Source organism: Kitasatospora sp. NPDC057936 (assembly GCF_042887525.1).
Lineage (GTDB): Bacteria > Actinomycetota > Actinomycetes > Streptomycetales > Streptomycetaceae > Kitasatospora.
Map to the genome: position 1 here is coordinate 102154 of NZ_JBHVPD010000009.1, position 55524 is coordinate 157677.

The window sequence follows — 55524 nt, forward strand, 5'->3', positions numbered from 1 at the left end:
GCGTTCTCGTACTTCGTGCCGATCCTCACCGACGTCACCGGCTTCGCCGCGGGCACCGTCCCGCTGCTGCTGGTCCTCTACGGCGCCGCGACCGTCATCGGCAACGCCGTCGTCGGGCGCCTCGCCGACCGGCACACCCTGACGGTGCTCGGCACGGGCCTGGCCCTGAACACCGTGTTCCTGACGGTCTTCGCGCTCGGCGCCGCCGACGCGGCCGTCGCCCTGGCCGCCATGACCGGCATCGGGCTGGTCGGCGTGACGATGAACCCGGCGATGGTCACCCGCGTCATGCGCACCGCCAACGACCGCCCGCTGGTCAACACCGTCCACACCTCCTTCATCACCCTCGGCGTCGTCGTCGGCTCCTGGGTCGGCGGGATCGGCGTCTCGCACTGGGGGCTGCGCGCCCCGCTGTGGACGGGCGCGGCCATGGCCGTGCTCGGGCTGCTGACGCTGGTGCCCGAACTGCTGCGCCGCACGGCCGGTCCCGGCGCTCCCGCCGTGTCCGCGCCCTCCTCCGCGCCCTCCTCCGAGTCCTCCGAAAGGCCGTCCCATGTCTGACACCGCCACCCAGCCGACCGCCGACGACCGGGTCGCCCTGGTCACCGGAGCCAGCCGCGGCATCGGCGCCGAGATCGCCCGCCGCCTCGCCGGCACGGGCATCAGGGTCGCCCTCACCTACACCCGCGGCGCCGAGGCCGCCGAGGCCGTCGTCGCGGAGATCGAGCGCGCGGGCGGCAAGGCCCTGGCCGTCCGGGCCGACGCCGCCGACCGCGAGGCGCCCGCCGCCGCCGTCGAGGCCACCGTCGCGCACTTCGGACGGATCGACATCCTCGTCAACAACGCCGGCTACATGGACGTCAGCGGCACCGCCCTGACCGATGTGCCGGTCGACGTCATCGACCGCACCCTGGACGTCAACGTCCGCGGCGCGCTGCTCACCGCCCAGGCCGCGGCCCGCCACCTGCCCGAGGGCGGCCGGATCGTCAACATCGGCTCCTGCCTGGGCGAACGGGTGCCGGGCGGCGGCATGACCCCGTACGCGGTCAGCAAGGCCGCGATCCTCGGCCTGACCCGGGGACTGGCCCGGGACCTCGGCCCGCGCGGGATCACCGTCAACCAGATCAGCCCCGGGCCGATCGACACCGACATGAACCCGGCCGACGGCCCCTCGGCCGGCTTCCAGCGGGCCGGCACCGCCCTCGGCCGCTACGGCGCCACCACCGACATCGCCGAGGCGGTGGCCTACCTCGTCTCGCCCGGCGCGGCGTTCGTCACCGGCGCCACCCTGGCCGTGGACGGCGGCACGACCGCCTGACGCGCGTCCCTCCGAAAGGGGCCGGGCCATCGGGGATGGCCCGGCCCCTTTCGCGTCTCCTTCCGTTCAACTCACCTTCACTGCAAGGAAGTTGTATCCGTTCCGCTGCGAGCCGCCCGGCCCGCACCCGCTCCGAAGGATCCGACCGCACGTGTCCCGCACACTCGCAACCGCTCCGGCCCGCACCGCTGCCGGCAGCTCCGTCCTGCCGTCCCGGCTGCCCTCGCTCACCGGGCTGCGCTTCTTCGCCGCCCTCGGCGTGTTCTTCTTCCACACCTCGCTCACCGGCCCGCCCGCGCTGACCCCGTTCGACGGGCGCGCTCGCGAGATCTGGGCCCGGATCTGGTCGACCACCGGCTCGATCGGGGTGTCGTTCTTCTTCCTCCTGTCGGGCTTCGTCCTCACCCACGCCGCCCGGCCGGGGCTGAGAAAGCGGACCTTCTGGCGCCGCCGGGTGGTCAAGCTCTTCCCCAACCACGTCGTCACCTGGGCGCTCGCGATGGTGCTGTTCGCCGCCGCCACCTCGACCTGGCACCAGTGGCTGCCCAACCTCGCGATGGTGCACGCCTGGTTCCCGTACCTGGACGTCTACCTGTCGGTGAACCCGCCGAGCTGGTCGCTGGCCTGCGAGCTGTTCTTCTACCTGTGCTTCCCGTTCCTCCACGCACTGCTGCGCCGCGTCGACCCGGCCCGCCTGTGGGCGCTGGCACTGGTCCTGACCGCCGCGATCGCGCTGGTGCCGGCGGCCGCGTACGCGCTGCTGCCGGGCGGCACCACGCCCAACGGGTTCCCCGTCTCCGCCGAGCAGTTCTGGGCGGTCTACATGTTCCCGCCGGTGCGCACGCTGGAGTTCGCGCTCGGCATCGTCATGGCGCTGATCGTCGCGGCCGGGCGGCTGCCCCGGATCGGCGTACCGGTGGCGTCCGTGCTCGCGCTGGCGGCCTGGGCCGGCTCGATGAACGTGCCGTGGCTGTACTCGCACAGCGCCGTGACCGCGCTGCCGCTGGCCCTGCTGATCGCCGCGATCGCGGTGCGGGACCTCGGCGGCGCCGGCTCGGTGCTGCACCACCCGGCGCTGCTGTGGCTGGGTGAGGTGTCCTTCGCGTTCTACATGGTGCACGGGACGGTGATCACGTACGTGAAGCAACTCATGGGCTTCGAGCGGTCGTTCGCCGTCTGGCAGGGCGCGGCGATCGTCGTGCTGTACCTCGGTGTGAGCCTGGCGCTGGCGTGGCTGCTGTACGCCGTGGTCGAGAAGCCGGCGATGCGGGCCTGGTCGCGCTCGCGGCGGTGACGTCGGGCCGGTCGTCGCGCGTCGCCTTCGTGACGACCGGCCTCCGCTTTTATGTGAAGGATAAACCGTTAGGATTGTTTCCTAAAGATTGCTAGGTTCTTCTCGCGCGAGTGGCGAGAATTCCCAGGTATCTACTCGCTGATGCCGAGCATTTCAACGATGGCGTCCACCTCGCGCCGATACACCTCCGCCGGATCGTTGATCTGCTGCCCGAGGTGGCCGAACACCTCCAGCGCCACCGGCCCGTACATCCGCCCCCAGATCCGCAGGCTCACCCCGAGCGCCTGCGGCGACAGGTGGGGGAACTGCTCGCGGGCCGGGCCGGACAACGACTCGTGGAAGTCCGACCAGTCCGCCCGGTCCTCGCGCAGCGCCGCCGGCGCGTGCTCCCACGCCCCGTCGACCACGTCCAGCACCGTCATGCAGCATCGCCGCGCCGCCGCGGCGACCTCCTCGGGCGGGGTGAACCCGGGCAGGCCGTCCCCGTAGATCAGCCGGAACGCCGCCGGGTTCTTGATCGACCAGGTGCGGAAGGTGTCGCACACCGCGCGCACCCGGCGGGCCGTCTCCTCGTGCGGCAGGGCGGTCAGGGCGGCCTCGTGCGAGTCGGCCAGCTCGTTGTAGGCGTCCGCGGCGAGGGTCGAGATCAGCTGGTCGCGGGTGTCGAAGTAGCCGTAGAGGGCCGCGGCCGTCATGCCCAGCTCGCGGGCGATCCCGCGCAGGGTGATGCCCGCCGGGCCCGCCTCGGCGAGGGCCTTGAGGGCGGCCTCCTTGATCTCGGTGATCGTCTGCTGGCGGAGCCGCGCGCGGCGGGTGGGCTTCGTATCCATGCTGCTGTCCTCCAGGTCGGTGGCAGAACTATACGGCGTTTTGTTTGGAGCGTACTCCTGCTAGAGTAAACACCGTTAAGAAGCTGAGCACCGTTCGGTGCGGGCTTTATTCCGCACGTGTGCTTTCCGTGCCGACCCTGTGCCGACTTTGTTCCCCAGCTGTCCCCACGTCGTCCCCACGTCGTCCCCAACGGGAGTAACCATGCCTGCCACGGCCCCTGCCCGCAGGGCGGGAATCACCCTTTTCCTGCTCGCCTTCGCGCAGTTCATCGTCACCGTCGACTACAACATCGTGTATGTGGCGCTGCCCGACATCGGCCGGGCACTGGGCTTCTCCGCCCAGTCCCTGCAGTGGGTCGTCTCCGCCTACGCCGTCTCCTTCGGAGGCCTGCTGCTCTTCGGCGGCCGCGCGGTGGACCGCATCGGCGCCCGCCGCCTCTTCCTCGCCGGCCTGAGCCTGTACGCCGTCTCCTCCCTGGTCGGCGGCATCGCCACCGGGCAGGGCGTCCTCATCGGCGCCCGCGTCGTGCAGGGCGTCGGCGGCGCCCTGCTCTTCCCCGCCGTCCTCGCCCTCATCGCCACCTCCTTCGACGGCCAGGCGCGCATCAAGGCCTTCGGCGTCTGGGGCATGGCCGGCTCGCTCGGCCTCGCCGCCGGCGCTCTCTTCGGCGGCGTCCTCACCGACCTCGCCTCCTGGCGCTGGGTGTTCTTCATCAACGTGCCGTTCGCGCTGGCCGTCCTCATCCCGGCCCCGAAGGTCCTGCGCCCGGACCCGGCCGTCCAGAGCCGCGGCGGCTTCGACCTGCCCGGCGCCCTGCTCGCCACCGCCGGCATCTCCGCCGTCGTCTTCGGCCTCGTCACCGGCCCCGAGGACGGCTGGCTCAGCCCCACCCCGCTCACCGCCCTGCTCCTCGGCGCCGCCCTGCTCGTCGCCTTCTTCGTCACCGAGGCCCGCACCCGCGACCCGCTCATGCCGCTGCGCCTGCTGAGCAACCGTCCGCTCGTCGTGGCGATGGCCGTGGTGTTCGTCTTCCAGACCGGCCTGTCCGGCGGCTACTACGTCTTCACCACCTACATCCAGCCCGTCCTCGGCTACACCCCGCTCCAGGCCGGCCTCGCCTTCCTGCCGCTCACCCTGGTCTCGATGGTCGGCGCCGGCCAGCTCGCCCCGAAGTTCATGCAGCGCTTCGGCATGCGGGCCACCCTCGCCACCGGCATGGCCGTCAACGGCGCCGGCATCGCCCTGACCGCCGCCGTCATGACCACCGGCGGCTCCTTCCCCGCCCTGCTCCCCGGCTCCGTCCTGTGGGGCCTCGGCGGCGGCCTGGTCTTCGTCTCCGTCTTCGCCTCCGCCGGCTCCGGCGTGGCCCCGGAGGAGCAGGGCGTGGCCGGCGCCATGGCCTCCACCGCCCAGCAGGTCGGCGGCGCGGTCGGCCTCGCGGCCCTGGTGGCGGTCGCCAACTCCACCTTCACCGGCACCTACGCCACCGCCGCCAAGGAGGACGTGGTCGAGGGCCTGCGCACGGCGGGCATCGCCGGCGGCGTCCTGCTGATCCTGGGCGGCCTGCTGGCCCTGGCCCTCAAGAAGCAGCCCCCGGCCGCCGAGGCCGCCGCCGAGACCGCCACCGAGACCGAACTCGACCCGGAGAAGCAGTCGGTGGGCGTCTGACCCCCACCACCCCAAGACTCCGGTCCCGGAGCGGCCTCCCCCGTAGCCGCCCCGGGACCGGACATTTCCTTCGGGCTAACCCGGGAACGGGTCCTCCAGGACGGGGATGCACGGGGACAGCAGCAGCTCCGTATGCGTGCTCAGCCGGCCGCGGACCATGCGGACGACGGTGACCTCGTTCTCGCGGCCCGGCTCCTCGTCGTCCCGGATGTGCAGCAACCCGTAGGAACCCGGGGCCAGTTGGCCGACCTCGCGGAAGAACGCCACGATCGAGTCGTGGTACTCGAACACGCGCCGCAGCCTACCGCCCGGCGCCCTTCGCGCTATCCGGTGTTCGGGCGGGGCGGGAGCTCACGGCCGAGCGGTATCAGGGCCGGGGCGGGGACCCCGTACGTGAACACGCGGTCGGCGTCCCGGGTGTGCTGGACGGCGGTGTCCAGCACACCCGGGAACCGCGTCCGCGTACACGTGCGCTGCTGGACCGCCGCGACCCACTCCGCGGCCATCCCGACCCCCACGTACGCCAGCGCCCGCCCGTCCCGCCACGTCGGATCCAGCGCCCGCCCCTCCTCGTCCGCACACCAGGCGCGCCGCGTCACCACCCCGCCCGCACCGAGGACGAACCCCTCCACGTACACCAACCCGGCCGGCTTCAGCGCGATCCGCCACGCGTTGCGGAAGCAGTCCCCGCCGTCACTGCGCCGCGGCAAACCCGCCGGCCAGCCGCACGGTTCCTGGAGCCGCCCCTGCGCCAGGACCACGGCCTCGGCCGACAGCCCGCCGCCCGCGGCCCGGGCCCGCAGCGCACGGAGGAGGTCCAACTCGTGGGAGGAGATCGGCGTGATCGTGGTGGAGGACACGCGGCCAGTTTTCGCAGCCCCGCCGGGCTTCGCGAGCCCGGCTAGCCCGTCCGGTGCGCGGGGCCGGGCGAGATGTGTTTCCGCGGGACTCGGTGAACGACCCATCGGGACCGCCGGGGCCGGCGTTTCTCTTTCAGCACGGGAGTTGCGAGGCCCGCCGTCGGTGCCCTACCCGGTCAGGTACGCCTTGACCTCCCACGTGGGCGGTGCGTCGGTTCCGGCCACGGCCGCGAGCACGGGCAGGATCTCGTGGCCGACGGCGGTGCGTTCGGCCGGGTCGGGGATCTCCCGCCAGTCGGACAGCGCGTGCTTGGCGCTCGCCCTGGCCCGTGGCGAGCCCACGCCGCCGGTGGCGATGTGCAGGCCCGCGGTGTGGAGGTGCCAGCGGGCGGCCTCCGTGCGACGGCCCTGGCGGCGCGCGATCAGGCCGCGGAGTTCGCGGACGTTCGCGACGTTGGGGTCGGTCGGTCCGAGTGCCGCGGTGACGTCCTGGTCGAGCACACCCGCCTTGGCGGCCACGGCCGCCAGGACGTCGGTGTCCGACGTCCGGTCGAGCAGCCCGGTCAACTCGGCGAAGCGGTCCGCGAAGTCGGGTGTGACCGCGGGCAGGCCGGCCGGCTCCGGTGCGGCCCAGAACGCGGGTGTCACCGTCCCCCAGGGGTGGGCCGGTTGGTCCTCGTGAAGCAACGTTTCTCCTGTCCTACCACTGCACCACGCGGACGACGTGGGTGATCCGCGTGAGTGCCGATGTGCTGTTGCGCCAGCCGCTGTAGGCGACGGTACGGGTCTGGACGCCGGTGCGCGGGGCCTCGACGATCCAGCCGTTGCCCACGTACATGCCGACGTGGCCCGGGGAGTCGTCCGAGCCGTCCGAGCCGGCGTTGAAGACCAGGTCGCCCGGTTTGACGTCGTCCGGCGACACCCGGGTGCCGGTCTTGACCTGCTCGAACGTCGTCCGGGGCAGGGTGACGCCGGCGTGTGCGTAGGCCTGCTGCATCAGGCTGGAGCAGTCGCACCGGCCCTGGGTGTTGTCGCCGAACGGGTTCGTGCAGTCGCCGCCCCACTGGTACCAGCCACCGCGCTGGGCGAGGGCCCATGCCACGGCGGTCCTGACCGCCTGCGGGGTGTCGGCGGGCAGCTGGTAGTCGGCGGGGAGCTGAACGGGCACGGTGTCCTCGGACTGCGTGTACTTCCGGACGTCCGCCATGATCTTCTTCACGTAGTCGTAGGTCTGGCCCTGCGCGAACGACGCGGGGGGCACGCCCTTGTACTGGTCGACGCGGCCCCACCCGGCGTTGTAGCCGGCCAGCGCGAGTTCGATGGCGCTGCCGTTGTAGTCCGGGTGCTGCTTGGCGGTCTTCAGGAGGCTGCACATGAAGCGGCCCTGGGCGGCGATCGCGTCCTTCGGCTCCCAGACGCTGCCGCCGTTGCCCCAGCTCGCCCACGTCTCCGGGGTGAACTGGGCGATCCCCTGGGCCTGTCCGGAGTTGGCGCGCGGATCGAACGCGGACTCGGCGTTGATCTGTGCGGCCAGGACGCCCGCGCTCAACCCCTGGTCGCAAGCGGCCGCGGCCTGTTTGACGAACTCCGCGTACTGCTCCGGCACACCACCGGGTCCGGTGCGAAGAGTGGCCACCGACACCACCGGGGCCACACCGCCACCGCCGCCCTTCTCGTCGTCGGCGGCGACGGCGACGACCATGACCAGTCCGACTCCAAGAGCCAGCGGACTCAGGCCGACGGCCGCGACCGCCAACACCAGCCCAGATTTGACCTGCACTCAGACCCCCCTCGGTCAGAACCCCTCCGGACAACGCCGATTGCCCGCAGACAACCCCCTTCGTGCAAGCGGACGCGCCATTCTCACACCCGACTGCGACATCCACCGCAGGGCATCGTCCCTGCTCGGGGGCGTCCCGCCGGTTCGGGTGCCGGGCCGCTCACGGTTTCGGCATTGTCACAGGTGTGACCGATGATCAGGAACCGAGCGCGTGCGACAAACGTTCGGCTCCGACATTAGACTGCGGGGCCGAGACGGACGGTGACGGGGGTGTTACCGGGCCTGTGCCCCATCCAAGGGGCGGGGGAGAGGCCTGTCATGAGTACCCGTACTCATGACAGCCACGGCTCGCTCGGGAAGCCTGACCGGAGCGTGACTGTCCGCTAGCAATATTCGGGGGAGCGTTGGCAAGGAAAGCTGTCCCGTCCGTGGTGATCGCCCCCCACGGACGGGTCGTGGTGCCCGTCCTGGCGGCCGTCGGCGGCAGCGGGCGGTCGACGGTCGCGGGTTTGCTGGGCGTCGGGCTCGCCCAGGCGGCGGCCGGCGTCGTCCTGGACCTCGCGCCGCGTTTGGCCTCGCCGTGGCCCACGTGGGCGACGGAACCCGGGACCGGGCTCGCGTCCGTCCCGCCCGACGCACCACTGAGCAGGCGTCATGTCCTGGCGGCGGCAACTCGCTTTCCGGCCCCGGCCGGGGCCGGCTGGCACGTGCTGACCGATCACCAGGACTGGAGCGCTCCACCGCTGGCCCTGCCCGAGGCACCCGCCGCGTGGCACCAGCTGGCCGCCATCGGCGGCTGGCAGGCCGTGATCGCGGACACCGCACACCCGGTCGCGCACGACATCGTCGCCTCCCGCGCCGCCGGCAGCTCCGGCCTGACCGCCGCCTGGTGCGCGCTTCCGGTGAGCGTTCCCGTCCTGTGCGCGGCGGCCACCGCCTCCGGCATGGCCGCCCTGCAGACCGCGCTGACGGCCGCCTCGGCCGACGGGCTGCCCCTCGACCGCATGGTCGTCGCCCTCGTGTCCACCGGTGACGGCCGAACCCCCGCGCCCGTCCGTGCGGGGGAGACCATGCTGGCGCCCCGCGTCGCGGCCGTCGTCCGGGTCCCGTTCGACCCGGACATCCGCGCCAGGGGCCTGCGGGACGCCGCCCGGCTGGGCTCCGGGTCGCTCCAGGCCGCCGACCAGCTCGCCCGGGCCGTGCTCGGCTCCGCCCACACCAGTTGGGGCGACCCGCTGCCGCCCGCCACCCAACCGGCGGCGGCCCCTCTTCAGATCCAATCCGTTCAACCCGTAGAAAGAGTCCTGCTGCCGTGAGCCAGACCCTCCACGTCCTGAACACGCTGATGTCCGACCCGCATTCGCACATCCTCGCCGCCGGACCGTCGCCCGAGCCGACGTCGATCGAGAACCCGATCCCGGACTTCAAGCCGACGCTGCCGGAGAACGTGAAGAGCCCGACCGGCACGATCCTCGGCTGGGTCGCCGGCGGCGGCCTGGCGCTCGCCGTCCTCGGCGGGCTGCTGGGCTGGGCGGCCGTCGCCATCGGCGAGAACTCCGAGCGCGGCGGCATGGCGGCCCGCGGCAAGAAGGCCATCGTCATGAGCCTGATCTCGGGCATCGGCATCGCCTGCACCAGCGGGCTCATCTTCGCCGCCTACAAGATGGCGGCCGCCTGATGGACCGCCACGACCGCGCGGCGCGCAGGGCGCGCCTTCGGCTGATCGGGATCGGCGTCGTGGCCGGCGCCGTCATCGCGGTGGGCGGCGTCGCCGTCGTCCGCGGCATGTCCGACGACGGGAAGGACGGCAAGCCGGCCGCCTCCCCGACCGCCACGGCGAGTACGGGGCCCGCCACGTCGGCGAGCCCGTCGGCGACCAAGACGCTGACCCCGAACACGGCCAAACCGGTTCATCTGAACAAGCCGACCGGACAGAAGGACGGCGCCTCGATCGGATTTCCGCGCTTCGGTTTCGGTGCGATGTCGGCTGCGGTCTACCACCTCGACGAACTGAGCGTGCTGGACGACGACATGGTTCGTCGTCAGCTCGCCGTCACCACGGCCAAGGGCAGCGAGGCGAGCATCGACAAGGCCGTCAGCGAGGTGCGCAAGCTTCGTGAGACGGTCGGCCTGCCGTCCTCGGGGGGCACCCCGGCCGGCATGACGATCAGCACCAATGTGGACGCCGCGCAGGCCTGGGCGCTCGACGACGACGGCCTGGTGATCAACGTCTGGATGCACTACAGCCGCACGGCCACCCTGCCCAAGGCCGCCTCGGACGACAGCCCTCTCAAGAACCAGCTGACCGATGTCGTCCTGATCTGGGAGGACGGTGACTGGAAGATCACCACGGATCCGAAGTGGGTCGCCAAGCGTTTCACCCCGGCGCCCTACAACCCCGACTCGCCGACGTCCCTCAAGGACGGCTGGCTGGTGGTGATCCGTGACTGACCGCGGGCTCCTCCGCCTGCTGACCGTCCTGCTCGCCGCGCTCATGTCCGTGGGAGCGCTGGCCGCGCCTGCCGCGTTGGCCGACAGCCCGACCGTCCATGCCCCGAATGGTCCGCCCGACAGCCCGTCGAAGGAATGGCTCTCGCAGTGGAACGACCGAAGCGACAGCAGCATCGGCGTCGACAAGGACAACCACTGGTGCATGATGCCCGAGGCCGACAACTGCAGGCCCTACAAGAAGCCCGACCTCTACGACAAGTGCGAGGAGAGCGGGAACGCGGACGAGCGGAAGAAGGCCTGCGACGACCCGAACATCACCGCAGCACGCAAGCAGCGTGAGCTCGACAAGCTCAAGGACTGGGAAGCCACGACGGACCACGGCATCGCGGGCTATCAGAAGTACGTCGACGCCATGGGGAAGTGCATCGAAGGGGGCATGAACTTCCAGGACTGCAACGTGCATAACGCGGACCTTCTGATACCGTCCGGCGGCCTGGGGGACTGGGTGGCCGGCAAGATCAGCAAGCTGGCCGCCGACGCGATGCGGGAGATCGCGGGCTACATCGGCGAGGGCACGGTCTGGCTCCTCCAGCAGTTCGCCGACGCCTTCAACGACGCCTCCACGATCAACCTGGGCGGGACCGGGATCAGCCACATGACCGGGATCATGACGGTCCTGTCGGTCGTGATCGCCACGTTCCTGATGCTGATCCAGTTCGGCAAGGTCGCGGTGAGCCAACAGGGTGCGCCGCTGGCGACCGTGCTGAAGGGACTGGGCAAGTACGCGCTGGTACTCGGGGTGTACGCGGGATCGGCGCAGATCATCCTGCGGTGGATCGATCAGGTGTCGATCTGGATCATCGACCAGTCGTTCACCCAGGTCGGCCCCGAGCACCAGGACGCGGCGACGGTCATGAAGACGAAGCTGGCCGGCATGTTCGCCGGTCTGGTGACGGCCGGCGGCGCACAGTCCGTGGGCGCGAGCCTGGTGACCGGGGAAGGCGTGCTGAGTCAGGCCGTGGGCGTGGTCATCGTCCTCGGGATCCTGGCGATCCTGGTGGTCGGCGCGCTGTGGATCGAGGTGCTGATGCGCCAGGCCGGGATCATGGTGCTGATGGTCGCCATGCCCGTGGCGGTCGCCGGGCAGTTGTCCGACGAGACCCAGGAGTGGTGGCCCAAGGCCCGGCGGGCCTTCACCGCGATGGCGCTCGCGAAGCTGGCGATCGTGGTGTGCTTCGGTATCGGGTTCGAGGCGATGGGCACCGCCAGCGGCATCCGGAACGTGATCGTCGGCCTGATCGTCTTCCTCCTCGCCGCGGTCGCCTGGCCGGTGCTGGCGCGGTTCCTGACGATGGTGGAGGCCGGCGGCGGCAACAGCGTGGCCGCCGGAATGATCTCCTCTGTGGGCTCCACCATGGGAGCCGCGTTCGGCGGCTTCGCCGGCGGGGCCGCCGGTGTGGCCGGAGCCGGTGCGGTCGGCGGCGGGTCCGGGTTCACCAAGGCCCTGGAGGAGGACAGCGCCTCGGCCTCGGGCAGCGGTTCCAACAGCCGTTCCCGCAAGTTCCTCTCCGGCATGGGCAGCGGAATCGGCACCGGGATCGGCCTCGGCCTGCAGCTCGCCGCCGCCGGCGCGAGCACGCTGGAGGGCGCGGCGGCGAACACCGCCGCGAACGCCGGACTGGGTGCCCCCGGCAACGGCCACGCCTCCGTGGTCCCGCCCCGCAAGGGCGGCGGTGGCGCAGCACCTGCGGTGCAGCAGGATGCCCAAGGCAGCGACGCGGACACCCCTGCGGAGACGCAGGGCCCGGCTCCGCAAGGTACGGGCGAGGCAGAGGTGCCGCAGCCGGCCGCGTCCGCAGGAACGACGCCGACCCTGGTCGACGCCTCGCCGCCGACGCTCGTCGACACGTCACCGCCCACGAGTACGGGCACCGTGCGGCTCACCACCGGCCCCGTCCGTCCGGCCGCGCCGACGGAGTCCGCCCCACCACCGCCCACCACGCCGCTGCCGAAGCCGAAGGGGGACTGATCCCGTGTCCCTGACCCACAGTGAGCCGGACACCTACACCGGCTGGCAGCGGGAGAAGTCCGGCTTCATCGGCGAGTTGTCCGGCGTGGGCTTCGCCCTGATGGCCGCCGCCTCGGTCGTCGCCCTGATCCCGATCTACCAGCACAGCTGGACGGCCGCCTTCGTGGCGCTCCCGCTCGCCGGCCTGCTGCTCCTCCTGGCTTACGGCCGTGTGATGGGCCTGGCCGCCGAGGAGTGGGTGCTGCTGGCGGTCCGGTACCAGCTCGCCGTCGCCACCAAGCGGAACGTGTTCTACAGCGGGGTGTTCGCCCCAGCCGACAAGGAAGGCAACCAGCCGATGGACCTGCCCGGCGTGCTCGCGCGCCTGCGCATCCTGACCGCACCGGACGGCCAGGGCGGCACGCTCGGCATCGTCCACAACCCGATCGACAACACCTACACCCTCGTCGCCCGCGTCACCTTCCCGGGCCTGGCCCTGGTCGACACCGCCCGGCAGAACGCCCGGGTCCGTCAGTGGGCGGCCTTCCTGCGCAGCCAGTGCAAGGAGGACGGCTCGATCGTCCGCATCCAGGTGCACCAGCGCAGCCTGCCGGACGACGGCGAGGCGCTGCGGTCCTGGACGAACCGGCACACCGCCGCCGACGCCCCGGCCGCCGCCGTCCAGGCCCTCGGCGAGCTGATGGTCTCGGCGGGTCCGGCGGCGACGATCCGTGAGACGTACCTGTCGGTCACGCTGTCGTCGGTCCGTGCGCGGCTGGCGGTACGCGGTGCCGGTGGTGGACAGGTCGGCGCAGCCGCGGTGCTGGTGCGGGAGTTCCACGCCATGCACGGGTCGCTGAGCAGCGCGGGCCTCCAGGTGGTGGAGCTCCTGGACCCGCGCCGGGTGGCGGCCGTGATCCGCACCGCGTACGACCCGGAGGCGCAGCAGATGCTGGCGGTCCGTTCGGCGGCGTCCGACGACGCGTCGTACGCGGGCACGGCTCCCGGTGTGGATCCGGCGCTGGCCGGGCCGGCGGCGGCGGAGTACACGTGGGGCATGTACCGGCACGACGGGGCGTGGACGGTCACGTACCAGGTGCGGAACTTCCCGCAGTCCGAGGTGTACGCGACGTTCCTGCAGCCGTTGCTGCGGCCGAGGACGAACGCGCGGCGGTCGATGTCGCTGGTCTACGAGCCGATCGGCCCTGCCCGTGCGCGCAAGGAGCTGAGCCGGGAGAAGACGCGGCGGCAGTCCGCGCGGGCGCTGCGGGCGAAGACGGGCCGGGCGGAGTCGGAGGACGAGCGCCGCGAGTCGGAGATCGCGCGGGCGCAGGACATCGCGCGTGCGTCCGGTCAGGGCGTGGTGCGGATGGTGGCGCTGATCGCGGTCACCGTCACGGACCCGGAGGAGCTGGAGACGGCCTGCGCCGAGCTGCAGGCGGACGCGAGTGACGCCGGTCTGGAACTGCGGCGCTGCTGGGGCGCGATGGACGACGCGTTCGCCGCCGCCGCGCTGCCGCTCGGCATGGGGCTGCCGCCGCGAAGGGTGGCGATCTGATGGCGGGGTTCCCGTTCACGCGCCGCCGGGACGGACGCGACACCGTCCTCGAATCGACCCGCGTGGCCGATCTGTTCGAGCCGGACGACCAAGCGCCGACGCAGCGGCAGCCCACCGCCCGCGAGTTGCGGCGGGCCCGGCTGCTGGAGGACCCGGCGACGGCGATGCGGATCGCGCCGAAGAAGGGCTGGCACCAGCCGTTCGCGGGCCGGGCGGCCTCGCACGCGAAGGCCGAGGTGTTCCGTGCGGACACCGGCCGGGCGTCCGGCATCTACCCGTTCCTGCACGCGGCGTCGCTGCCGCCGGTCGGCGCGTACATCGGGTTCAACACGCTCACGATGCAGGCGTTCTCCGCGCATCCGAGCGTGTGGGTGCAGGAGGGGCTGGCCACCAACCCGAACGTGATCCTGACCGGCATCCCCGGCAGCGGGAAGAGCGCCCACGTCAAGGCGCTGTGCTTCCGCCTGATGGCGTTCGGGCACCGCACGCTCATCGCCGGGGACGTCAAGGGCGAGTACGCGGCGCTCTGCCGCCACCTGGGCACCGAGCCGGTGCGGCTGGGCCCCGGGCTGTCCGGCCGGCTCAATCCGCTGGACGCCGGCCCGCTGGGCCAGGACCTCCACCTGATCAAGGACGACGCCGAGCTCCAGGCCCGGCTCACCGAGATCCACCGCCGCCGCCTCACCCTCTGCAAGGCGCTGCTGGAGCTCCAGTTGAAGCGGGTGCTCCAGCCGCAGGAGGAGGAGTGCCTGGACGTCGCCGTGCGCGAGGTCACCGGCGCGCTGGCCGGCGCCGGGCACACCCGCCTCGACACCCCGACCCTCCCGGCCGTCTACCAGGTCCTCAAGGACCCGACCGAGGCCATGGCCCGGGAGCTGCGCGTGCGCGGCGACGACGTCCAGACGGCACGCGAGCAGATGGCGAGCATCCGCTCCGCTCTCGGCTCGATGATCTCCGGGCACCTCGGCGGCCTGTTTGACGAGAAGACGTCCGTTTCCCTGGACTGGGACGCGCCCATCCAGAGCGTGGACATCTCCGCCCTCCAGCAGTACGGCGACGAGGTCGTCGCGATGGTGCTGACCTGCGTCTCCTCCTGGGCGCAGAGCGCCATCGACCGTCCGGGCCGCCCGTGGATCATCGTGCGCGACGAGCTGTGGCGGCAGATGCAGTCGGGCGGGTCGTCGATGGTCCGCAAGATCGACGCCGACCTGCGCCTGAGCCGTGCGACCGGCACCATCCAGCTGCTCGCGACGCACCGGTTGAGCGATTTCGAGGCGGTCGGCGCGGCCGGCTCCGAGGCCGTCGCCATCGCCAAGGACCTGATCGCCAGCTGCGAGACCCGGATCCAGCTCGCCCAGGACACCAAGCCGCTGAACCTCACCCGCGAGGCGATCGGCCTCACCGACGCCGAGTGCGACCTGATCGGCTCCTGGGGCGCCGGGCAGCGCGGACGGGCGCTGTGGAAGGTCGGGCGGGGCGGTGGCTCGCACGCCGTACAGCTCCTGCTGTCGCGCACCGAGCGGGAGTTGTTCGAGACCGACGAGAAGATGGTGATCTGAGGTGGCCTCCGACAACCGGGTGGACGACGGCACGTTCCTGTTCGGGCTCGCCGCCGGAGCGGTCGTCTCGCTGGGCGCGGTGTCGCTCGCGGCCGGTGCCCTGGCGGGGCTGCTGTCCGGGGGCGGTCTGCCGAAGATGACCGCGTCCGTGCCCGAGACGCTGCTGCTGTCCGTCGCGCAGGGGCCGGCTTCCGTCTACCGGCCGGCCCCGCCCGCCTGGCTCTTCTATACGGTCTTCGGCCTGCTGGTCGTGCTGCTGGCCGTCCTCGCCGGGGTGGTCGTGCGGCGCCTCGGCCGTCGCCGTCGTCGTTCGCTGGCGGGCGGTGCGACCTGGGGCGGTGCCAAGATCGAGAAGGAGATGGCCCTGCCCGACGCCCCGGCCGAACGCCCGGACCGCATCACCGCGGGGCGCGGCCGGGAGACCCGGAAGATCGTCGGCGTCATCGAACGCAGCGCGAGCGCCATCGCGTTCGGCCCGCCCGGCTCCGCGAAGACCTCCGGCCTGCTCGCCCCGAACGCGGCCGAGTGGCAGGGCCCGGCACTGGTGACGACCACCAAGGCCTCGGACCTGGAGGAGATCTACGCCGCCCGCAGCCACATCGGCCCGGTCTGGGTGATCGCCCCGGCGGGGCTGCCCGCCGGGCCGTGGCTGACCGCGCACTGGTCGCCGGTGGACTACGCCGTCGACGACGAGGCCGCCGAGCGCATGGCCGAGTGGATGGCCGACGCGAGCCAGAAGACGTACGACCCGAAGGCGGAGCCGTGGCTGATCCAGGCCCGTGCCATCGTGGCCGGACTGCTGCTGGCCTCCCGGGCGTCCAAGGGCGGCATCAAGTCGTTCCGGCGCTGGCTCACCCAGGGCGAGGCGGCGGTCGACCACGTCCGCGCGATCCTGGAGGAGGACCACCCGGAGGCGGCGCTCGACTACGCGCAGCCCTGGACGACGCTGCACGACGACGGCAAGGGCTCCGTCCAGTTCACCCTGAACGTCCTCGCGGCGACGTACCGCAGCACGGGCATCCGCGAGGCCGCCGAGCGGACCGACTTCAGCGCCGAGGAACTGCTGGAACGCAACGGCACGCTCGTGCTGATCGCGGCGCCCTCACAGGCCGACCGCTTCGCGCCCTACTTCACCTCGCTGATCGCCGCGGTCCTCCACGCCGCCGAGGCCCGCTACGAGAAGCTCGGCCGCCACCCCGACCGCTCGCTCGGCCTGTTCGTCGACGAGGCCGGCAACTTCCTGCGCTACCCGAAGCTGCCCAACGTGCTCACCACCGGCCGCGGCATGGGCATCACCGTGCTGAGCATCTGGCACGACTACTCGCAGCTCGCCGGCCGGATGGGCCGTGAAGGCGCCAAGACCATCATCTCGGCGAGCACGCTGCGGCTGCTGCTGCCCGGCATGGCCGACGACGAGACGATGCGCTACATGTCGTTCCTGTTCGGCCGGGAACTCGTGGAGAGGACCAGCCACACCACCGGCACCGGCCGCGACTCCACCTCGACCAACGTCGTCGAGTCGGACCTGCTGCCCGTCCACCAACTGCGCGAGATCCCCGAACACACCGCGATCGCGCTGTACTTCAACCGGCCGCCGATCCGGGTGCGCATGCGCCTGACCTGGCGCGACCCGGACGTCAAGGCGTGGCTGGCCCGGCCGGCCGCGCCGCGGGCGGACGCGGTCCCGCACCAGGCCCTGGAGGCCACCGATGCATGACCTCACCGCCGGAATCACCGGCACCCCGCCGAGGCGGTGGGTGTGGTCGGCGATGACGCCCGCCGACCGGCAGCAGCGCCTCGTCGAACTCGCCCCGTGGGTGGACTGGCTGATCACCCACCACCACCTGCACCGGAAGATCCCGCGCTGCTGGTACCGGGACGGCCACGAGCCCGTCCTGGAGATCCTGGCGGGCCTCTACCTCGGCTGGGTCCGCACCTACTGCGGCGACCCCGCCCGGACGGGCACCTTCGGCGAACTCGCGTGGATCAAGGAGCTGCACTCCGTCACCCCGTACCTCGCCGCCCCGACCTGCGAGGACGGCCACCAGGAACCGCCGCCCAGGAAGAAGCCCACGGGCGAAGCACTGTCCGACTGGCTCGACGACGACCCGCCCCGGATCGCCGCCGCGCCGTCCCACCCGGCCGAGGTCGAGGCCAACCGGCTCGCCGCCGCGGACGCCGCGCAGGCGGCGACGCCGGGCGGCTGGCCGGCCTGAGAGGACACCGAATGCGCCTCGCCCCCGCCGGAAGGACCGGTGGGGGCGAGGCGCATTCGGCCCTACCGGGCGGATCCGCTCCGGTGCTGGGAGTGGCTCTGCACCGGTGCGGGCTGCTGCACCTGCTGGTGCGGCACCGCCGCCCGTTGGGCTGCTTGGACCCGCTGGGCATCCTCGGCGAGGCGCTGCGCGGGCGGCTGAGCGGCACGCCTGGACAGCTCCTGCTGGATCTGCCCGACGGCGGTCTCCAGCCCAGCTGCCCGCTGGTGCGCCTCCTGCGCCTGTGAGCGGGCCGACTCCAGGCCGCGCTCGCGCGCTGCGGTCGTGCGAGCCAGCACCTCGGCCGGATTGCCACCGGCCTGCTGCCAGGCCGCCAGTACGGCGTAGTGCTCCGAGGCGTCCCCGGCCGCACGCACGCTCACCTGCAGCTGCTCCCGCGCGGCGGCGAGGCGCTGATCCCCGGTCTGCACGGCCACGCCGAGCTGCGCGAGCTGCTGCTCGAGGGCCTCACGGTCGGCTCCGCGAACGGCGGGCCTCCCGAACCCGCCCCGCTCCGCCAACCGCTCCTCCACGGCCCCGGCCTGCTGCCTGGCCCGGTCGAGGTCCCCGGCCAACCGGTCGACACGGGCCGCGTCCGTCCGGCTCTGCAAGATCGCCTCCACCTGCCCCGCACGGGCGGCAACCCGCTGCTCCACCTCACCACCCGGCGCGAGCGCGGCCGCGATCTCCCCGACCCGCCCCTCGGCCGCCACGGCCTGCTGCCGGGCGCCCTCCGCCTCCCCGACAGCCCGGCCGAGCGCCGCACCGAGGTCGGCGTCCGGCACGTCCCCGTAGGGCAGCGGTCGAGTCGAGGCGCGGACGAAGTCGGCCCGGCTCGCCCGGTCGGGGAACTGCTCCATCCGGGACCAGGCCTGGGCGGCTTGCTCCTCCGAGATCCCCTGTTCTGCGAGGTGGTCCCGCAACTCGCTGTAGACCGGGTGGTCGACGCGGCGTACGACGCTGTCGAGTACGGTCTTCAGCTGCGGGTCGACCTCGGGGCTGCGGTCGACCCACTGCCGTACGGCGTCGGTGAACTGCGCCCGCTCCCGCATCCGTTCGGCCAGCCAGGTGGCATCCATGGGGCCGAGGGCGGCGCGCTCCGCTGCGGCGTCGTACACGGCGACCAGCGCTGCAGCCTTGATGGCCTCGCGCGTCAGCGGATCCCGGAACCGTTCCGGGACAAGCGACGGATTGAAGCCGCGGAGCGCATCCGGGATGTCCCGCTGACGCCGCTGCTGGGGACCGTCGACGGTCACGCTGCGCGGAGTGTCCATCGGGCTGTGGAGAGTGTGCTCGATGACGTTGATGGGTTCCTTGCTGGCGAACGTCCACCCCTGGTTGGGATGGAGGTCGTCGAAGGGGTACCCCTTGCCCTCACCGGTCTGTTCGGCCTTCAGGTGGACGACGTAGCCGATCTTGCGATCGGGATTCGGATCATCCGGAGCGGCTCCGAAGAAGGCGTAGCGACCCTCGAAGTCGGTCCGCGGGTAAGCGGCGGCCAGGAGTTCCTGCACCGTACCCTTGTAGCTGCTGTCGACGAGTGTCAGACGGCTGCCGGGTATGCCGACGGGTACGTTCTCGTCGTCGAGATAGTCCGTCAGGGCGCGGTGGGCTCCGAGGACGCTGTCGGGAGCCACCCGGTCACGTGTTCCCCGGAACCCTTCGACGTCGGGGAACTGCTTTCCCCTGTTCTGCTCGAGATCCTGAAGCGCGGCCTCTGCTATGACGCGCGATAGCACGACCTCGCGGCAGCTTCTTGCGAAGAATTCCGGATCCAGCGCACGTGTGGCGGCGGCGAAGCTGTGTCCATCCCGTCCGAGAAAGACGACGAGGCGTCCTTGTTCGGCATCCGCTTTGAGATCGGGAAGCATCTCGGCCGCGATGGAGGTGATGAACGGCCCGTGGAAGCGACGGAAGACGTCGTAAGCCTCCGTGACGGCTCGTCTACCAGCGGGCGTGAGCTGGTAGTTGTCCATCAACGCCGTGATGGTTGGGTGCTCCCGCTCTATCAACCTTGCTCGCTTTCAGCGCGGGTGGAGGGCAGGCGCTCCGTCAGTGTTTTGGTGAGCCAGGTCATGAATGCGTCGTAGTCGGCGTCGAAGCTCCACCGGATCCGGACGCCGTCGTCACTCCTGGTGGTTCGTCCGATCTCGTCCATCGAGATGCCGATGGTGGCCGAATCGACGAATGGGAGCCTGAGGGCGGCTGTCAGAGTGAGGGCGTCGTGCTGCATGCTGCCGGGGTGGAAGCGTGTGAACCACGCGTCCAGGTGGGCGGCGAGGAGCGCGGCCCACTGAGGCGCGTGGGGGGCTGCCAGCCATTCGTACAGCGGGCTTTCCGCCGTGACCTCGATTTTCGGCGTGAAGGTTACCTCTGACGCAATGAACTCCGGCTTCCGTAGGTGTCCTACAGCGACCGCCTTGAGCACGCGGTGGGCGGCTGGAACGTCCAGGCGGACGTTGTGTTCGGCGATCTCCGGGTTGCGGTACCGCAGGGCGCCGCCCATCTGCGTCACCCGGAGCCGGGTAGCCGCCTCGGGTGCCTCGGCGAGGACGTGGGCGAGGTTCGACAGCGGGGCCATGCCGACCCACCGCACCGGGCCGTCCGTTGACGCCAGGACCTCGCGGACGGCGGCGACGACGTCGGTCCGCTGCGCCGGGACGTCCTGCGGCACGAGGTGCTCGATGACGAAGTACGGCGTGTCGGAGAGCTCGGCGCCGGCCACCGTCGCCACGTCGGGGCGGTCCATCAGGTCCAGCAGGTGGCGGGCGAAGCGTGCGCGTCGGCCCTGGGACTCGTCGCCGGTGATGACGAGCCTGAGGTCACTGGTGTACCGCGCAGCGGCGGCGACGGCCAGGGCGTCGTCGGGGTCCCCGCCGATGTCGGTGTCGATGATCAGCGGGGCGTTGCGCAGGTCCTCGGGCAGAGACGACGGGCGAATATCTTTTGCCATCGCCGCGAACACGCTGTCGGGGATGGCTTCACCCAGTGCTGTGATGGCTTCCCTATGCCGACGCAGGTCGTCCCACGTGTCTTCCGAGTTGTCTCCCATTGTCCCTCTTCAGTCGATCGATCAAAGGTCCTCATGACCTTCGCGATTGCATCGTAGTGGGGTCCTCTGACCTGCCCCTGAGTGAGGGAACCCAGTGCCTCCCTGCCGATCGGCGGGGAGGTGACTGAGTATCCGTACTCAGGCGGAACCCGCGTGCGGCGGCGGACGATGGCGGACGGCCTGCCGATCAACGACTGTTGCTGCAAAGGGGAATGACGCATGGGAGCACTCTGGTCGTCGCCCGACGAGCCGCACCGCCGGTTCGCACGGCGCGGATCTGCGCCCGGGAAGCGGCCCATGTCGTGCATCGAGTTCATCGGGTGTGCCCTGGCCGCCGTGCTGGCCCTCGCCGGGCTGGCGGTGCTCGGGGGGATGGTGCTGTTGTTCACCGGTTCGGTCCGACTGGTGCCGAACAAGTGAGGGGCGAACGGGGAGTGCGGCGCCTGGCCGTCCGCGTTCGGGTCCTCGTCGCGCTCGGCCGTCCCGCCGTCGCGCTGCTCTTCGCCCTCTACGCGGCGCTCGGGCTCGCCCAGGCGGGGCACGCGGAGGACCGGCTCCTGTTCGCCGAGTGCGTCGTGCCGGTCGTGGCGTTCCTGCTCTGCTCGGTCTGCGTCAACGACCTCTCCGACGAGGCGATCGACCGGGTCAACCTGCCGGGGCACTGGAGTCGGCCGCTGGTCACGGCCGCGGCGGGGAGCCGGAACCTCGTCGTGACGGCCGCGGTGTCCGCCGTCGTCGCGCTCGGATCGGCTTTCCTCCTCGGGCTCCGGCCGGGGGTGTTGATGGTCGCGGCCCTCGCGCTGAGCGCCGGGTACTCGCTGCGCCCGGTGCGGCTGGCCGACCGGGGTGCCGTCGCGGCGCTGGCCCTGCCGGCCTGCTACGTCGCGCTGCCGTACCTGCTCGGCCTCACCGCCACCGGTGCCGCCGTCGGCCCTCGTGACCTGATGATGCTGGGCGGCCTCTACATCGGGTTCGTGGGCCGGATCCTGCTCAAGGACTTCCGTGACGTCCGGGGCGACGCCCTCTTCGGCAAGCGGACGTTCCTCGTGCGGCACGGGCGCCGCGCCACCTGTCTGTTCAGCGCCTGCTGCTGGGTGATCGGCACGTGCGTCATCCTGGCCGCCACGCCCCGGCCCACGCCGGCGTTCGTGGCCTCGTACGGCGTGTGCCTCGCCGCCGTGCTGCTCATCCTCCGCACGCTGGCGAACGAGGTCGGGCACCGGCGGGAGGAGGCGCTCATCGCGGGCGCGGCGGTGATCGGCCGGGGGCTGCTGGTCCTCCAGCTCGCGCACGTGGCGATGGGGCAGGCCGGGTGGGGAACGGGGGTGCAGGCGTTGGTCGTCGGCGGGGTCCTCCTGGTGACGGTCGGCCAGGTCGTCGGCCTGGTGCGGTACGGGCCGGGAACCGGGCTCACCACCGCCTCGCTCGGGCAGGAGGCGGCCGAGGCGTCGTCGCCCGGTGATCGAGCGCTTGTCGTGAATGCCCCCGCCCGGTAGGGGCGGGGGCGGGGTGGTCACGACGGTTCCGGTGTGCCCGCCTGCGTGGTGGTCGCCGTGGTGGGCGGCGTCGCGTCGGCGGAGTCCGTGGCGGCCGCCGTGGTGGGCGGCGTCATCCTGAGCCAGCCCGGCAGCAGGGCGTCCACGGCGGGCATCGCCATGATCCGCGTGATGGCCGCGGCGACGGCGAGTGCGACGCCGAGGCCGGGGAGGGTGGACGGCAGGTTCGTGGTGTGCACGAGGGCGGGCAGCGCGGCGGCGAGGCCGAGGACGAGCTGGAGGATCGTGCGGATCGTGCGGCGGACGGAGTCGGGCACCGGTTCTCCCTCAGGTGGTCGGGGTGGTGGGGGCGGGCACCGTGGACACCGCGGGCACTGCGGACACGGTCGGGTCGGTCGGGCCGGTCGTGACGTGCATCTCGACGCCGGACGCGAGGGCCTTGGCCACGGCGGCCTCGATGGCGGCGGTGACCGTGGCGGTGTCGATGCCGTCGGCGTGGGAGAGCAGCGTCTGCATGACCGCCGCCTGTGCCGCGATCTGGGCCTTCGCCACGGCGAGTTGGTACTGGATCGGGTTGTTGGCGGCGAGCAGCCACATCGCCGGGACGACCGCGTCGGCGCCGGTCCGCTGCTGCCAGTCGGCGGTCACGTTCGGCAGGCCGTGCTGCCAGACCTGCTGCGGCAGCCCCCGGACGAGGGTGCGGATGCCGTCCGGATTGTCGTCGGCGTAGTGGACGGCGTAGGCGATGGAGTCCCGGACGGGCTGGCTGCTGACCGCGTTGACGGTCTCCTCGCGGATCATCGCGCGGAGCTGGTCCTCGGTGTACGGCACGTCGTCCTCCTGCGGGGAGCGGTCGGGCATCCACTGCCCGTAGTCGGTGGTGGTGGCGGTGTTGCGGTCGCAGTCGACGCCGCCGATGGTGACCGCTCCGCCCTGCCGGAGGTGTGCATCCGGGTCCCATACGCCGCCGGACCACGCGGAGGTCTGCCAGTACCAGGTGACGAGCCCGGAGGCGGCGGCGCCCCGGACCACGTGCAGTCCGCCGTAGACGCCCGTTCGCGCCGCGCCGAGGACGCCGGCGGCGCCCGCGAAGTACGGCCGGACGCTCGGCCAGTCGGTGTCGGTGTCGACGGCGAAGTAGATCGGCCGGTCCGGGGGCATGCCGCAGGCGGCGGCCTGTGCCGCGGCCGTTCGGGCATCGGCGGCTCCGGCGGCCTGCCCGGCGAGGGCCCGGCCTTCGGTGGTCTCCCACACGACGCCGCACCAGATGCCGTGCGCGGCCAGGTCGTCGGCCTCCGCGCGGGTGAGGTTCTTCGACGTGTCGGTGCTGAGGTACCGCATGGCGAAGGCCGCGCCGGAGGCCTGGAGGGCGGCGGCCGTCGGGTGGGTCCAGGGGTAGTCGACTCCCCAGGTCACGAGGTGGCTCCCTTGGGTGTGTGGGGGTGAGAGCGGGAGTGGGGGTGGGGGTGAGGGCGATGGGCTCGGCGGACGGCCGGCCGGCGGGTTGTCCGAGTACGTTCTGCCCCGCCACCAAGAGCGGCAAAGCCCACAACCGCACCGTGTTTGACCAGGACATGGGCACGATCATCCCGGTGAGCCGGATGATCGGGATGGGCCCGGCATGAGCCCGGGATGCCGGCGGGGCCGGACGTCGGTGCGACGTCGCGCGGGCCGTACGCTACGTCGGAGCCCGCCGAGAACCCTGGAGAGCCTCCTTGCCCGCTGCGCGCCGACTCGTCCGCAACCCCGCCGCGTGGTACGCGGCCCTGCTGGCCGTCGGGGTGACGGTCACGCACGCGCTGCCCGTCGACGACGCGGAGCGGCTTCGCGCGTGGGCCTCGACCGATCTGGCCAACCTGCGGCCCTGGCCGGCCGGTCACCCCGTCGAGGCGCTGGTGGCGTCCGCGTTCGTGCCCCAGGGTGACGGGTGGGCGTGGCCGCTGCTCGCGCTGTCGGGGTTCACCGTGGTGGCGGTCCTCGGCCGGTTGCGCGCGGTGCTGGTGCTCGCGCTGGCCCACGCGGGGGCGACGGCCGTGACCGAGGGGATGGTCTGGTGGCGCATCCGGCACGGCGGCCTGCTGCCCGACGCCGCGTTCGAGCTGGACACCGGCCCGTCGTTCGTCGTGGTCGCGGCGATGGTCATCGCGGCGGGGTGCGCCCGCAGGGTCTGGTGGCGGGTGGTGTGGTCGGCCCTGCTGGTGGCGTCGGCGCCCGAACTGCTCGACGGCCTGCCCGACGGGGACGTGGCAGCGGTCGGACACGTGCTGGCCGCGCTCACCGGTCTCGCGGTCGTCGTCGCCCACCATGTCCGCCGCCGCCACCGGACCGCCGAACGGGAACCGGCCCGTTCGCAGGGTCGTTCGCAGGGCCGTGCGCCGAGGCGTTCACAGGGTCGTTCGCAGGGCCGCTCGCAGCGATGAGACATCCGCTCGGCGGAGCCGTGATGAGGCTCAGGCAGGCTCCGCCGAACCGGTGAGGCGGAGCTTGCGCTGGGCGCGCTGGTAGAAGGTGGTGCGGCCGAGCCGGACGACGCGGGCGGCGTCGGGCAGCATGGTCACCTCGACGACGTCACCGGGGGACACGTGGCCGGCCAGCAGGCCGTCCGCCTCGACGGCGAGGCCGCCGCTGTGCGGCAGCACCTCCAGCGCGAGCCGCTCACCGCTGGAGAGGAACACCGAGCGGTTGAACGCGGCGTGCGGGGCCACCGGCGTGATCAGCAGGCCCTCGGCGTTGGGCGAGACGATCGGACCGCCGGCCGAGAAGCTGTAGGCGGTCGACCCGGTCGGGGTGGCGACGACGACGGCGTCGGCGGTGTAGGACACGAACGGCTGGTCCTGCACCCGCACGGCGACGGCCGCGGTCCGGTGCCCCGGGCTGCGCACCAGCACGACGTCGTTGAGCGCCGTGTGCCAGGTGGAGCCGAAGCGGGCGTGCACGCCGGAGCGGGTCTCCACGGTGAAGCGGTGGTCGTCGATCGCGTCGAGCGCGGCCGGGAGGTCCGGCACGTCGACCTCGGCGAGGAACCCCAGGCGCCCGACGTTGACGCCGAGCACGGGGGCGTGGCCGCCGGACACCATCCGCATGGCGCGCAGCATGGTGCCGTCCCCGCCCAGGCTGATCAGCAGGTCGGCGCTCGCGGTCATCTCCTCCGCCTCGACCGGTACGGCCTCGCAGCCGATCCGCGTCACCTCGGCCGCCAGGCCCAGGACCTTGGCGCCGTGCCCCCGGCTCCACCGGAGGACGGCGTCCACGGTCGGCGCGCACGTGCGCTCGGGGTGGAGGACCAGCCCCACCGTGCCGATGAATCCCATCCGGGGCACCTCGCCGTCGTGCGGGCGGATGTTGCTCCTCCCAGTCACGCACAGCCGGGTGCCGCCTTCAAGGGCACGGGCCGGGGACGGCGCCGGCCAGGGGCGGCGACCTCGGGCGCCCGGGGTGAGCCTTGCCGTGCGGCTCCTAGGCCGGTGGGGCCTGGCCCCAGGCCAGGACGACCCCCGTGGCCACCAGCGCGCCGGCGAGCATGGCGGTCAGGCCGGCCCGCGGGCGTTCGAGGGTCCACCACAGGCAGGCCAGCACGAATATGCACAGGATGAAGCCGGCCCCTATCAGGGCCAGGGCGTCGCGTCGGTGGCCGGTGACGCGGGCGCCGACGATCAGCGCGAGGTAGAAGCCGAGGATCACCCCGTTGATCGAGGACTTCACCGGGGAGGACTCGGCGCTCCCGTCCTGCCACCAGTCCCTGAGCCCGGCGAAGCGATCGGACGGCCTGGGCGTTCGCGCCTCGCGTTCGCGCGCGGCGGGCACCGGCACGGCGTCCTGCGGGACCGTCGCTTGCGGGACGGCCTCCCGCGGGACCGCGTCCTGCGGCACGGTGTCCTGCGGCGTGGCGGCTACGTCTGCCATCTGCGTTTCTCCCCCGAGAAGGCCGCGCCGCCCTCGCGGCTGCGGGGCGGGGCGGACCCGGGAAGCGTAGGACGTGCGGTGCACGGTGATCAACACCGGTCCGCTTCGGCGTACGGGACGGCCTTCTCCGCGTCTCCACGCCGCCGTCCGCTCGCCGAGGTCCGAACGGCGGAGCGTGCGGGTGTCGCTGTGACCCGCCTCGTCGGATCCGATGAGGGCCGGGCGCACCTCGGCCCCCGTGGGCTCCGCCCTCCTCTCCAGTGGACGGCGGAGCCCCGGGGGCCGGAGGTCTCATCCGGTGCCGGTGGCACGCGGCACCGGATGGGTCTACGCGGGCTTGCGGCCGTGGTTGGCCTTCTTCTTCCGCCGGGCCTTCTTCTTGCGGGCGCGCTTGGACATCGGGGACCTGCTTCCGTTCTTCGGGTGGGCGGGGTTCGGGCCGGCGGGGTTCAGGCCGCCTGGCCGACCAGCTGGTCGGCGAGCTTGGCGAGCCGCTTCTTCGAACGCTCCTCCTGCGCCGCCTGGGCGGTGGCCGCGACCGAACCGCCTTCGTAGTAGGCGCCGTTGACGACCGGGAAGTCCGGCAGGCACACCCGGACGACGGCCGCCGCGCCCTCGGCCGCCGGGGCGCCGACGCGTCCGTACAGGGGGAGCAGGGCGGTCTCGCACTGGCCAGGGTTGACGCTGACGGCGGTGATGCCGGAGCCGTCCGGGGCCATCTCGGCGGTGTCCATGGTGAGCGCGAGCTGCGACTGCGCGTACGCGGCGACGCGCGAGTACTTCTTGACGCGGTGCGGGTCGGACCAGTTCATCGACGCGGTGCGGTGCAGGGCGGAGGAGACGTTGACGATGCGGGCGCCGTCGGCCGCCGTTAGCGGGGCGCGCAGGAGCTTGGCGAGGAGGTGGCCGGCGAGGAAGTTCACCTGGAGCGAGACCTCGTTGCCGTCGTCGGTGAGAGTGCAGCGCTCGGGGGCCATCACGGCGGCGTTGTTGACCAGCAGGTCCAGTGCCGGGTAGTGCTTGACGACCGTCCCGGCCAGCACCGCCACCTCCGACAGGCGGGTGAAGTCGGCGGCCAGCTCGACGAGTTGGTCCCGCCGGGCGCCGTCGGCGACCAGCCGGGCGACGGCCGCCTCCGCCTCGGCGGTGGTCCGGGCGTGCACCAGGACGGTGGCGCCGAGGCCGGCGAGGAGCCGGGCGGTCTCCCAGCCGATGCCGGAGGACGCGCCGGTGACGAGGGCGGTGCGGGCGGACAGAACAGAGACGGACATGACCCATCCAGGGTGGAGGGCGTCGACGGGGTGCGAAGGAGGCGCGGCGCGTGGCCGCACCTCCCCGGTGCCGTCGGCGCGGAGAGAAGTGATGAGCGGGAAGAGGTGATGCGCGGAGAGATGCTTCGCGCGTCCGAGAGATGTTTCGCGCGTCCGTCCCCCGGCCTCGGAGCCGACGGGCCGGGGGACGGACGGCGGGGATCGGCGCAGGGGCCGTGCCGGACGAAGCGGCGAGAAGCCCGTGCGCACGTGGCCGGCGCCGAGCGGGGTAGCGCTCGGTGTTACCGGACGGTGGTGGCGACCGCGACGGCGACAGCGACGATCCGCGGCCGACTATGCGGCGGGCGGTCGTGGTGGCGTGTCGAGCGGTGCATGCCCATCATCAAAGCCCGGGGGACGGCCCGGGGCAAGCGCCTTCACCCGCCCTGACGAAGCACTGATGCGCTGCTGACGGGTCCTTGACGCCACCACTTCATGCCACCACTTCATGCCACCACGTCACGCCCCCGCGCAGGAAGTCGACAGGGCCGACTTCCTGCGTGCGGGGAGGCGGACGGGACCGGCGGCTACGCCTCTTCGGCGGGGCCGTAGACGACGTGCAGGACGCCCGTCCGGAAGGCCTCGCAGCTCAGCAGCGTGAGCGGGAGCGGCGTGGCGGAGTCGGCGAACAGGCGCTGCCCGTGGCCGACCGCGATCGGGTGGACGAACAGGTGGAGCTCGTCGAGGAGCCGGGCGGCCAGCAGTTGGCGGACGACGGAGACCGAGCCGGACATCGCGACGGCACCGCCGGGCCCGCTCTTCAGCTCGGTGACGGCCTCGACGAGGTCGCCCCGCAGCTGCTCGGAGTTGCGCCAGGTGAACATCAGCGGGGAGTGCGACACCACGAGCTTGCGGGCGTCGCCGAGCGCCTTGGCCATCCGGGACAGCTGGGACACCTCGGCGACCGCCGCCGCGACGTCGCCCGCGTCGACCGGGCCGCTCTCCCGGGAGGGCCACGCCCCGGCGAAGTTCTCGTAGGTGGCGCGGCCGAACAGGAGGGTGTCCGCCGAGCCGAGCCGGGCGTTGACGGCCGCGCCCAGCTCCTCGTTGTAGTACGGGAAGTGCCACTGGTCCGGCGCTTCCACGACGCCGTCGGCGGCGATGAACAGGCCGGCGGTGATCTTCCTCATGAGGTGCTCCCTACGAGCTCGGTGTCGGTCGTCCCGTCAGGTTGGACCGGTCGCGGCGCCGGAACTCATCGGCGCGCGGCGAAGAGCCTGGAGGATCCGGTCTTCCTTCGCCGACGGGTCGTCGGCCGGGCGTGGGGTGGGTATGCTCCCCGCCGCACGACCCGGACTCGGACTCGCTTCGGAGGTACCCGTGGCCCCGCACGACTCCCTGTACGACGACGCGCTCGCGCTGGCCCCGGACCTGGTCCGGCTCCGCCACGACCTGCACCGCCTCCCCGAGGTGGGCCTCGACCTGCCGCGCACCCAGGAGCGCGTGCTGGCGGCGCTCGACGGGCTGCCGCTGGAGATCGGCCTCGGCGGCGCGCTGACTTCGGTCACGGCGGTGCTGCGCGGCGCCCGCCCGGGGCCGACGGTGCTGCTGCGCGGCGACATGGACGCCCTGCCGGTCGCCGAGAAGGCCCCGGTGCCGTTCGCCGCCGGGAACGGTGCCATGCACGCCTGCGGACACGACCTGCACACGGCGATGCTGGCCGGTGCCGCGCACCTGCTGGCCGCGCGGCGCGAGCGCCTCCAGGGCGACGTGGTCTTCATGTTCCAGCCGGGGGAGGAGGGGTGGGACGGCGCGGGGGCCATGCTCGCCGAGGGCGTGCTGGACGCGGCCGGCCGACGCCCTGCCGCCGCCTACGGCGTGCACGTGGTGGCGACGATGCCGCACGGGGAGTTCACCGCCCGGCGCGGCCCGATGATGGCCGCGTCGGCCTCGCTGCACGTCACCGTCCACGGCGCGGGCGGACACGGCTCGGCGCCGCACCGGGCGAAGGACCCCGTTCCGGCGGCCTGCGAGATGGTCACGGCCCTGCAGACCATGGTGACCCGCCGCTTCGACGTGTTCGACCCGGTGGTGATCACCGTCGGGCTCTTCCGGGCCGGCACGCGGCGCAACGTGATCCCCGAGACCGCCCGCTTCGAGGCGACCGTGCGGACGTTCTCCGCCGAGGCGCAGTCCCGGGTCGCGGAGGCGGCCGTCGAGCTGGTCGGGTCCGTCGCCGCCGCCCACGGGCTGCGGGCGGAGGCCGAGTTCCGTCCCGAGTACCCGGTGACGGAGACCGACGCGGCCGAGACGGACTTCCTGGCGGACACCGTCCGGGAGGTGTTCGGCGAGGAGCGCTTCCGGACGATGGCGAACCCGCTGACCGCCTCGGAGGACTTCTCCAGGGTCCTGAACGCCGTCCCCGGCTCGTTCGTGATGCTCGGCGCGGCCCCGAAGGGGAGCGACCCCGGGGACCGGGCCCCCAACCACTCGCCGTACGCGGAGTTCGACGACGAGGTGCTCGCCGACGGCAGCGCGCTCTACGCCGAACTCGCCGTCCGCCGCCTGGCGGTGTGACCGGGGCGGGTCCCGTCGGCGACGGCGGGACCCGTGGGCCACGGCGGGTCCCGTGGGCAACGGGACCCGCCCCGGGAGTCAGGTGCAGTGCACCGAGCCGGCCGCGACGACCCCGGCGCCGGAGAAGTCCCACGTCGGGGTGTCCCCCCAGCACTGGTGACCGCCGGCGTTGAAGTTCATGCTGCCGTGGTAGCGGCGGTCGTTGTGCACGTTCGGGGCCACCTTGATGAACCCGGAGTCCCACCACCAGCTGCCGGCGTTGGGCTGGGGCGAGCCGGCGTTCGACGCGTGGTCCGAGCTGGACTTCACGTCGATCAGGCCGTTGTGCCAGTTGCCGTTGACGAAGTTGGTGTTCCAGATGTTGACCTCGGTGTACGCGACCTTGTTGGTGGGATCGCAGTAGTTCCAGGCCAGGTAGAGGTTGCCGATCGTCCGCCCACCGGCCCGGATGTACTGGCCGCCGCCGAGGACGGCGGCACAGGACGTGGAGCGGGCGTGTGCCGTGCCGGTGCCGACGACGGCGAAGGTGAGGCTGGTGGTGATGACGGCGAGGGCGGTGGATGCCGCGCGCACGCGGGCGCCGATGCGCATGATCCCCCCTGTACGGGAGTCTGTGAGGTGACTGGGTGCCACCTGACGGCTACACGTCATGCTCGCACCGGGCCCGTCCCTGGTCCAGAGCCGTCACGGGCCGACCGCGTGGCCGCGTTGGTCTCAGACGCCGAAGTCGAAGAAGGGGAGGCAGACGAACGGTGCGGTGTGCGCGGGATCGAGCCCGTTCAGGACCAGTTGGGTCACGTTGGGGTCGACGGCCTGGCCGACGTGCCCGGTGAAGTCCAGTCCGCAGACGTCCTGGAGGACGATGTTCGTGGTGTTCGGCCCGTCGAGCAGGCCGCTCGTGTACGGGGTGACGACCTGGTCGTAGCGGGAGACGATGCTGGTGTAGACGGGGCCGGGCACGGCCACCGGCCCGTCGTCGAGCTTCGTCAGGAAGGCGGAGCCGGGCAGGAAGTCCGCGCAGGCGCCGCAGCCGATGCCGTCGAGGATCGCCTGGAGGTGGACGGCGGAGGCGAGGGCGCCCAGGCCGTCGAGGGTGGTGCCCTGGAAGTTCGAGCCGAAGCCGACGAAACGGTCGACCTTCGCGGCGCCGCCGAGGACCTTCATGTAGTAGGCGGGGACGGTGGTGCCCTCGGAGTGGCCGACGATGTCGACCTTCGCGGCACCGGTGGCGGCGCGGACCCGGTCGACGAAGGCGCCCAGCTCCGCCGCGCTGCCGGCCATCGGGGCCAGGCCGCCCGCGAGGGGCCCGAGGACGGTCTGCCCGTACGTCTCGGAGTACGCGCAGTAGCCGTGGGCGACGAGGGCCGGGGCGAGGGTGAGGAAGTTGTCCACCCCGTTGCCGCCCATGCCGTGGACCAGCACGACGGGCTCGGGGTGCGCGGCGCTCGGGCGGCAGGACCAGTCGTTCCAGCCGGAGTCGGGGATGGAGGAGGTGGAGGCGGAGGGAGCGGTGGGGGCGGCCGAGGCGGTGGGGGCGGCCGAGGCGGTGGGGGCGGCGACGGCGACGGTCAGCGCGCAGACGAGCGCGGCGACGGTGCTCCTGAGTCGGTTGCGCATGGGGGAACTCCCTTGGGGGTGGAAGGGGTGCGACCCGATGTGAAAACGATGCGCTTCACATGTGGCCCTACCGGAGAGTAGGAGTAACTCAGGTACACGACAAGGGATCTGACAACGGCTGGTTTCAAAGATCCACGCGGCCGCGATACTTGGTGCATGAGAGCTGGAAGTCGCTACCGGGGCCGGAGCGTCGACGAGCGCCGCGAGGAGCGGGAGCGCCGATTGCTCGACGCCGCACTGGAGTTGATGGGTGGCGAGCCCGGCTACCGGGGGACCACCGTGGCGGCTCTCTGCGGTGCGGCTGGACTGTCGACGCGTCAGTTCTACGAACACTTCCGGACGTTGGAGGAGGTGCTCACGCGTCTCTACGCCTCGGTGAACGACCGGGCGGAGGCGGAGGTGCTGGCGGCGCTGGGCGCACTCGACCCGGCGGCGGCACTGGCCGCCCGGGTCCGGGCCGGCCTCGGCGCCTACGCGCGGGTGACGGCGGGCGACGTCCGCTGGGCGCAGATCGCCTACGTCCAGATCGTCGGCGTCAACCCGACGCTGGAGCGGCTCCGCGCCGACCGCCGCGCGCGCTGGGCCGCACTGCTCGCGGCCGAGGCGGACCAGGCCGCCGGTCGCGGCGAAGTGGCCGGCCGGGATTGGACGTTGACGACCGCGGCCTTCATCGGCGCGGTCAATGCGCTCCTGCACGACTGGGCCGCGGGCTACGTCGCGGCCGAGTTCGACGAGGTCGTGGTCGAGCTGACGGACCTGCTCCTGGCCCGGCTCACCTACTGACCGATGGCCGGCTTCGGGCCCCGGTGGTTTTTTGGGCGGCACGTCGTGGTCCGACGGCTTCCGAAGCGCGCCGCCCTCCCGCGCCGCCCCCGCACGCCGGTGCAGCACCGGCGTGCGGGGGCCTGAGGGCACGGGTCACTCGGCCAGCAGCTCGATCGGGGTCTCGGCGGTGGCCACGGTCTGGGGGAGCGGCATGCCGTTCGGGCCCATCGTGAGCATGGTCGCCTTCACGGTGACCGGGCCGGTGCGCAGGAGCGGGCCGGGGCGGCGGCCGTCGGTCATCGGGCGGCCGGTGTTGGTCCAGGTGCGTTCGGTGCCGTCGCACTGCGCCCTGAACCCGCCGATCGACTCGGGGTGGCCGTCCTGGATGACGTTGCTGCCGATCAGGACGACCTTGCCAGGGTGGTCGGCGCAGCGGTAGCCGCCGGTCAGCGTGACGGTGCCGTCGTCGGCGAGGGTGCCGCCGGTGACGCTCACCGCGTCGGAGGGGGCGGCCGGCGTGGTGGCGGCCGTGGCCGCGGTGCCGGGGGCGGCGAGGCCGATCATCGCGGTGATCACGGCGGCCAGCGTGCTGAGCTTGCGCATGGTGGTGGGTCCTCCGAAGGTGTGGTGCGAGTGCACCGACGTACCTACCGCGTGCCGCAGGCCTGCCGCACGCTGCCACCCGCCACCGGACGCGGCTCCACCCGGATGGCTCTGCGCGGATTCCCGGCATGGCCGAGGTGCGGCGCCCGAGCGCTCGCCCTTCCCGCCTGCGCGCGGTCCCTGCGGAGGGTCCGGTCCGTCAGTGTCCGGGGAAGGCCGCCGGTCGCTGCCAGGCCCGCACGTAGTCGACCAGCAGGTGGCCCCGGCTGCCCGGCACCGGCGGGATCTTGGAGTAGACGAAGTTGTCGAGGAGGACGTTCACCGGGCCGTTCGACGTCCGGCTGCTGTGGAAGACCATCCGGCCGTCGATCCACCAGTCCGTTCCCGACGGTTCGATGTCGACGCCGTAGGTGTGGAAGTCCGCGGCCGGATCGAACCCGGGCCGGTGCACGGTGCCGACGGCGTTCGATCCGGGGACGTTCCGGCCGGGGACGTTCGGGCCGGGGCGGGTGATCCCGGGCCACGGGAAGCCGGGCAGGAGGTCCTGGGGGGCTCCGCCCGGGTTGTGCTGGGTGAGGTGGAGCCGGGAGTGGTCGTCCGAGTAGAACTCGAAGGCGTCGGTCTCACCGTTGGCGGGGATGGAGACCCCGGGCGCCGCCCACGTCCACAGGGCCGACCAGAAGCCCTTGGGGGCCGGGAGTTTGGCGCGGATCTCGGTGTAGCCGTAGCGGAAGGCGTAGGACGGCGACGAGTTGAGCATGCAGCTCGACCAGGCGTAGTGCCTGCCGCCGGCGCTGGTGATGTCATCCGGCTTCGCGGTGATGTCCAGCGTGCCGCCGGAGACGGTGCAGTTCGCCGGCTGGTCGAATTCGAGCTGCTGGTTGTCCGGGTTGCCCGTCCCGAACGGGGCGGCGGACCAGTCCGCCTCCGCCGCGGACTGGAACGACCACTTCGTCCGGTCCACCGACGTGCCGTCGAACTCGTCGGCGAACTTGAGGTCCCACGGCCCGGCGGGCCCTGCGGGCGCGGGCCGTGCGGGGGTGGTCGGCGGCCGGGGCGAGGGGTCGGTGGGCGTCGGCGCCGACGGGAGGGGCGCCGAGGGGAGCGTCGGCACCGAGGGGAGCGTCGGCCAGCCGCCGGGGAAGGGCCACGAACCGGTCCCCGGCGCGGGCCAGGGCCAGGGCCAGGGCTGGACCGCGGCGCTCCGGTGCGGCGCCGCCACGGCCGTCGGGGACACGAGGGCGCACACGGCCGCGCCGGCCATGGCGGCAGCGGCCAACTTCAAGGGTTTCACCGAGGATCCACCGTTCTGCGACAGGTCGCGGCCGTCGACGGGACCGCCCGAGGATGACGGCCGGACGTTGGGGGCCGGGGCGTCGGCCCTGAAGTGGTGAGCGCGCTACCGACGACTCTGGCACCCGCCCCGAGGAGTCGCGCGTCGTACGGGCCCGGGTGGGTGACCCGCCGACAACCGAGGTGTCGGGAGCGGCTGATGAACGGTCATCCGGTTCGTCGAACTCACCGTCACCCGCGCCCCGCGCCTCGCCCCACCTCGCCTCGGCTCGCCCCACCTTGCCCGGCGGCCGGCCTGAGCGATCCGCTGGGGCCGGCGCAGATGAAACGTTCACTCAACGGCGGCGCAGCGGGCGCGACGCGCGTTTGTGGATTTCCGAATTCCGTTAAGCTCATGAGAACAGGAGTCGCGGACCGACTCTTCCGACAAACTCCCTTGACCGTCGCCCGTGGCTGCGCTAAATTTTGTCACCCCGATTCTTCTCGTACTGACGGGGAATGCATGGCTGTCACCTGGGAACCAGACCCCGCGGCATCCTTCGCCCGCCGCCTGGGCAAGTCCTCGCACGAGCTCGGTCAGACCTCCGGCAATGCCAGCTGCCCGGACATCTGGGAGCTGGACAACGGGGACGTCGCAGTCATCGGACGTGACCTCACCGCCTCCTACCAGGACAGACTTCCCGAAGGCGTGAGCATCGACCCTGGTGAGCAGCTCGTCGTCATCCCGCGTGCGACGATCGTCGCGGCGAAGGCGGACATCCCGGATGCATGAACTCCTGGCCGGGGCCGACTGGGAGCGCATGGAGCTCCGGGACTATTACGCGGAATTCGAGGAAATCTTCTGGCGGATCAACGCCCTGGGATTCTGGAAACTGGAGCGCCGACAAACCTTCAAGGAGCCCGGGTACGACAGCTGGGAGGCCTTCGCCGCCGGTGACTGGGAGAATTCCACGGGAATTCTGGAAGCCGGCCGGTCCGACATGGAGGGCTACCACCGGAGGATCGCCGAACGCGGATTCTCGGCGTGCCGGGTGCGGATCGTGGAGGAGCCGATCAGCGCCTACCTCCAGTGGGAGCTCCACGCCCTCCGCGTCCGTGACCAGAGCGGCGGGCCGATCCGCGTCGTGGGCCCGGAGCGGGTGGCGCGCTTCGAGACGGGCGGCCTCCTCCCGGAGATCTACACGCTCGGCTCCGAAGTCATGTACGAGGCGGTCTACGACGAGGACGGCGTCCTCGAATCCGTCCGGAGGTTCGCCGACCACGACCTGATCCTGCGCTGTCGGCGCTTCATCGCCGACCTCTACGCGGACGGCGAGCCGCTTGAGGCCTTCTTCGCCCGGGAGGTGGCCGTCCTCTCGCCGCCCACCGGGCAGCGGTGCTGACCGCTCGATGAGCGGATCCGACCGGAGCGGCCGCGCGCCGGACGGGCCGTCGCCGAGCAGCCCTGCGCCAAGCGAGCCTGCGCCGAACGAGCCTTCGGCGAAAGGCGATTGGCAGTCGAACCGGATCGCCGGATCCGCGGCCGCGAGGGACGTCGTCCAGGCGCACGACGTCCACGGCGGAATCCACTTCCACCAGCCGGCGGAGCAGCGCTCGTTCAGTGTGAGGCCCAACCAACTCCCTTATGCGGGCGGCCGTTTCATCAACCGGAGCGGCGAGTTGGGAAGCCTGGACCGGATGGCCGACGGCGGGGGCGAGGTCTTCGTGCCGTCGGCCGTCGTGGTGGTCACCGGCACGGCCGGGGTCGGCAAGACCTCCCTCGCCCTGCACTGGGCGCACCGGGTCCGTGACCGCTTCCCGGCCGGAGCCCTGTACGTCAACCTCCGGGGCCACGACGCGAACGCGCCGGTCTCCCCGGGCCAGGTCCTGGACCGTTTCCTCCGGGACCTGGGGCTCCCCGCCGCGGCCGTCCCGGTCGGCCTGGAGGACCGGGCCTCGCTGTACCGCTCGATGACCGCCGACCGCCGGCTCCTCGTCCTGCTCGACAACGCCGCGACGGCCGCGCAGGTCCGGCCGCTGCTGCCCGGCGCGGCGGGCTCGCTGACCCTGGTCACCAGCCGGAACAGTCTGCCCGGCCTGGTGGCCCGGGAGGGTGCGGACCGGCTCGACCTGGCGCGTTTCCCGGACGCCGAGGCCGTCCTGCTGCTCCGCGCGGTGACGGCCGCGTCCCGGACGGCCGACGGGCCGGACGAACTGGCCGAACTGGCCCGGCTCTGCGCGGGCCTGCCGCTCGCGCTGCGGATCGCCGCCGAACGCGCGGCGGGCCGGCCGCTGATGCTCCTGTGCGAGCTGATCGCCGAACTCAAGGACCGGTCCGCGCTGTGGGAGGTCCTGACGGCGGAGACCGAAGAGGAGACGGACGCGATGCACCACGTGTTCGCCTGGTCCTACCGGGCCCTGCCCGAGGCCGCCGCCCGGCAGTTCCGGCTGCTCGGCCTGCACCCGGGGGACGAGTTCGGCCTGCCGGCCGCCGCCGCGCTGGCCGGGAGCACGCTCGCCGAGGCGCGCCGCCGGCTCGACGTCCTGACCGGTGCCCACCTGGTCGAGGAGTGCGCCCCGGGCCGTTACCGGCTCCACGACCTCCTGCGGGCGTACGCGGTCACGCAGGTCCAGGAGACGGAGTCGGCGGAAGCCCGCCGTGACGTCCGGCGGCGCGTCCTGTCCTGGTACCTGCACACCGCGGACAACGCGCAGTCGGCGCTGGCGCGGTTCGACCGCTACGCGCTGGACCTGCCGGTTCCGGCGGACGTCGTCCCGCTGGCCTTCGACGACCACCCGTCGGCGCTCCGCTGGTACCGCGCCGAGGTCGGCAACCTGGTCGCCGCGGTGCGGGCCGCCGCGGAGACCGGCTGCCACGACCTCGCCTGGCGCCTGGCGGTCGTCCTGCGGGCCGTGTTCATGCACCAGAACGCCTTCGAGGACTGGGTGACGACGGCCGGGATCGGCATCGGCTCGGCCGCCCGGGACGGGAGCCGCGCGGGTGAGGCCGAGGCGTACGAGAACCTGGGGAAGGCGTACTTCCAGTCGCGTCGGCTCGACGAGGCCGAGGAGTGCCACCGCGCCGCCCTGGAGATCCGCCGCCGCACCGGTGACCGGTTCGGCGAGGCGGTGTCGGTCAACGCCCTCGGCCTGCTCGGTCTGCGCCGGCGGCGGCTGGACGAGGCCCGGTCGTGCTTCGAGGCCGGCGCGGCGATCTTCGCCGACCTGGGTGAACGGCGCTGGGCCGCGCTGCTGCTGTCGAACCTCGCCGAGACCCGCTGCGAACTCGGCGACTTCCGCCCGGCGGCCGAGGCGCTGGAGCGGGCGCTCGCGGTGTTCCGCGAGCTCGGCGACCGGAGCGGTGAGGGCAACGCGCTGCACTTCCTCGGCTGGGCCCGGCGCGGGCTGGGGTCGCTCGCGGGGGCCCGTGCCGCGGCCGAGGCCGCGTTGGCGATCGCCGCCCAGGAGGGCAACGACCTGTGGGAGGCGCACTGGCTCGTCGGGCTCGCCCACGTGGAACGCGCGGCGGGGCGGCCCGAGGAGGCCCTGCGGGCATGCGAGCGGGCGGTCGACGTCCAGCGGCGGCTGGGCGACCGCAGCCGGGAGGCGACGGCGCTCGACGGGGCCGGGGAGGCCTGCCGCGACCTCGGGCGGACGGACGACGCCATTCGTCTCCACGAGGCCGCCGCGCGGATCCACCGGGAGTGCGCGGACCAGTGGCAGCTGTCGGGTGCGCTGGACAACCTCGCGCGCGCCCTCGGCGGGGCAGGCCGCGAGGAGGAGGCCCGCCGCCACCGGACCGAGGCGCTGGCCCTCCTCGCGGGCTTCGACGATCCGCGGGCGGCCGAGCGGCGGGAGCGGATCGGCCGGGAAGGGACCGGCGGGGACGACATCGGCCGGCAAGGGACCGGCGGGGAAGGGATCAGCCGGGGGCCGACTCCGTGATCCAGAGCGGGCCGTCGGCGCAGTCGAGGCGGATGCCGTCGGCCGGGGTCAGTGCGGTCCGGAGCACCCGGAGGGCGCGCCCGTCGATGTCGACCGTCGGGCCGAGGCCCGCCCCCATGAAACGGAAGGTGCGGACCTGATTGTGGATCTCGCGTGCGGTGCGGGTGCGATCGACGACGGAGAACTCCGCTTCCATCAGCCCTGCGCGGCTCGCGCGGGAGTGGTCCTGCGGAATTCCGGGAACTCCGTTCGAAATGCGGCCGATCGATTCGGTGAGCAGTCGCCGAATGACCGGCTGGAGCCGTGGCCAGAGGATGTCCGGCGTGACGTCGTCGGGGATCGGGATTCCGTCCTGCTGGGCGAGCACCGGGCCGGTGTCGAAGTCCTCGTCCATGTGGTGGACCGTCACGCCGAGGTGGCGGTCCCCGTTGCGGATCGCCCACAGCACGGGCGCGGGCCCCCGGTAGGCGGGCAGCAGCGAGCAGTGGACGTTGATGACGCCGAGGCGGGGCGTGGCCAGGACCGACGGCGGCAGCTTCCAGTTGAAGCCGTAGACGACGAGGAGGTCCAGGGCGTAACCGGCGAGGGCGCGCGCCAATCCCTCGGGGCTGCCCGGCACGAGGAGGTCGACGCCGGCGGGGATCGCACCGAGGAGGGAACCGACCGCTGCGGCCGCGTGGTCGTCCGTGGGCCTTCCGGGCCGCATCGAGCGCGAATACACGTGAACCAGTGGATCGTGCCCCTCCTGTCGGCACACGGAATGGATGGCCTGGAACTCGCGGACCCCGAAGGACGCAATGCCGATGCGCAGATGATCTTCCACGGCTCGGGACCCTAGCAGTTCCCCAACTGTCGAAGCGTCAATTCCACTGTTCCGTCGGATGAATGACGGCCGACCGGGCGAGAATGAAAAGTCGGTCCGCCGCGCTCCTCCACTCCCGGGGCGACGTGGCGCGGCGCGGCTCAGAGGCCGAAGCGGGCGCGGTGGGAGGCCGGGACGAGGTCGGTGTACTCGGGGTGCTTGGTGATCCAGCCGCGGATGAACGGGCAGTACGGCAGGACGGAGAGCGCTTGCTCGCGGGCCGTGTCCAGTGCGGCGCGCGCCAGCCCGCCGGCCAGGCCGCGGCCCTCGAAGCGGGGGTCGATCTCGGTGTGGATGAAGGCGATCTCGTCGCCGGAGCGGTGGTACTCGGCGAAGCCCGCGAGTTCGCCGTCCTCGTGGATCTCGAAACGGGACTTCCCGGGGTTGTCGGTGACGAGGTGTGCCATGGGTTCCTCCTGCGGGGCGTTGCGGGGCCGGCGGGTGCCGGCGGGGACCACCCTAGCCGGAAACTAGTTGAAATCTCAACAGTGTCGACCGTCTGTGGCAGTGTGGAAGCATCGGATTCCGAGGACAGGGGGCGGATGACGATGGAGACGTGGCGCGGATTCACCAACGGCGTGCTGTACGCCGCGCAGTTCGGTGCGCTCGACCGGGCCGCGGCGGAGCGGGTCGCCGGCATGATCGTCCGTGGCCGGCAGCTCGGTGACGAGGAAGTCGCCGTCCGGTACGAGCAGTTGGGGGACGCGCTGGCGGGCGGGAGCCCGATCACCGGAGCGATCCCGCAGCCGCACGGCGAGCAGGACGTCCGGGAGTTCCTGGCCCTGCTGCGGGACGCGCTGGACCGCATGCGCCCCTGGCCGCAGCGGCCGTTCCGCACGCTCGACACCGACGAATGGTGGCCGTCCTTCCGTGTGGCGCGCCCGCTGCTGCGCCTCCACCTCGACGAACCGGCCGGGCAGGCGCGTCTGGGCATCGCGCAGACGGTCACGGAAGGGGGCGCCGAACTCGACGTCCTCGTCTTGCGGCTGGCCTCCGGCGAGCGGGTGGCGGTGGCGTGGACGGCGGAGTGCGGTGTCGTCCTGGACCTGGAGGAGGCGCCGCGGGAGCACGTCGCGGCCGCCTTCCTGGCCGCGACCGGCCTGACTCCGGACGAGGTCTCCCCGCTGGGCCCCGATGCGTCGTGGGACGGCACGGCCCTGCGGCGGGCTTAAAAGCCCTGTCCGGTGCACCATCACGGCGCTACGCTCGCAGGGCGAGGGCCTGGGGGGCCGAGGGATCGGGGTGCCTGTGTTGGTGTTCATGCTCCTGGTCGGGTGTGTGATCCTCCTGATGCTGGTGGCGGGTGTTTCGACCTCCGGCTCCGTCTCCCGGGCGACGGTACGGGCCTTCCGGGGGGAGGTGATCCGTCGCCGCTCCGACCGGCACACGCTGACCACCGGGATGCGCACCGACTACTGGCTGGACGTCCGCACCGACGAGGGCGAGGAGATCTCCGTCGCCGTGTCCGGCCGGATCTACGGCCGGTTCAAGGCCGGGGACCGCATCGTCAAGCGCGCGGGTGAACGCTGGCCGACCACCTGAGGGGGCGCGCTCATGGAGGGCGAGGAGTAGGACCAGTCCAGGAGGCGCGAGGCGGAGGAAAGGCGGATGGACCGCATCTGGCGCGGGTTCAAGGTCCTCGCCTGGCTGATGGTCGTCACCGCCGTCCTCGCGAACGCCTGGCTCCTCTGGCTCTGGACCCACGGCGGCCTGAACGGCACGGGGCCCTACTTCGGATCGTGAGCTTCCTCCGTCCCCGGTGAAGTCCCGTTTCCTGCATGGCCGTTGACGACGTCATGGAGCTTCGTCCAGCGCGAACCAAGCCGGTCGTCCTGTTCCGCGGCGGGCTGCTGCCGGGCGTCGGCCGTCGGGCCGGGGTCTGCTCCGTCGTCACCCAGCAGGCTCTCCCGGATCAGTCGGGCGGCCTCGGGTCGGCCGGCTGCATGGGTGGCGTCGGCCACGCGGCGGGCGTAGACGTGACGCACCGGGGTGTCCTCGGCAAGGTCGACGTCCGCAAGCAGTTCGTTCAGAGGGCCGACCACCCGCGGCCCCATCGGCGGTGCGCCTGGGCCGGGTGGCCTGGGGCCGCCCGCTCCGGCGCTGCCCTTGCCGTCGTCGTCCAGGCGAGGCGGGGTGGGCGACACGTCGTCCAGAAACGGGACCGTTCGTGGGACCAAGTGTTCGTAGAGCTCGTCCACGGGCTCGTCATTGGCCGCCGCCGAGAGCTGCGCGAGCGGGCCGATCATGTCGACGGCCTCCCCTATCTGCTCGTCGTGCCGCGCCAGCCACCACATCACGGCACTGCCGGGCGACTTGAAGACGTCCTTACCGAGGTACACGCGCTTGCTCTGCTCGTACCGCCGCTCGTGCTCCCAGACCTCCTCGGTCTTTCGCACCTCGGACAGCTTCCCCAGCCTGGCCCGGTCGTCCTCGGAGAGGCTGAGTTCCACCCGACTGCCCATCGCCTCCACCAGGCCCGAGACGTCCGGGCTCTGAGTGCCGAGCACACCGTTCAGCCGGTGCAGCACCAGGTCGAGCCGCTCGGGCACCTCGCGTTCGGTCACCGCCCGGGCACGGGCCAGCACTGTCTCGACCGCTAGCCCCGCCGGGTCCGCGTGCACCAGCCCGGTCGTGTTCCGGATCGGGCGCCACCACACCGTCGCCGAGAAATGGAAGTCATAGTCCGGCACCCGGCTCGGCAACGCCACCCCGTTCACGTGGGTCTCCTCCCACGGTGGCTCGTCCGGACCCGGCTTCGGCCCCGGTGCCGGAGGCTGGGCCAGCGCCAGCAGCACTGCCAGCACCACGGCCACGGCTGCCGGCGCCGCCCATAGCCAGACCGGCCACCGTGCGGACAATCCGAGCGCCGCGGTCACCAGACCGGCCGCAAGGGCCAGCCCGACGAGCGGAGCCTTTCCCGTGCCCTTCACATCCCTCTCCCTCCGCGGACTCCCGCCGCAGTCAGGTCCAGTGGTTCGATGCCCTGCGCGAGGTCGATGTCCCGGCGGAAGCGTGCCGCGACGTCGGCCCGGCCGAGCGGCAGCGAGTCGTCGTCGGGTTCGGCGGACCAGTCGTACGTCAGCATGTAGTAGCGGCTGAGTACGTCGATCCGGCCGTCGGCGGCGTCGATCAGGATCCGCATCAGCCGCCCGCCGCCGCCGGGCTTGCGCCGGGCGGCCGAGAGCCACGTCCTGACCTTGGGGGACCACACGTCCGGCGGCGCGAGATCGAGGACTCCGCGCCACCCGCGGACCAGGAGGTCGTACCGCGCCTTGGAGGGCAGTGGGTCGACCAGCCCCAGGAAGATCCCGACGTCCGCGCGGTAGGGCGAGGACCGCTCCATCCCGTCGCAGGACCGGATGAGTAGTTCCTCGTGCAACCATTCCTGTCTGCAGAGGAGTTCGAACAGAGCAGCCCGGGCGTCGTGCGGGGCTCCCTCCCGTCGCGCGAGCTGGTGCAGTCGCACGAGTGCCTGGTTGGGATGGTGCGGAGCCATCACGTCGACGCAGATCCGTGCCAGGCCCCGGACCAGAAGAGGACGGGAACGCGTGTCCACCGACCAGTCGTAGATCTTCTTGCGGAACGCGGCACCCGACCGCTCGTCCTCGAGTCCCTGTTCCAGGACCGCCATTGCCGAGGGCAGGGAACCGGTTCCCTTCGCCCAGGCCTCGACGAGCTCGGTCAGCAGTTGGATGTCGCGGGAGGCCAGGGCCTGTTCGGTGAACCGGGAGACGAGCTTCCGGCGTTCGGTTTCCTCCAGGTACGGAGTCCTTCTGACCGCGCTCGAGACCCAGGACCCGATCGGCTCGCGCAAGTCCGGGTAGTAGAACCAGAAGTGGGAGCGTACGGCCGCTCCGTACGCCAGCGAACCGAAGCCTACCCGCCCTTTCGTCACCTGCACCTGTAGCTCCGGGAGCCGTGCCGTGAGGTCGGCCCGATCGAGCCGGGGGCGTTCGTCCTCGGGATGCCTGAGCGTCCTCAACAGTCGGTCGGAGAGCCGGAAGACCGCGTCTGCCGGTGCCCCGTCCAGCATCGCTGCCGTGAAAAGCAGTGCCCGTTGACGTCCTTCTGTCAGGCTGGCGATGTGCCGCTCCGCTTCTTCGCGCCGCATCCGAAGAGCGGCGATGGCCTGGACGGCCCAGGAGCCGGGTTCTCCTCCCTGCGACCGTGCCTCGACCATCAACTCGGACAGACGATTCAGTTCCCGCATGGGAGAGGACGCCAGCACCTCACCGAGGGAGGAGGATTGGAGTTCCAGGGACGGCATCTCGATGTGCTCGAAGTGCAGATGCCGGGCCAGGACGGCGCTGCCGTCGGGACGTCCGATCGGCACCAGCAACTGACGGAGGTCGGACTGGACGCGGTGCTCGTGATCCCGGGCCGCGGCCACCGCGAGTCGGCCGCCGCACCGTTCGATCATGGCCCAGTACGATCTCACCAGGTTATGCGCGTCGCCGAGTTCCTGCTCCGACATGCCCGACAGGTCGATCAGGACGCGCTCGCCCGCCGACAGCGCTGCCGGCTCGTCTCGTCGGTCGTCCAAGGCGACCTCGCGGAACGGATCGTCCTTGCCGCCCGCGCGGTGCAGCAGTACGACTGCTGCGGTCCGCCGCCCGTTACCGGGGTTTCCGGAGACCAGAACAGCGGTGCCGGCCCCTTCGAGGCGTTTGGCCGCCTCGCCGTATCCCGGGGGAGGGATGAAGCGCCGACTGAGCCACAGGCGCCGTTCGACCGCCATCCGGAGTGGGTCGCCGCCCTCGCGGATCAGCCGGTCAGCGACGAAGTAGTAGTTGTAGTTGTTCTGCGTGCCGCTGCCCGTGTGTGTCTGCCCCTGGGCGTTGTGGATCCGCGTCGTGTCGCCGTGGTCGGTCACCTGTGGCGGTCCTCACGGTCGCGGCGGTCGGTGAAGTCGTTGTTGACGGTGCCGCGTTCGACGTAGTTGCTGCCGTCGCCGTGGAACTCGACGCCGCCGTGGCGGATGGTGTTGTTCTGGGTGCCGCTGCCGGTGTGGACTGGTCCGCTCGCATTGTTGATGAACGTGCCCACGCCGTTTCCCACGGCGCCGATGCCTCCGCTCTGTTCGTGCCGGTAGTCCCGGGCCTGCATCACGCTGCCGTTGACCCGGCCGACCTCGTTGTGGGTGTCGACGCCGCCCGCGGCTGCAGTGATCTGCCCTTCGGCCTCGGCGAGTTGGGGGACTGCCTCGGCGAGGTCGTCGCCGAGGCGGCGGAGTCCGGAGTCGGCGTCGCGGTTGTCGAAGCGCCGGTACTGGCAGTCGGCGAGTTCGGCGATCTCGGGCGGGAGGGTGTGGCGGTTGAGGCGGGTCGTCCTGCCGACGAGGACTGGGACGACCAGGGCTCCGCTCTCGAAGGCCTCGGCGATCTCCTTCCGGGTCCAGTCCTCCGGGTCGTCGAGGGCGCGGCGGCCGTCCGCCGTGCGGGCGTCGGCCCAGCGCGGGCCGATGACGGCGATGAGCACGGTGCTGCGGCGGACAGCGGTCAGGAGTTCCTGGGGGAAGCGTCCGCCGATCCTGATGGACTTGCTGGCGCGGAAGACGCGTTCGTCGCCGAAGCGGCGCGAGAGCTCGCGCTCGATCAGGGTGGCGGTGGTGTCCTCGTCGCTGGTGCGGTAGTTGACGAAGATTTCGGGCATGACGGATCGCCTCTCGGAGCGGGGATGGACGGGTGGGAGCCGGGCTTGGGCGACGGCGTGCGGTCTACGGGTGCAGGGCTCTGGCGAGCAGGGGTTCGAGGTCCCGCACGGCACCGTCGGCCCGGAACCGGTGGAGTTCGCGTGCGAGCCGGCGGACATCGGCCCGGATGGTCGCCGAGTGCAGAGCGGGCACGAGCGGCAGGAGCTCCGCGGCGAGGGCCCCGGCGTGCTCGGGCCGGCCGCCGGCGGCGTGGGCGAGTGCGCGGCGAATGCCGTAGCGGGCGCGGCTGCGGATGGCGTGTACCGGGATTCGCGGGTACTCGCGGTCGAGCACCTCGGCGGCCTGGTCCGGCCGGCCGAGGTCGAACAGGCACCAGCCGGTGACCATGGCCGCCGGGTCGACGAGGCTGGTGGTGCCGAGAGCGGGTGATCCGGTGCCTTCTTCGGCGTCCGCCCTGGCGAGAAGTTCCCTGGCGCGGTCGAGGCTGCGCAGGCAGGCGTCGCGGTGACCGGCGAGGGCGTGGCCCTGGGCTTCCCGCTGGGCGGCGAGCCCGCGGATCCTGGGCGGCAGGCCGCCGTTCCGGGCCGGCTCGACGAGTTGGACGGTCTGGGCCGCGTCTCCCGCGTAGAAGGTGATCAGGGCTCGCCGGACGAGGGCGTACGACGCGAGGTGGTGGTCCCCGCCCGCCTCGGCGAGCTCGACGGCGCGGGCGGTCCAGGAGAGCGCGGCGTCGTCGTCACCGGCCTCCTGAGCCATCCAGCCCGCGTACTCCGCGTATCGGGCGGCGAGTGCGAGCAAGCGGGTGCGGTTCGCGGCGTCGGTCCGGGCCGCGAGGTCGCCGAGGGTGCGGATCTGGACGGTGAGCAGGGGCAGGAGTGTGCCGGGTGCGGTGGTCTGACCGAGTTGGCGCATCTGGTCGAATTGGGCTCGGAAGATCTCAACCGGTGCGGAGTCCGTGATGGCCGTCGTCGGGATGGACGGCTTCAGGGCGGGAACCGGGTGCGGGGGAGCGGCGAGCCCTCCGCCGATCAGTGACGTCGCCCCGGCGGCGAGGAGCTGCCGCCTGCCCAGCCCTTCGGAGCGGCGGACATCCTCGTGTCGGCCGTGTGCCGGCGGTGCTTCGCCGCCCGGTCCGTCGGGGCCTCCGGTGGACCGGGGCGTCCGTGGTTCGGTAGTGAGCAGCCGCTCCAGTTCGCCGGCGGCGTCGAGCTGGGCGTCGCAGCGGCGGGCGAACTCGGGCGGCGGCGCCTTGTGGCCCCGCTCGATCTTGCTGAGGTGGCCCTTGCTGTAGCTCAGCAGCTCGGCGAGCCGGGTGAGGGTGAGGCCTGCGGCGATCCGCCGTCGGCGGAGTTCCGGGCCGAACTCGTCGGACGACACTGCAGTCCTGTGCATGCCAACCCCCGTTTCTGGATCCGTTCGTTCGGGCGTCCGCCGAATCGAGTGGGCCGGAAGCGGTCTCCCCTCGCTTCCGCCCTGAATCCTGGCATGCGATCGCGCCGGTCAAACGGGAGTCCGTGGTGTTTCCTGTTTCCTCTTTCGATGCGAATGACCATAAGAATAAACCGAGTTGGCGACATTTACCGGGTGCAATAGATGCCATGCGCCGGAGAACGCCGAGGCCCCCGCCGGTGATCGGCAGGGGTCTCGGGGTGGGGGTTGGTGGTCAGGGGTAGGGGGTGTAGTTGCCGTTCGTGTCCAGGGCGTAGCTGCCGCTCTTGAGCCCGTCGACGGCGGTGTGCTTGAGCCATTCGCGGGCCATGTGGTGCAGGTCCTTGGCGCGGTTCTCCCAGACCATCTGGTGGCCGGCGCAGGCCACTCTGATCATCAGCTTGTCGGTCCCGGGGATGGCCGCATAGAGGGCGGGGACCGAGAAGTTGGTCTTGTCGTCCGGCGTCGGGTGGATCGCCTGGGTGTCGTCCTCTCCGTAGACGAGGAGGACGGGCACCACCGTGCCGAGGGTGTTGTCGAGCGGCACCGTCGCGTCGTTCCAGCCCCACCAGAAGGAGTTGCGGAACCGGCAGACGCCCTCCGGCACGCCGGAGTTCAGCGGGCCCCAGGTCTTGCCGACGGCGTCGTTGTCCATGATGGCCGCCCACACCACGTCGACCATGCCGCTCTCCCGCTGGCCCGCGCACTTCAGCTCGGGGTCCCACACGTGCGTCAGGTCGGCCTTCGTGAGGAGGTTCATCGGGAAGCCGAACTGGGCGGCCGGGGTGGTCAGGGGCAGCGGATGCGGTGCGCCGAACCGGGTGCCCGGCTTGCTCGCGTTGCCGCGGGGCGGGTAGATCGGCGCCAGGAGCATCAGGCTGCTCACCTTGCCGGGATGCTGCAGGACGTACGGTCCCATCACGAAGGCGGCCGCGGACCAGCCGACGAACGCGACCTGTGGCACGCTCCGCAGTTTCCTGACGAACTCGACGACCGTGTTCAGCTCGTCCCACTCGCTCTGCGAGTTGCCCAGCTGCTTCGGGTAGGCCGGGGGGCACGGCGCGGCCAGCGGGTTGGGGACCAGGTCGGCCTTCTGCTGTGCGGGGTTGGCGTTGCACGGGTTGTCCATCTCCGGCCGCGGTGACCGGCCGGAGCCTTGGAGGTCCATCACGAACACGTCGTAGCCTGCCTGGGCCAGGTCCTGGGCCCAGCTGTACCCGTCGTGCTGGAGGTCGAAGCCGGCGAGGGCCGGGACGCTGCGGCCGTGCAGCATCAGGACGGGCTCGGGGTCGTGGTGCGGCTTGGTCCCGTCGTACTCGCGGACGAACAGCTCGACGTGCTCGTTGAGGTTCGCGGGGACGGTCGAGACGTGCGGGACGGCATGGTCCTGGGGCGGGATGTTGGGCATCGTTCGCCCTCCGATCCGTCGATTCGGCCCCGGCTGGGTGGCCGGGGCCATCTCAGGCAAGGGTCCGCCGGGCGGACGGTCCGGCGCTCATCGGGTTGGGCCGCTCGGACGACGTGCGCTGCGGAGCCCGGGGTCGGCCGCCGGTTGCCGGGGCTGATGACGGGGGCTACAGGGACGGCGGCGGGAGGACGGCGTTCCGGGTGACGGGGGAGGAGAGGATCACCGACGTCGTGGTGCGGCCGAGGATGGAGATGAGTTCGATGAGTTCTTCCAGGTGGGTCGTGTCGCGGGCGGCGATCTTGAAGATCCAGCAGTCCTCGCCGATGACGTGGTGGACCTCCAGGACCTCGGGGCGGTGGACGAGTTCCTGGCTGCGGAGGTACTTGACGGTCACGCGCGCGTGCGGGGAGACGCGGACGAAGGCCTGGATGCCGTAGCCGAGGCGGGCGGGGGAGACCTGGGCGGCGTAGCCGGTGACGGTGCCGTCGGCTTCGAGGCGGCGGACGCGTTCGCCGACGGCGGCGGGGCTGAGACTGACGCGGCGGCCGAGCTCACTGAGCGTGATGCGGCCCTCGGTCTGGAGGAGCTCCAGGAGGTGCAGGTCGACGGCGTCCAGGGCGCTCTCGGGGCGCGCGGCGGACCGTCCTGAGGAATCGTCGGCGGCCGGGCCCGTCTGCCGTCGGTCTTTCGGTCGAAGCGCCTGAACTCCCATGATCTCCCCTTCATCAGATGACGCCGCACGGTAACACTTGTGGGCATGGAAAACGTGCTGGTCATTGGGGGGAACCGCTACTTCGGGCGGCGGCTGGTCACCCGGCTGCGGGACTCGGGAGCGCGGGTGAGCGTGCTGAACCGGGGGTCGGTGCCCCCACCGCCCGGGGTGGAGCGGCTGGTGGCGGATCGGGAGGACGCCGCGGCGCTGGGCGCGGTGCTCGCGGGCCGGGAGTTCGACGTCGTGGTCGACCAGGTCTGCTACACGCCGCTGCACGCCGAGGGAGCCGTGCGGACGTTCGCCGGGCGGGTCGGGCGGTACGTCATGACGTCCACCATCGAGGTGTACGACACGGGGGAGGACCGGCCGGCCGGTGTGCCGCTCGGCGAGGACGTCGTCGATCCGGCCCGGTGGCCGGTGCGGCTGGAACTGCCGTGGACCGACCGGAAGTTCAGGGATCGATCGTACGGCGAGGGCAAGCGGCAGGCGGAGGCGGTGCTGGCCCGCAGTGACGCGTTCCCGTTCGTCGCCGTCCGGGCCGGGCACGTGCTGGGCGCCGACGACTTCACCGGGCGCCTCGCGCACTACCGCGAACGGATCGAGGCCGGGCTCCCGGTGGCCGTCCACCCGGCGAACCTGCCCTCCTCGTACGCGCACGAGGCAGAAATGGCCGACGTCCTGCACTGGGCGGCCGGCGCGCGGTTCACCGGGGCCGTCAACGCCTGCTCGCACGGCGAGTTGACGGCCACGGACCTCTGCGACCTGATCGCGCAGGGGAGTTCGTACCGGACGGCCGCACCCGCGCCCGGCGACGAGGCCTCGCCGTTCTCCTTCGACCGCTACTACGGCATGGACAACTCCCGTGCCGAACAGCTCGGTTACTCCTTCTCCCACACCCGCGACTGGCTGCCCGAGCTCGTCGCCGAGACGCTTCGACGAGGAGCCGCCGCATGACCGCCACCCGCCGCCTCGGATCCCTGGACGTCAGCGCGATCGGCCTCGGCGCCATGCCGCTCTCCGTCGAGGGCCGCCCCGACGAGGAACGGGCGGTCGCGACCGTCCACGCCGCACTCGACGCCGGCATCACGCTGATCGACACCGCCGACTCCTACCACTGGCACGCCGACGAGTACGGCCACAACGAACGCCTCGTCGCCCGCGCCCTCGCCGCGTACGGCCCCGGCGCCGACGGCGTGCTGGTCGCCACCAAGGGCGGCCGCGGCCGGCCCGGCGACGGCTCCTGGACCATCGACGGCGATCCGGCCCACCTCAAGCGGGCCTGCGAGGGCTCGCTGCGCCGTCTCGGCGTCGAGGCGATCGGCCTGTACCAGCAGCACTACCCGGACCCGCGGGTCCCGTACGAGGACTCGCTCGGCGCGGTGCGCGAGCTGTACGACGAGGGCAAGATCCGGGCGGCCGGCATCTCCAACGTCTCGGTGGAGCAGGTGCGGCAGGCGCGCGGGATCCTCGGTGACGCCCTGGTGTCCGTCCAGAACCGTTTCTCACCGGCGTTCCTGCAGCACCGGCCGGTGCTGGAGCTGTGCACCGAACTCGGCCTCGCGTTCCTGCCCTGGAGCCCGCTCGGCGGCATCGGACGGGCGGACGCGGTCGGGAGCGGCGGGTTCGCCGAGGTCGCGGCCGGGCGCGGGGTGAGCCCGCAGCGCGTGGCGCTCGCCTGGCTGCTGGCCGTGTCGCCGGTGATGCTGCCGATCCCGGGCGCGAGCCGGCCGGAGACGATCCGGGACTCGGCCGCCGCGGCCGAACTGGTGCTGACGGAGGAGGAACTGAACGTGCTCCCGGTGGTCGGCCGAGCGGCAGCGCGCGGCTGATTCGCGGGTCGCGCCCGGCTGATTCGTGGGACGCGCCCGGCGGACGCCGGATACGTGGGTGGGGCGGGCGGAATTCTGGGGTCCGATCCCTCATGCGGGCGGGCGGCGGACGGTGTTGGCTCTGTGTGTGCCGGAGGGAAGTCCGGCGCGAAGCAGCAGCAACTCCACCCGATGCTGCTCCGGCGGATCCGTGCGGGGGCAGCGGGCAGCGTCCCCGCACGGATCGCGCCGTCCTCCCGGCCATCGAGGGCGGTCGTCCGCACGAACCGCAGAGGAAGACATGCGCGACGAACCGGACGAGTTCGGGACGGCGGTGGCCGGTATCGCGGCCTTCGTCGCGGCCGCCGCCGACCCCGCGTGCAGCACGCTGTTCCCCGCGGACCCGTTCGCCCGCACCACCAACCCGCTGAGCCTCGGCTTCGGTGCGAGCGGCGTCCTGTGGGCGCTGGACGCCTCGGGCGTCCCGCTGCGGCCCGGCTGGAAGGAGTGGCTGCGCGAGCGGCTCGACGCGGTCGACCCGGCAACGCACCCCGCCGGTCTCATGGACGGCCTGGCCGGCCTCGCCTGGACCTCCGACGAGCTCGGATTCCGCGGCCAGGCACGGACGTTGCTCGCCCTGGCCAACCGGCGGGCCGCCGAGTCGGGCGATCACTCCTTCTACTGCGGCCTCGCCGGCGTCGGCATGACGAACCTGCGCTTCTACGTGCGCGGCCACGACGAACGCGACCTCGCCGCCGCCCTCGACTGCGCGCGGGCACTGCGCGAGACCGTGCGGCGCGACGGCGAACACGCCTACTGGATCGGCGAGTTCGGCGAGTTCGGCGCGTTCGGCGAGTTGGAGGAGTGCAGCGAGTTCTCCGTGGCCGGTCCGCTCACGGGTCTCGCCTTCGGCCAGGCCGGCGTGGCGATGTTCCTGCTCAGGCTGTACCAGGTCACGGGTGACGAGAGCCATCTGGGGCTCGGTCGCGCCGCCCTCGCGTGGGAGCTGGCGCAGGCCCGACTCGTCGACGGCGTGCCCGTGTTCGAGCACGAGGGCGCCATGGGACCGTACGTCGAGGCGGGCGGCGCCGGCATCGCCAGGGTACTGCTGCGCTACGGCGGCCTCGACGACGCGCGGGCCGTGCTGCGCGCGCTGGACGTGCCCGGCCGGGGCTTCGGCCACGGCCACGGCCACAGCTCCGGCACGGTCGGTGTCGCCGACGCCCTGCTCGACGCCGCCGAGATCACCGGGGACCGGGCCTACCGGGAGACCGCCCTGCGTCGGCTCGACGTCGTCCGCAGGGCCTTCCTCTCCGAGCCCGGCGAGGCCGTGTCCCGCTTCGCCTGCGACTACCTGACCGGCTCGGCGGGCGTGCTGCGCGTGCTGCACCGCGCGCACCACGGCTGCCCGGCGGACTTCCTGCTCGACGAACTGTCCCGGTGACCGGGCTCCGGGCCGCGTCGCCACCGGGCCCGGTACGCGCGACACGCCCCAGGGCGTGCCCTACCCGTGCACGGCCAGGTCCGCGGCCAGCCGGCAGAGTGCGGCCCGGTCGGGGCGGCCGGTCTTCTGGATCAGGCTGGCCAGGTGCTTCTCGACCGTGCGCGGCGAGATCGACAGCAGCCGGGCCAGGTCCTGGTTGCCGGGACGGTCGACGAGCAGCGCCAGCACCTCGTACTCGCGCGGCGTGACGCCCTGGGCGCGCAGCCCGGCCGGGATCAGCTCGCGGCCCCTGCGGCGCTGGGCGACGTTCACCCCCGCCTGCCGGAGCAGCGCGCGGCAGGCGCCCGCCACCGGAGGGACGTCGAGCGCGTGGAAGTACTCCTCGGCGGTCCGCAGCCAGGCCACCGGGTCGCCCCAGCCGTCGGCGAGCGCGGCCTCGGCGACCAGGCGCAGCCCCAGGTGGTGCCCGGTGGGGAAGCGCCCGGGATCCCGCCGGACCCGGGCGACCGCCTCGGCGGCCTCGGCGGCCAGGCCCTCCCGGCCCAGCAGCACCGCCTCGGCGAGGTCCAGGAACTGCCGGTTCCACGCGAGTTCGGCGCCCGGCGACGCGGCGACGGCGGCGTGTTCGGCCCAGCCCGCCGTGCCGGCCAGCACTGCCAGCAGCGGGCGCAGGCCGTACCGCCCGGCGAGGAAGTAGACGTTCGGGTGCTCGGCCTCCCAGGCCGCCGCCGCCGCGAACTCGGCGTCCGCCGTCGCGCGGTCCTCCTCCAGCAGCGCGCACATGGCCCGGCACAGGCCGAGCATCACCGGCGTCAGCAGTGAACCCTCGCCGCCCGCCTGCCGGAACGCCCGCAGGACGTGCTCCATCGTGCGCCGCCGCCCCTGGTGGGCGGCCAGGGTCGCGGAGGTCAGCAGCAGGTAGCGGTGCGTCGCGTGGTTGCGCATCCGGCCGGCCGCGTCCAGGCACCGCCCGATGATCTCCTCGGCCGTCGCCGGATCGCCCGAGAGGACGGCGTGCATCGCCAGGAACCCCTCGGTGCGCTGGCTCAGCACGATCGAGCCGAGGTCCTCGGCCGCCGCCCTCGCCTGCTCCAGCCGCCGCGCCTCGCCGGTGCGCATGAACGCGTTGCCGCCCAGCCGGATCAGCGCCTCGAACCGCCAGCCCGGCAGCCCGTGCGTCTCGGCCACGGCGAGCATCCGCTCCAGGCAGCCGTCGGCGACGTCGAAGCCGTGCGTGCGGGAGAGCATCGCGAGCACCTGCCAGGCCTGGCAGGCCAGGACCGGCAGCCCGGCCCGCTCGGCCATGTCCGCCGCCTCCTCGGCGAGCCGCTCGGCGTCCGGCAGCCGCTCCTCCTCGCCGGGCAGCAGGGCCAGGTGCGCCTCGACGACCGCCAGTGCGGCGGCCTGCTCCGGCGCGCCGCCGTTGTGCAGCCGGGCCCGGGCCGCGGCCACCTGGGCGACCGTCTCCGCGCTCCGCTCGGCCACGACGGCGGCCCAGGCCAGCCGCGTGTGCAGGGCGACCATGCGGTCGGCGGCCAGCGTCGTCGAACCGAGCGTCGGCAGCGTGCCGGCCAGCGCGAACGCCCGGTCCAACCGGCCGTCCTCGGCGAGCGCGTGCGCCAGCGACTCGGTGATCTCCGCCCGGTGCGCCGGGCCGGCCAGCGACTCGGCCCGTTCCAGCAGCAGCACCGCCGACGCCGAGGCGCCGTCGGCCATCGTCAGCCGACCGGCCTCGGCGAGCAGCAGTGCCGCGCCCGGGCGGTCGTCCGCGGTGACGAGCAGGTCGGCGACCAGCTGGCACCGGTCGGGGGTCGGCGGCCCGTCCTCGCGCAGCGCGTCGGCGGCCCGGCGGGCGAGTGCGGCGCGCTGCGCGGCGGGGATGCCGGCGAGCACGGCATCGACGGTGATCGCGTGGCGGAACGCGTAGTCGTGCGGAGAGGAGTCGTCGGGGACGAGGAAGTGCGCCTCGGTCGCCGCCCGGAGGCGGCTGAACAGGGTGGGGTCGTCGAGTCCGGTGACGGTCCGCAGGGCGGAGACGCAGCAGCGCGGGCCGATGGTGGCCGCCAGGAGGAGGAAGTCGCGCAGCGGGGGGTCGACTTGCAGGAGGCGGTGGCCGAAGCTCTGCACGACGGTGGTCGGCACGGTGGTGTCGAGGTCGCCGGTGACGTGCCAGCCGCCGGCGGCCTGTGAGCGGTTGGTGGCCTGTGGGCCGTCGGCGGCCTGTGGGTCGTCGGTGGTGGTGCTCAGCAGCTTGGAGTCGACCAGGTCGGCGAGGAGTTCCTCGGCGAGGTACGGGTTGCCGTCGCTGCGGGCGACCAGCCGCTCCACGACGGCGTCCGGTACGTCGGCGGCCGGGGCGTCCAGGCAGCTGGCCACCAGGGCTCTTATCTCGGGAGCGGTCAGCGGCCGCAGCGTCGCGACGGTGGCGACGCGACGGCGCTCGGTGCTCCGCGCGAGGTTCAGTGCGGTGCCCGGGTCCGGGCGGACGGTGGCGAGGAGGAGGACGGGCAGGCGGCCGAGGTTGTCGGCGAGGTACTCCGTGACGGCGACGGACTCGGAGTCCGCCCAGTGCAGGTCTTCCAGGGCGAGGACGCAGCCGCCGTCCCGGCCGATCACGGCGAGCAGGCGCAGCAGCGCCTCGGCCAGTTCGACGACGCTCTCGGTGCGGCCGGGGGCGGCGGCGTTCCGCCACTCCGGGACGACCCGGGCCAGGGCCGAACGGTAGGGGAGCAGTTCGGGGTCGGCGGGTGGGGCGGTGGTGCGGAAGTGCGAGGACAGCGCCTCCAACAGCGGACGGAACGGGGTTCCGCCGCCGGTGATGCTGCCGCGGCCGCGCAGCACCGGGATGCCGCGGTCCGCCGCCTGCTGGACGCAGTGGTCGACCAGCCGGGACTTGCCGATTCCGGGCTCGCCGACCAGGAACACCGTGCGGCCGGTGCTCTCCCGAAGCTGCGTCAAGGATCTCTCCAGCAGGGAGATTTCTTCCTGACGGCCGATGGTGACCGGCGAAGTGATGCGCATGTCGGCAGGGTAGTTGATCGTATGAACAAGTTGACAAAACGATTGCCAAAATCCCGGGGCGGGCAGGCGGTTGCGGGTGGGGGCGGGGGCCGCTGCGCGGGGTGTGGGGCGTGGGGTGGGCTTTCGGGTGGGTGGGGTTCGCCGGGGGTGGCGGAGGGGGTGCGGAGGTGAGGGGGTGGGGTGGGTGCATCGGTGCGGGTGTGCCGACGGCCGGGGGCGGGGGGCTTTGGGCTCCCCGGCTCCGGCCGTCGGGTGAGTGGTGGCTAGCGGAAGGTCACCGTCTCGATCGTGCACTTGCTGCGGTCGCGGGTGCCCATCAGTTCGGCGCGGCGGGTGAGCAGGCCGGTGGTGGTCGGGCGGAGGCGGATCGCGCCGATCGGGTCGTCCTGGGCCGCTTCCTGGGCGACGATCGGCGACGTCCGGCGACGGACGGTCTCGTGGATGTCCATGGCTCTTCCTCTCGTTCGGGGGGTCACGGCGTCCGGTGTGACGGCCGTGGTTCGATCGGCGCTCGCAGGAGCAGCGCCGAAGGCGTGTGGTCGGGGAACCCGAGCCGCAGCAGCCCGTGGCCGATGCCGGCCAGGCCGGTCAGGAGGCCGGGGGCCGGGACGGCGGACGGGGTGCCGCAGACCGGGCCGGCCCGGTCGAGTGCGGCGAGCAGGGCGGTGGTGCGGGTGCCGAGCGCCGGGTCCTTCACGTGGGCGAGCAGTTCGAGGACGCCGAGTTCGCCGTGGCACGGGCTGTGGGTGGGGAGTGGGCCGGCTGCGGCCGTGCGTTCGGTGGTGGTCTTGACGTGGTGGCTGAGGTGTTCGTCGGCCTGTGCGGCTCCGCTGTCGGCGATGGCGAGGGCGATTCCGGGCGCGCCTTCGCACCACGTCGACCGGGGGGTCGGCGAGGTGGCGGCGGCGTTCAGTGCGGCCAGCCCGGCTCGCTTGTGTTCCGTGCTGTCGTCCTCGGTCTCGGCGAAGCGGAGAAGTGCCCATCCGATGCCGGCGGTTCCGGTGGTGAAGCCGTGCTGGGTGGGCAGCGTGCGGGAGAGCAGCGCGTCCGCGCAGCGGCGGGCGCCTTGCCGGGCTTCGGCGGTGCCGACGGCCAGGAGGGCGGCGAGGCCGCCGGCGGTGCCCTC

The 55524-nt window shown here is 72.5% G+C and carries 54 protein-coding genes (2 of these 54 cut by a window edge); 26 read left to right on the forward strand and 28 right to left on the reverse strand.

From position 1 onward, the window contains the following. The 3 genes from ACFVU9_RS07640 to ACFVU9_RS07650 form a co-directional block, all read left to right on the forward strand. Positions 1–561 carry the 3' end of an MFS transporter gene (locus ACFVU9_RS07640; protein WP_387590987.1) on the forward strand. It extends 672 nt beyond the left edge of the window, so only the last 561 of its 1233 coding nucleotides appear in the window; its start codon lies off the left edge, out of view; the stop codon is at positions 559–561. Continuing rightward, the gene (locus ACFVU9_RS07645) at positions 554–1318 is read left to right on the forward strand and encodes an SDR family NAD(P)-dependent oxidoreductase (protein ID WP_380443683.1); all 765 of its coding nucleotides are present in this window, start codon (positions 554–556) and stop codon (positions 1316–1318) included. Before ACFVU9_RS07640 ends, ACFVU9_RS07645 begins: the two co-directional genes overlap by 8 nt. Before the next feature lie 151 nt (positions 1319–1469). After that, on the forward strand, positions 1470–2612 hold the full coding sequence (locus ACFVU9_RS07650) for an acyltransferase family protein (RefSeq protein ID WP_380443681.1): 1143 nt from the start codon (positions 1470–1472) through the stop codon (positions 2610–2612). Positions 2613–2743: 131 nt separating this feature from the next. Here ACFVU9_RS07650 and ACFVU9_RS07655 read toward each other — a convergent pair whose 3' ends face one another. After that, positions 2744–3442: a WHG domain-containing protein gene (locus ACFVU9_RS07655; RefSeq protein ID WP_387590991.1), complete on the reverse strand. Its 699-nt coding sequence runs from the start codon at positions 3440–3442 to the stop codon at positions 2744–2746. A 202-nt stretch (positions 3443–3644) separates the two neighbouring features. On the opposite strand from ACFVU9_RS07655, the gene ACFVU9_RS07660 reads away from it, so the two are divergent. Next, positions 3645–5111, forward strand: a complete 1467-nt coding sequence (locus tag ACFVU9_RS07660) for an MFS transporter (protein ID WP_387590993.1) — start codon at positions 3645–3647, stop codon at positions 5109–5111. Positions 5112–5186: 75 nt separating this feature from the next. Here ACFVU9_RS07660 and ACFVU9_RS07665 read toward each other — a convergent pair whose 3' ends face one another. The 4 genes from ACFVU9_RS07665 to ACFVU9_RS07680 form a co-directional block, all read right to left on the reverse strand. Further along, positions 5187–5402: an Imm7 family immunity protein gene (locus ACFVU9_RS07665; protein WP_387590996.1), complete on the reverse strand. Its 216-nt coding sequence runs from the start codon at positions 5400–5402 to the stop codon at positions 5187–5189. A 32-nt stretch (positions 5403–5434) separates the two neighbouring features. Further along, positions 5435–5971 (reverse strand): hypothetical protein, encoded by a 537-nt coding sequence (locus ACFVU9_RS07670; RefSeq protein WP_387590998.1) that lies wholly within the window; start codon positions 5969–5971, stop codon positions 5435–5437. A 168-nt stretch (positions 5972–6139) separates the two neighbouring features. Beyond that, positions 6140–6658, reverse strand: a complete 519-nt coding sequence (locus ACFVU9_RS07675) for a hypothetical protein (RefSeq protein ID WP_380443673.1) — start codon at positions 6656–6658, stop codon at positions 6140–6142. A gap of 13 nt (positions 6659–6671) precedes the next feature. Beyond that, positions 6672–7751 carry an NlpC/P60 family protein gene (locus ACFVU9_RS07680; RefSeq protein WP_380491755.1) on the reverse strand — a complete coding sequence of 360 codons (1080 nt, stop codon included), beginning with the start codon at positions 7749–7751 and terminating at the stop codon, positions 6672–6674. A gap of 428 nt (positions 7752–8179) precedes the next feature. Between ACFVU9_RS07680 and ACFVU9_RS07685 the strand changes: the two genes are divergently transcribed. Genes ACFVU9_RS07685 through ACFVU9_RS07720 form a run of 8 tightly spaced genes read left to right on the forward strand, consistent with a single transcriptional unit; the run spans position 8180 to position 17543 of the window. Beyond that, the gene (locus ACFVU9_RS07685) at positions 8180–9067 is read left to right on the forward strand and encodes a hypothetical protein (RefSeq protein ID WP_380443669.1); all 888 of its coding nucleotides are present in this window, start codon (positions 8180–8182) and stop codon (positions 9065–9067) included. Then, complete coding sequence (locus ACFVU9_RS07690; RefSeq protein WP_380443667.1) at positions 9064–9429, forward strand: hypothetical protein; 366 nt, start codon at positions 9064–9066, stop codon at positions 9427–9429. The genes ACFVU9_RS07685 and ACFVU9_RS07690 overlap by 4 nt, the downstream gene beginning before the upstream one ends. Continuing rightward, positions 9429–10202 carry a hypothetical protein gene (locus ACFVU9_RS07695; protein ID WP_380491760.1) on the forward strand — a complete coding sequence of 258 codons (774 nt, stop codon included), beginning with the start codon at positions 9429–9431 and terminating at the stop codon, positions 10200–10202. The genes ACFVU9_RS07690 and ACFVU9_RS07695 overlap by 1 nt, the downstream gene beginning before the upstream one ends. Continuing rightward, positions 10195–12231, forward strand: a complete 2037-nt coding sequence (locus ACFVU9_RS07700) for a hypothetical protein (RefSeq protein WP_387591003.1) — start codon at positions 10195–10197, stop codon at positions 12229–12231. The genes ACFVU9_RS07695 and ACFVU9_RS07700 overlap by 8 nt, the downstream gene beginning before the upstream one ends. A gap of 4 nt (positions 12232–12235) precedes the next feature. Further along, positions 12236–13768, forward strand: a complete 1533-nt coding sequence (locus tag ACFVU9_RS07705; RefSeq protein ID WP_380443661.1) for an SCO6880 family protein — start codon at positions 12236–12238, stop codon at positions 13766–13768. Next, positions 13768–15327 (forward strand): type VI secretion protein, encoded by a 1560-nt coding sequence (locus tag ACFVU9_RS07710; RefSeq protein WP_380443659.1) that lies wholly within the window; start codon positions 13768–13770, stop codon positions 15325–15327. Before ACFVU9_RS07705 ends, ACFVU9_RS07710 begins: the two co-directional genes overlap by 1 nt. Position 15328: 1 nt before the next feature. Next, positions 15329–17044: a type IV secretory system conjugative DNA transfer family protein gene (locus ACFVU9_RS07715; RefSeq protein WP_387591006.1), complete on the forward strand. Its 1716-nt coding sequence runs from the start codon at positions 15329–15331 to the stop codon at positions 17042–17044. Next, positions 17037–17543, forward strand: a complete 507-nt coding sequence (locus ACFVU9_RS07720) for a hypothetical protein (protein WP_387591009.1) — start codon at positions 17037–17039, stop codon at positions 17541–17543. Before ACFVU9_RS07715 ends, ACFVU9_RS07720 begins: the two co-directional genes overlap by 8 nt. Positions 17544–17605: 62 nt before the next feature. Here the strand turns inward: ACFVU9_RS07720 and ACFVU9_RS07725 are convergent, their stop codons facing one another. Next, entirely contained in the window at positions 17606–19558 is a 1953-nt protein-coding gene (locus ACFVU9_RS07725; protein WP_387591012.1) for a hypothetical protein, read from the reverse strand. 32 nt (positions 19559–19590) lie between these two features. Then, positions 19591–20634, reverse strand: coding sequence for a nucleoside hydrolase (locus ACFVU9_RS07730; protein ID WP_387591014.1), 1044 nt, complete (start codon positions 20632–20634; stop codon positions 19591–19593). Between the two features lie 297 nt (positions 20635–20931). On the opposite strand from ACFVU9_RS07730, the gene ACFVU9_RS07735 reads away from it, so the two are divergent. Both ACFVU9_RS07735 and ACFVU9_RS07740 read left to right on the forward strand, forming a co-directional pair. After that, positions 20932–21054 (forward strand): hypothetical protein, encoded by a 123-nt coding sequence (locus ACFVU9_RS07735; RefSeq protein ID WP_359959260.1) that lies wholly within the window; start codon positions 20932–20934, stop codon positions 21052–21054. Positions 21055–21068: 14 nt separating this feature from the next. Then, positions 21069–22130, forward strand: a complete 1062-nt coding sequence (locus ACFVU9_RS07740; RefSeq protein WP_387591017.1) for a UbiA family prenyltransferase — start codon at positions 21069–21071, stop codon at positions 22128–22130. A gap of 17 nt (positions 22131–22147) precedes the next feature. Here ACFVU9_RS07740 and ACFVU9_RS07745 read toward each other — a convergent pair whose 3' ends face one another. Together ACFVU9_RS07745 and ACFVU9_RS07750 are read right to left on the reverse strand one after the other, a co-directional pair. Further along, on the reverse strand, positions 22148–22447 hold the full coding sequence (locus tag ACFVU9_RS07745) for a hypothetical protein (RefSeq protein ID WP_387591020.1): 300 nt from the start codon (positions 22445–22447) through the stop codon (positions 22148–22150). A 10-nt stretch (positions 22448–22457) separates the two neighbouring features. Further along, a complete protein-coding gene (locus tag ACFVU9_RS07750) occupies positions 22458–23546 on the reverse strand; it encodes a glycoside hydrolase domain-containing protein (RefSeq protein ID WP_387591023.1) in 1089 nt (362 codons plus the stop codon). A 299-nt stretch (positions 23547–23845) separates the two neighbouring features. Here ACFVU9_RS07750 and ACFVU9_RS07755 point away from each other — a divergent pair, with 299 nt between their 5' ends. Beyond that, positions 23846–24550, forward strand: a complete 705-nt coding sequence (locus ACFVU9_RS07755; protein WP_387591026.1) for a rhomboid-like protein — start codon at positions 23846–23848, stop codon at positions 24548–24550. 30 nt (positions 24551–24580) lie between these two features. On the opposite strand, the gene ACFVU9_RS07760 is transcribed toward ACFVU9_RS07755, so the two are convergent. The 4 genes from ACFVU9_RS07760 to ACFVU9_RS07775 all read right to left on the reverse strand — a co-directional run bounded on the left by ACFVU9_RS07760 (position 24581) and on the right by ACFVU9_RS07775 (position 28473). Next, positions 24581–25441, reverse strand: coding sequence for an NAD(+)/NADH kinase (locus ACFVU9_RS07760; protein ID WP_387591029.1), 861 nt, complete (start codon positions 25439–25441; stop codon positions 24581–24583). 145 nt (positions 25442–25586) lie between these two features. Then, positions 25587–26033, reverse strand: a complete 447-nt coding sequence (locus tag ACFVU9_RS07765) for a hypothetical protein (protein WP_387591032.1) — start codon at positions 26031–26033, stop codon at positions 25587–25589. A 449-nt stretch (positions 26034–26482) separates the two neighbouring features. Then, positions 26483–27304, reverse strand: coding sequence for an SDR family NAD(P)-dependent oxidoreductase (locus tag ACFVU9_RS07770; protein WP_380446199.1), 822 nt, complete (start codon positions 27302–27304; stop codon positions 26483–26485). Positions 27305–27870: 566 nt separating this feature from the next. Beyond that, on the reverse strand, positions 27871–28473 hold the full coding sequence (locus ACFVU9_RS07775) for a dihydrofolate reductase family protein (protein WP_387591035.1): 603 nt from the start codon (positions 28471–28473) through the stop codon (positions 27871–27873). Between the two features lie 190 nt (positions 28474–28663). Between ACFVU9_RS07775 and ACFVU9_RS07780 the strand changes: the two genes are divergently transcribed. After that, the gene (locus tag ACFVU9_RS07780; protein WP_380446197.1) at positions 28664–29860 is read left to right on the forward strand and encodes a M20 family metallopeptidase; all 1197 of its coding nucleotides are present in this window, start codon (positions 28664–28666) and stop codon (positions 29858–29860) included. A gap of 78 nt (positions 29861–29938) precedes the next feature. Here the strand turns inward: ACFVU9_RS07780 and ACFVU9_RS07785 are convergent, their stop codons facing one another. Together ACFVU9_RS07785 and ACFVU9_RS07790 are read right to left on the reverse strand one after the other, a co-directional pair. Beyond that, positions 29939–30451 (reverse strand): hypothetical protein, encoded by a 513-nt coding sequence (locus tag ACFVU9_RS07785; RefSeq protein ID WP_387591038.1) that lies wholly within the window; start codon positions 30449–30451, stop codon positions 29939–29941. A 123-nt stretch (positions 30452–30574) separates the two neighbouring features. Further along, positions 30575–31477 (reverse strand): lipase family alpha/beta hydrolase, encoded by a 903-nt coding sequence (locus ACFVU9_RS07790; RefSeq protein ID WP_387591041.1) that lies wholly within the window; start codon positions 31475–31477, stop codon positions 30575–30577. 156 nt (positions 31478–31633) lie between these two features. On the opposite strand from ACFVU9_RS07790, the gene ACFVU9_RS07795 reads away from it, so the two are divergent. Beyond that, a complete protein-coding gene (locus ACFVU9_RS07795; RefSeq protein WP_387591044.1) occupies positions 31634–32260 on the forward strand; it encodes a TetR/AcrR family transcriptional regulator in 627 nt (208 codons plus the stop codon). Positions 32261–32395: 135 nt separating this feature from the next. On the opposite strand, the gene ACFVU9_RS07800 is transcribed toward ACFVU9_RS07795, so the two are convergent. Both ACFVU9_RS07800 and ACFVU9_RS07805 read right to left on the reverse strand, forming a co-directional pair. Beyond that, complete coding sequence (locus ACFVU9_RS07800; RefSeq protein WP_380446193.1) at positions 32396–32845, reverse strand: DUF6299 family protein; 450 nt, start codon at positions 32843–32845, stop codon at positions 32396–32398. A gap of 199 nt (positions 32846–33044) precedes the next feature. Then, positions 33045–34130 carry a family 16 glycosylhydrolase gene (locus tag ACFVU9_RS07805; RefSeq protein ID WP_380446192.1) on the reverse strand — a complete coding sequence of 362 codons (1086 nt, stop codon included), beginning with the start codon at positions 34128–34130 and terminating at the stop codon, positions 33045–33047. 510 nt (positions 34131–34640) lie between these two features. Between ACFVU9_RS07805 and ACFVU9_RS07810 the strand changes: the two genes are divergently transcribed. From ACFVU9_RS07810 to ACFVU9_RS07820, 3 genes are all read left to right on the forward strand, one after another. Continuing rightward, positions 34641–34910 carry a hypothetical protein gene (locus ACFVU9_RS07810; protein ID WP_380446191.1) on the forward strand — a complete coding sequence of 90 codons (270 nt, stop codon included), beginning with the start codon at positions 34641–34643 and terminating at the stop codon, positions 34908–34910. Continuing rightward, positions 34903–35520, forward strand: a complete 618-nt coding sequence (locus ACFVU9_RS07815; RefSeq protein WP_387591049.1) for a DUF6879 family protein — start codon at positions 34903–34905, stop codon at positions 35518–35520. The genes ACFVU9_RS07810 and ACFVU9_RS07815 overlap by 8 nt, the downstream gene beginning before the upstream one ends. 277 nt (positions 35521–35797) lie before the next feature. Next, positions 35798–38062, forward strand: a complete 2265-nt coding sequence (locus ACFVU9_RS07820; protein ID WP_387591052.1) for an ATP-binding protein — start codon at positions 35798–35800, stop codon at positions 38060–38062. On the opposite strand, the gene ACFVU9_RS07825 is transcribed toward ACFVU9_RS07820, so the two are convergent. Together ACFVU9_RS07825 and ACFVU9_RS07830 are read right to left on the reverse strand one after the other, a co-directional pair. Further along, entirely contained in the window at positions 38040–38885 is an 846-nt protein-coding gene (locus ACFVU9_RS07825; RefSeq protein WP_387591054.1) for a methionyl-tRNA formyltransferase, read from the reverse strand. The two genes, ACFVU9_RS07820 and ACFVU9_RS07825, sit on opposite strands and share 23 nt — an antisense overlap. A gap of 140 nt (positions 38886–39025) precedes the next feature. Continuing rightward, positions 39026–39331: a GNAT family N-acetyltransferase gene (locus tag ACFVU9_RS07830; protein ID WP_387591057.1), complete on the reverse strand. Its 306-nt coding sequence runs from the start codon at positions 39329–39331 to the stop codon at positions 39026–39028. 135 nt (positions 39332–39466) lie between these two features. Between ACFVU9_RS07830 and ACFVU9_RS07835 the strand changes: the two genes are divergently transcribed. The 3 genes from ACFVU9_RS07835 to ACFVU9_RS07845 all read left to right on the forward strand — a co-directional run bounded on the left by ACFVU9_RS07835 (position 39467) and on the right by ACFVU9_RS07845 (position 40667). Further along, positions 39467–40096, forward strand: a complete 630-nt coding sequence (locus ACFVU9_RS07835) for a hypothetical protein (RefSeq protein WP_387591060.1) — start codon at positions 39467–39469, stop codon at positions 40094–40096. A gap of 70 nt (positions 40097–40166) precedes the next feature. Beyond that, positions 40167–40466 carry a DUF2500 family protein gene (locus tag ACFVU9_RS07840; protein WP_387591063.1) on the forward strand — a complete coding sequence of 100 codons (300 nt, stop codon included), beginning with the start codon at positions 40167–40169 and terminating at the stop codon, positions 40464–40466. A 66-nt stretch (positions 40467–40532) separates the two neighbouring features. Further along, positions 40533–40667, forward strand: a complete 135-nt coding sequence (locus ACFVU9_RS07845) for a hypothetical protein (protein ID WP_387591065.1) — start codon at positions 40533–40535, stop codon at positions 40665–40667. Here ACFVU9_RS07845 and ACFVU9_RS07850 read toward each other — a convergent pair. The 6 genes from ACFVU9_RS07850 to ACFVU9_RS07875 form a co-directional block, all read right to left on the reverse strand. Then, entirely contained in the window at positions 40652–41854 is a 1203-nt protein-coding gene (locus ACFVU9_RS07850; protein ID WP_387591068.1) for a hypothetical protein, read from the reverse strand. The two genes, ACFVU9_RS07845 and ACFVU9_RS07850, sit on opposite strands and share 16 nt — an antisense overlap. Next, positions 41851–43797, reverse strand: a complete 1947-nt coding sequence (locus ACFVU9_RS07855; protein WP_387591071.1) for a hypothetical protein — start codon at positions 43795–43797, stop codon at positions 41851–41853. Before ACFVU9_RS07855 ends, ACFVU9_RS07850 begins: the two co-directional genes overlap by 4 nt. Beyond that, the gene (locus ACFVU9_RS07860; protein ID WP_387591074.1) at positions 43794–44576 is read right to left on the reverse strand and encodes a toll/interleukin-1 receptor domain-containing protein; all 783 of its coding nucleotides are present in this window, start codon (positions 44574–44576) and stop codon (positions 43794–43796) included. Before ACFVU9_RS07860 ends, ACFVU9_RS07855 begins: the two co-directional genes overlap by 4 nt. Positions 44577–44640: 64 nt before the next feature. Beyond that, on the reverse strand, positions 44641–45969 hold the full coding sequence (locus ACFVU9_RS07865) for a helix-turn-helix domain-containing protein (protein ID WP_387591077.1): 1329 nt from the start codon (positions 45967–45969) through the stop codon (positions 44641–44643). Between the two features lie 271 nt (positions 45970–46240). Continuing rightward, positions 46241–47413 (reverse strand): alpha/beta fold hydrolase, encoded by a 1173-nt coding sequence (locus ACFVU9_RS07870; protein ID WP_387591080.1) that lies wholly within the window; start codon positions 47411–47413, stop codon positions 46241–46243. A gap of 166 nt (positions 47414–47579) precedes the next feature. Beyond that, positions 47580–48125 carry an Lrp/AsnC family transcriptional regulator gene (locus tag ACFVU9_RS07875; RefSeq protein WP_380446184.1) on the reverse strand — a complete coding sequence of 182 codons (546 nt, stop codon included), beginning with the start codon at positions 48123–48125 and terminating at the stop codon, positions 47580–47582. Positions 48126–48170: 45 nt separating this feature from the next. Between ACFVU9_RS07875 and ACFVU9_RS07880 the strand changes: the two genes are divergently transcribed. The 3 genes from ACFVU9_RS07880 to ACFVU9_RS07890 all read left to right on the forward strand — a co-directional run bounded on the left by ACFVU9_RS07880 (position 48171) and on the right by ACFVU9_RS07890 (position 51377). Next, positions 48171–49079, forward strand: a complete 909-nt coding sequence (locus ACFVU9_RS07880) for an NAD-dependent epimerase/dehydratase family protein (protein ID WP_380446183.1) — start codon at positions 48171–48173, stop codon at positions 49077–49079. Beyond that, positions 49076–49954 (forward strand): aldo/keto reductase, encoded by an 879-nt coding sequence (locus ACFVU9_RS07885; protein WP_380503300.1) that lies wholly within the window; start codon positions 49076–49078, stop codon positions 49952–49954. The genes ACFVU9_RS07880 and ACFVU9_RS07885 overlap by 4 nt, the downstream gene beginning before the upstream one ends. A gap of 280 nt (positions 49955–50234) precedes the next feature. After that, the gene (locus ACFVU9_RS07890; protein ID WP_387591085.1) at positions 50235–51377 is read left to right on the forward strand and encodes a lanthionine synthetase C family protein; all 1143 of its coding nucleotides are present in this window, start codon (positions 50235–50237) and stop codon (positions 51375–51377) included. Between the two features lie 60 nt (positions 51378–51437). Here the strand turns inward: ACFVU9_RS07890 and ACFVU9_RS07895 are convergent, their stop codons facing one another. The 3 genes from ACFVU9_RS07895 to ACFVU9_RS07905 form a co-directional block, all read right to left on the reverse strand. Next, entirely contained in the window at positions 51438–54398 is a 2961-nt protein-coding gene (locus ACFVU9_RS07895; RefSeq protein WP_387591087.1) for an ATP-binding protein, read from the reverse strand. A 263-nt stretch (positions 54399–54661) separates the two neighbouring features. Then, positions 54662–54847, reverse strand: a complete 186-nt coding sequence (locus tag ACFVU9_RS07900; RefSeq protein WP_387591090.1) for a hypothetical protein — start codon at positions 54845–54847, stop codon at positions 54662–54664. 23 nt (positions 54848–54870) lie between these two features. Continuing rightward, on the reverse strand, positions 54871–55524 hold the end of the coding sequence (locus tag ACFVU9_RS07905; RefSeq protein WP_387591093.1) for a type 2 lanthipeptide synthetase LanM family protein. The gene runs 2241 nt beyond the window's last position; the window shows 654 of its 2895 coding nt (coding positions 2242–2895); the start codon falls outside the window, past its right edge — the gene reads right to left on this strand; its stop codon occupies positions 54871–54873.

Excerpts from the sequence above, each read along its gene's own strand:
- ACFVU9_RS07645 (WP_380443683.1), top strand. The coding sequence starts at position 554 with ATGTCTGACACCGCCACCCAGCCGACCGCCGACGACCGGGTCGCCCTG.
- ACFVU9_RS07655 (WP_387590991.1), bottom strand. The coding sequence starts at position 3,442 with ATGGATACGAAGCCCACCCGCCGCGCGCGGCTCCGCCAGCAGACGATC.
- ACFVU9_RS07660 (WP_387590993.1), top strand. The coding sequence starts at position 3,645 with ATGCCTGCCACGGCCCCTGCCCGCAGGGCGGGAATCACCCTTTTCCTG.
- ACFVU9_RS07695 (WP_380491760.1), top strand. The coding sequence starts at position 9,429 with ATGGACCGCCACGACCGCGCGGCGCGCAGGGCGCGCCTTCGGCTGATC.
- ACFVU9_RS07710 (WP_380443659.1), top strand. The coding sequence starts at position 13,768 with ATGGCGGGGTTCCCGTTCACGCGCCGCCGGGACGGACGCGACACCGTC.
- ACFVU9_RS07720 (WP_387591009.1), top strand. The coding sequence starts at position 17,037 with ATGCATGACCTCACCGCCGGAATCACCGGCACCCCGCCGAGGCGGTGG.
- ACFVU9_RS07725 (WP_387591012.1), bottom strand. The coding sequence starts at position 19,558 with ATGGACAACTACCAGCTCACGCCCGCTGGTAGACGAGCCGTCACGGAG.
- ACFVU9_RS07730 (WP_387591014.1), bottom strand. The coding sequence starts at position 20,634 with ATGGGAGACAACTCGGAAGACACGTGGGACGACCTGCGTCGGCATAGG.
- ACFVU9_RS07735 (WP_359959260.1), top strand. The coding sequence starts at position 20,932 with ATGTCGTGCATCGAGTTCATCGGGTGTGCCCTGGCCGCCGTGCTGGCC.
- ACFVU9_RS07760 (WP_387591029.1), bottom strand. The coding sequence starts at position 25,441 with ATGGGATTCATCGGCACGGTGGGGCTGGTCCTCCACCCCGAGCGCACG.
- ACFVU9_RS07765 (WP_387591032.1), bottom strand. The coding sequence starts at position 26,033 with ATGGCAGACGTAGCCGCCACGCCGCAGGACACCGTGCCGCAGGACGCG.
- ACFVU9_RS07770 (WP_380446199.1), bottom strand. The coding sequence starts at position 27,304 with ATGTCCGTCTCTGTTCTGTCCGCCCGCACCGCCCTCGTCACCGGCGCG.
- ACFVU9_RS07775 (WP_387591035.1), bottom strand. The coding sequence starts at position 28,473 with ATGAGGAAGATCACCGCCGGCCTGTTCATCGCCGCCGACGGCGTCGTG.
- ACFVU9_RS07785 (WP_387591038.1), bottom strand. The coding sequence starts at position 30,451 with ATGCGCATCGGCGCCCGCGTGCGCGCGGCATCCACCGCCCTCGCCGTC.
- ACFVU9_RS07790 (WP_387591041.1), bottom strand. The coding sequence starts at position 31,477 with ATGCGCAACCGACTCAGGAGCACCGTCGCCGCGCTCGTCTGCGCGCTG.
- ACFVU9_RS07795 (WP_387591044.1), top strand. The coding sequence starts at position 31,634 with ATGAGAGCTGGAAGTCGCTACCGGGGCCGGAGCGTCGACGAGCGCCGC.
- ACFVU9_RS07800 (WP_380446193.1), bottom strand. The coding sequence starts at position 32,845 with ATGCGCAAGCTCAGCACGCTGGCCGCCGTGATCACCGCGATGATCGGC.
- ACFVU9_RS07810 (WP_380446191.1), top strand. The coding sequence starts at position 34,641 with ATGGCTGTCACCTGGGAACCAGACCCCGCGGCATCCTTCGCCCGCCGC.
- ACFVU9_RS07815 (WP_387591049.1), top strand. The coding sequence starts at position 34,903 with ATGCATGAACTCCTGGCCGGGGCCGACTGGGAGCGCATGGAGCTCCGG.
- ACFVU9_RS07830 (WP_387591057.1), bottom strand. The coding sequence starts at position 39,331 with ATGGCACACCTCGTCACCGACAACCCCGGGAAGTCCCGTTTCGAGATC.
- ACFVU9_RS07835 (WP_387591060.1), top strand. The coding sequence starts at position 39,467 with ATGACGATGGAGACGTGGCGCGGATTCACCAACGGCGTGCTGTACGCC.
- ACFVU9_RS07845 (WP_387591065.1), top strand. The coding sequence starts at position 40,533 with ATGGACCGCATCTGGCGCGGGTTCAAGGTCCTCGCCTGGCTGATGGTC.
- ACFVU9_RS07860 (WP_387591074.1), bottom strand. The coding sequence starts at position 44,576 with ATGCCCGAAATCTTCGTCAACTACCGCACCAGCGACGAGGACACCACC.
- ACFVU9_RS07865 (WP_387591077.1), bottom strand. The coding sequence starts at position 45,969 with ATGCACAGGACTGCAGTGTCGTCCGACGAGTTCGGCCCGGAACTCCGC.
- ACFVU9_RS07870 (WP_387591080.1), bottom strand. The coding sequence starts at position 47,413 with ATGCCCAACATCCCGCCCCAGGACCATGCCGTCCCGCACGTCTCGACC.
- ACFVU9_RS07875 (WP_380446184.1), bottom strand. The coding sequence starts at position 48,125 with ATGGGAGTTCAGGCGCTTCGACCGAAAGACCGACGGCAGACGGGCCCG.
- ACFVU9_RS07880 (WP_380446183.1), top strand. The coding sequence starts at position 48,171 with ATGGAAAACGTGCTGGTCATTGGGGGGAACCGCTACTTCGGGCGGCGG.
- ACFVU9_RS07885 (WP_380503300.1), top strand. The coding sequence starts at position 49,076 with ATGACCGCCACCCGCCGCCTCGGATCCCTGGACGTCAGCGCGATCGGC.
- ACFVU9_RS07890 (WP_387591085.1), top strand. The coding sequence starts at position 50,235 with ATGCGCGACGAACCGGACGAGTTCGGGACGGCGGTGGCCGGTATCGCG.
- ACFVU9_RS07895 (WP_387591087.1), bottom strand. The coding sequence starts at position 54,398 with ATGCGCATCACTTCGCCGGTCACCATCGGCCGTCAGGAAGAAATCTCC.
- ACFVU9_RS07900 (WP_387591090.1), bottom strand. The coding sequence starts at position 54,847 with ATGGACATCCACGAGACCGTCCGTCGCCGGACGTCGCCGATCGTCGCC.